The following is a 55,038-nucleotide window of genomic DNA, read 5'->3' as shown; positions in this document are numbered from 1 at the left end:
CAGGTTGCCGACCTTCTTGCCGTCGATCCGGATCGTATCGAGCGAAATGGTGTCGGTTGTCCCGAGGTCGCCGACGGTTTTCAGCAGCACCTTGTCGTCCGGGTCGGTGATCTTCACGACGTCGAACGAATACCCGGTGGGCCGGCTGATATCGATCTCCGCCCCGCTGTCCAGCGCTGTGGAAAGCTCCATTAGCAGGGAAAAGGCATCCCCGAGGTTTGTCGGGAAATTGCCCTCGAGGACGAGCGAGTAGCCCATCTGCGACAACGACATTTCGGTTGCGGAAACGTCAAGTTCCAGAATGGTCGTGCCGCTTAGAATGACAGAGAAACCGCTGGAGGAGATCGTGTTCAATTGGGCGATAACATCGGCCTGCTGCGAGGGCGTCAGGCTTGAGTAGTCCGCGATCTGGCCGGCCATTAGCCCGACGTCGAAGATGTCCTGCAGGCTGGAGGGCAGGGTGCCCGGTATCTCGATCCGGAGGTTTCCGGAGGTGATGGTATAGCCGTCGTCGCCGAAATCGAAGTTCAGGAACATCTTGTTCGGGAGCGACTCGCCATCTCCGACCGCTGTCTTGGACCCGGATATCTTGATCTGCGTGAACTCCCCGGTTGCAAACCCGGAATTGATCGCGGCATCAAGATCGTCCAAACTGCTGACAGGGCCGATTCCGGTGCCGAGGATCGTTAACTTAAGCAAAACATGGTGGTACCAAGGACCTTCCACTTCGAGGACGATCTTGCTTGCGGACAGGGTGGTTACCGTCCAGGTTCCAGAACCGTACAAAAGATCGAGCGAGCCCAGGTAGTCTCCGTTTTCAATTCCGTTGAGTGCGACAAAATTGGTCAGCCGCCCGATGTCAAAAAAATCTGCAAAACCGGCGCTTGCCTTGATGTCAACCATGTCAATCCCCTCTCGGAACAAATTCTTGAGTCAGAATAACCATAAACCCGTTTGATGAAAGTTGTTTCTGATCATACAATCTGGGAATGAGGGATGTTTTGCTTCTCCTGAGTGTGTTTTCTTTAATCTCAGGATGCTCCCTGCAGCAGCGACCTGCCCGGGTCGACTATGCCGTTTCGGTGCTCGAAGACGACATGCACATCATCCCGTCATCTCTGGATACCGCAGGCACTCGGTTCCTGTCCGGATCGGGCGGAGCGGGTGCCGCGACGGCCCCTCCCGGCGCATCGGCCCCCATCGGGGTCCTGAACATCGACAAGGATACGCTCAGCTCGACAAGCGGCGTGGCCTACAGGCGTACGAAGAACGCGAAGTTGCAGGCCAGTGTCAGTCTGGAAAAGCCGGTGTCCCGGCATGTCTCGCTCCATGGGCGGGGTTCAATTTTTACGGGAAAAAGCCGGTATGTCCTGCCGGAGGGTGTCGGTATCCTGGTTGACCCGATGACGATCTCTTTCAACACGACGGGTGTCGAGGTCGAGGCCGGCGTGTCCTATCATGCAGGACGAAAGGTGAAATCCGTCATCGAACTGGGGGGCGGGCGAACCTTTACCGATACCCGCACCACTTTGAAATCGGCCCTGATCAGCCTGTCATCGAAAAGCAGCGACCAAAGCGATTATGTCTATACCGCGATCCAGGTCGGCTTGGCCGTGGGACCGGCGCGGGACACGACCCTGGGTCTGCGGACGATCGCGAAATACTATCCCAATCTGGGGGGATCGGTTCAGACCGGTCTGGTCTACGCGTTCTGAGGGCCGGTCCGCGCCTGTGGGTCAGCCGTAGGTCGGGTGGAACGTTCCCGCCGGGGACAGGGTGAAGATGTCGACGCCATCCGCCGTCACGCCCACCGAATGCTCGAACTGCGCCGACAGCGACTTGTCCCGGGTCACCGCGGTCCATTCGTCGGCCAGCGTCTTGGTCTCGGGGCGGCCCAGGTTCACCATCGGCTCGATGGTGAAGAACATGCCCTCTTCCAGAACCGCGCCGGTGCCGGGGCGGCCGTAGTGCAGCACGTTGGGCTTGGCATGAAACACCTGGCCCAGCCCGTGGCCGCAGAAATCGCGCACGACGCTCATCCGCTGGCTTTCCACGTAAACCTGGATCGCGTGGCCGATATCGCCAAAGGTGTTGCCCGGCTTGACCATCTCGATCCCCTTCATCAGGGAGTCATGGGTCACCTGGATCAGCCGCTCGGCCTTGCGCGACAGTTTGCCGGCCACGTACATCCGGCTGGTGTCGCCGTACCAGCCGTCGACGATCACCGTCACGTCGATGTTCAGGATGTCGCCATCCTTCAGCTTCTTGTCGCCGGGGATGCCATGGCAGACCACGTGGTTCACGCTGATGCAGCTTGCGTGCTTGTAACCCCTGTAGCCGATCGTGGCCGAGGTTGCCCCGGCCGCGTTCACCTTGTCCTCGATGAGGCGATCGATCTCTTGCGTGGACTGGCCGGGGAACACGTGCTCGGCCATCTCGTCAAGGATTTGCGCGGCCAGATGCCCGGCCTTGTGCATGCCCGCGAAATCAGCCTGATCATGAATCCGGATGCCGTCCTTGGTCAGGCGGCCACGAAGTGCGTTGTTCAACTGCGGTTCCCTTGTTCTGCTGTCGCGCCGTATTTAATCGTTTTGCGGAAAAGATGCCAGAGGGGGAGGCTAAAGCGCGCAGTCAAGCGTGATTTCCCCGGGGCTGATCCGCGCCCGATAAACCAGGCGTTCGACCCCGGCCGCCTGCGCCCTGTCAAAGGCCGCGCCATAGACCGGGTCGATGTCGCGGGCCAGATCGAAGCGGGTGCAATCGGTGCGCTGGACCAGATAGAGCATCACCGCCCGATGACCGGCGCGCACCATGTCCGACAGTTCGCCCAGATGCTTTGTTCCGCGCGCGGTGCGGCTGTCGGGAAATTCCGCCAGTCCGGGCACGCGCGACAGGGTCACCGATTTAACCTCGACATAGGCATCCGGCAACCCCGGTTCGCTGAGCAGGAAGTCGATGCGGCTCGATTGTCCGTATTTCACCTCCGGTTGCACGGTCCCGTAGCGGGCCAGCGGTTCGATCTGCCCGGCCTCGAGTGCCGCGCGCAGGGCCCGGTTGGGCACCGAGGTGTCGACTCCGGTGAAATGCCCGTTCTCGTGATCGACCAGCCGCCAGCCGAACTTCAGCTTCTTCTTCGGATCGTCGTTCGGCTCCAGCCAGATCCGCGTGCCCGGCTCGGCCAGCCCCAGCATCGAGCCGGGGTTGGCGCAATGGGCGGTCACCTCGCTCCCGTCCTCCAGCGTGCAATCGGCCAGGAACCGCTTGTAGCGTCGGATCAGCCGGGCCGGGACAAGAGGGGTTTGAAAGCGCATGGAACCCGGCCTATACCTGCCGGCGCGGCCCTTCAAGACCGCGACAAGAGGGAACGGGCACCATGACCAATCCAACCGCCGCGATGCTTGTGATCGGGGACGAGATCCTGTCCGGACGCACGCGCGACTCCAACATGTATTACCTTGCCGGCGAACTCGCGAAAGTGGGGATCGACCTGAAGGAGGCGCGTGTCGTCAGCGACGACGCGCAGGCGATCGCAGAGGCGGTGCGCGCGCTTTCGGCGCGCTTTGACCACGTGTTCACCAGTGGCGGCATCGGCCCCACCCATGACGACATCACCGCCGACAGCATCGCCACCGCCTTCGGCGTGCAGATCGACGTGCGCGAGGACGCCCGGGCGATCCTCGAGGCGCATTACAAGACCACAGGGCTGGAGTTGAACGCGGCGCGGTTGCGCATGGCGCGCATCCCCGAGGGGGCGACGCTGATCGAGAACCCGGTCTCTTCCGCGCCCGGTTTCACCATCGAAAACGTGCATGTGATGGCCGGTGTCCCCTCGGTGTTCGAGGCGATGGTGGCGAGTGTCCTGCCCAAGCTGACCGGTGGCGCGCCCTTGCTGTCGCAAAGCCTGCGGGTGATGCGGGGCGAGGGAGAGATTGCCGGCATGCTGGCCGCGGTGGCCGCAGAGTTTTCCGATCTCTCCATCGGTTGCTACCCGTTCCAGAAGGATGGCGCTTTCGGGGCCAGCATCGTTGTGCGTGGTGCGGACGGGGCGCGTGTCGATGCCGCCGTCACCCGCCTGTCGCGGGACCTTGATGCATGAGCGCGACACCGGCCCCCTGGCTGTTCGACGTGATCGACGGCACATGGCCTGCAGCGCGCACTTTCCGGCAGGGGCCCTGGACCCTGCGCGAGGGGCAAGGTGGCGGCAGCCGGGTCTCGGCCGCCTCGGCCGAGGGGCCGGTGGGGCCGGAGGACCTGGTCGCGGCGGAAGAGGCGATGGCCGCCATGGGGCAGACCCCGCTGTTCATGATCCGCCCCGGCGATGAGGACCTCGATACCCTGCTCGAGGGGCGCGGCTATGCGGTGAAGGATCCGGTCGTGGCCTATGCCTGCCCGGTGGAGCATCTCACCGACATCCCGGTGCCCCGCGTCACCGTCCTTGCGGTGTGGGAGCCGCTGGCCATCATGCGCGAGATCTGGGCCGATGCCGGGGTTGGCCCGGAGCGGCTGGCGGTGATGGCGCGGGCGAAGGGGGCGAAAACCGGGTTGCTGGCGCGCTATAACGACAAGCCCGGCGGTGCCGCCTTTGTCGCCGTGCACGCGGGTGTCGCGATGCTGCACGCGCTGGAAATCCTGCCGCACCAGCGTCAGCAGGGATTGGGGAAATGGATGATGCGCGGGGCCGCCCATTGGGCGGCGGCCCAGGGGGCCCATACCCTTGCGGTTGTCTGTACCCGGGAAAACGACGGGGCGAATGCCTTGTATTCCGGGCTCGGCATGTCTGTAGTGGGGCGGTACCACTATCGAATATCTCATGGGGAGGAGACCCGCAGATGACCGACAGCAGACCGACCACCGCCCTCGACCTGCCCATGGTCGACCCTCTGCCCGAGGCGACGCAGAAGTATTTCGACATCTGCACCGAAAAGCTGGGCATGATCCCGAACGTGCTCAAGGCCAATGCCTTTGACATCGACAAGCTCAACGCCTTCACCGGCATCTACAACGACCTGATGCTGGCCGATAGCGGGTTGAGCAAGCTGGAGCGCGAGATGATCGCGGTGGTGGTGTCCTCGATCAACCGCTGTTTCTATTGCATCGTGGCCCATGGCGCGGCGGTGCGGCAGTTGTCGGGCGATCCGATGCTGGGCGAGATGATCGCGATCAACTACCGCGTCGCGGATCTGGAGCCGCGCCAGCGCGCGATGCTGGATTTCGCCGCCAAGATGACGACCGAAAGCTACATGATCGAAGAGGCCGACCGCGAGGCGCTGCGCGAGGTGGGCTTTTGCGACCGTGACATCTGGGACATTGCCAATGTCGCCGGCTTCTTCAACATGACCAATCGCGTGGCCAGCGCCACCTCGATGTGGCCCAATGACGAGTATCACGCTCAGTTCAGATGATCAGGGCCAGTGTCCTCAGCTTTCTGCTCATGGCTTGCCCGGTTGCCGTTGCGGCGCTGGACATGCCGCAGGGCGCGCGACTTTTGTACGAGCGTAACTCGGCCCTCGACAGCTATGCCTTGCCGCGCGCGCCCTTTGACGGCGAAACCGTGCCGTCGCAGGTCTTCGAGGGGGCTGTGGAGCGTCGTACCTGGCGCATCGAAAGCGGGTCGCGCACGCTGTTGCAATTGCTGGCGCCGTTGCGGGATCAACTCGTGACCGGTGGCTTTGACATCCTGTTCGAATGCCGTGCGCGCGCCTGTGGCGGGTTTGATTTCCGCTTCGGGACCGAGGTCGCGCCGGCCCCTCACATGCATGTGGATATCGGCAACTTCCGGTTTCTCTCGGCGGTCCGGAACGGCGGCGAGGCGATCAGCCTCATGGTCAGTCGCGGCGGCAGCGGCGCCTATATCCAGCAGATCCACGTAAGCTCGGGTGACGTCACAGGCGGCGAGGCCGAAGCGACCGACGCCGCGCCCGCGCCGGATCGGCCGACCTCCACGGGGCCGGAGGCGCCGGAACGGGATGGACAGGCGGGGGCGCTGATCAATGCGCTGCTCTCCGATGGTCACGTGATCCTTGACGACCTGAAGTTCGATACCGGCGCCAATGCGCTGGGGCCGGGAGACTATGACTCCTTGTCCGAGATCGCTGCATTCCTGACCGGCCATCCGGCGTATCGGGTCGTCCTTGTCGGTCACACCGACAGCACCGGCGCGCTTGGTCTCAATGTCGCCCTGTCGAAACGCCGGGCCGAAACTGTGCGCAACCGGCTGGTGACCGCATATGGCGTGCCGTCCGGACGCGTGGCGGCCGAGGGGATGGGATACCTCGCGCCGGTGGCCTCGAACCTCACCCCCGAGGGGAGAGAGCGCAACCGCCGCGTCGAGGCGCTGTTGTTGCCGGTCCAGTGAAAAAAGCCCCCGTGCGGAACACGGGGGCAGGGGGGTTGCCAAGGGAAGCAACATGAAACGGGTTACCAGTCGGTCGGGCCCTTGTCGGCAAAGGCCTGGACCAGGAAATCAATGAAGGCGCGCACCTTGGGCTGGGTGAAACGGCCCGGCGGATAGACCGCGTAGACACCCAGTTTCTCGACCGGGAGCGTTGGCATCGCATCCTCGACCAGACCCTCGCTCATGGCCTGCGCGAAAAGGTAGCTGGGCAGATAGGCGATGCCGAGTCCCGAGATCGCGGCGTTGAGCAGCGATTGCCCGTCATTCACGCTCAGCCAGCCGGCGGTGCGCACCTGGCGTTTCTCGCCCGAGGGGGCGGTCAGCTTCCAGACGCTGCCGCTGGACTGGTTGGAATAGTGCAGCAGCTTGTGCTCGTTCAGATCGTCGATCTTCTGCGGGCGACCGAACTGCTGGATGTAACTGGGGCTGGCGACCAGCCGCTTGGTGGTTTCGGTGAGTTTGCGGGCCCGCAGCGAGCTGTCTTCAAGCTCACCGATGCGGATCGCCATGTCGAACCCCTCCGAGATCAACTCGACGTAGCGGTTGTTCAGCACCATGTTCACGGTGATCTCGGGGAAATCGGACAGGAACTCCGACAGGATCGGCGACAGCAGGTTGACGCCGAAATCGGTGGCGACCGAGATCCGCAGCAGCCCCGAGGGCGCCGATTGCATCGAGGTGACCAGCGCATCGGCCTCTCCCGCGTCGTTCAGAACCCGGCGGGCACGGTCGTAATAGGCAAGTCCGATCTCGGTCGGGCTGACGCGGCGCGTGGTCCGGTTCAACAGCCGCGCGCCCAGCCGGGCCTCGAGGCTCGAGACATGCTTGGACACCGCCGACTTGGAAATGCCCATCTTCTTGGCCGCGTCGGTGAATCCCCCTTGGTCCACCACGTTGGCAAAGGCTTCCATTTCGGTCAGTCGGTCCATGCCGTTGTCCTCGGTTATCTGTCTTGTTGCCTCGTTTATCCGGTTCAATCTGGGCAAGATCGGGGCGCCGATTGGATAATATCGCGGTAATGGGGCAAATCGTTCGGTGCCGGGAAACGGCAGGCCAACGGGCAAGGGCGCTGCTGCGGGCGCGGCGCGTGGCGTCGTCATGGAATGGTTCGGCTAAAAAAAGAACGGCCCGACGGCACCTTGCTGGGTGCCATCGGGCCGGGGCCTTGGTGCGGGTCGGTCGCCTACAGAGTCGCGGCCAGCCGTGTGCCCTGGTTGATCGCCCGCTTGGCGTCGAGTTCGGCGGCCACGTCGGCACCGCCGATCACATGGGCGGTGATGCCCTTGGCCTCCAGCGCGTCGGCAAGGCTGCGCTCGGAGAGTTGCCCGGCGCAGAGCACGACGGTCTCGGCGGGGATCACGCTCGGGTTTTCCCGTGCCTCGCCAAAGCTGACGTGCAGCCCGTCGTCATCGATTTTTTCGTAGTTCACACCACCGACAAAAGTGACATCCTTCATCTTCAACGTGGCCCGGTGGATCCAGCCGGTGGTCTTGCCCAACCCCTTGCCATGCGCCTGTTTCTTGCGCTGCAACAGCGTCACCTGCCGCGCCGGGGCCTCCGGTTGCGGGCCTTCGGGGGCAAGGCCCGAGCGGTGCTGTTCGGGGTCCGTCACGCCCCATTCCTTCATCCAGGCGGGCAGGTCGGTGGTCGGGCTGTGTTCCTCCAGCAGGAATTCGGAGACGTCGAAACCGATGCCGCCGGCACCGATCACTGCGACGCTCTTGCCCACGGGGGCCTTGTCGCGCAGCACTTCAATATAACTCAGCACGTTGTCGCGGTCCTCGCCCGGAATGCCGGGGTCGCGGGGGATGACGCCGGTGGCGATCACCACCTCGTCGAAACCGGTCAGATCGTCGGCGGTGACCTCCCGGCCCAGTTCCACGGTCACCCCGGCCTCGTCCAGCATGGTCGCGTACCAGTCGACCAAGCCCCAGAATTCTTCCTTGCCGGGCACCTGCTTGGCCATGTTGAGCTGTCCGCCGACCTCTTTCGCCTTGTCGAACAGCGTGACCTTGTGACCCCGCTCCGCCGCCGCCAGCGCGGTGGAGAGGCCCGCCGGTCCGGCCCCGACGATGGCGACGGCTTTCGGCTTGGCCGCCGTTTCCAGCACCAGTTCGGTCTCATGGCAGGCGCGCGGGTTGACCAGGCAAGAGGTCAGCTTGCCGCCGAAGGTATGGTCCAGGCAGGCCTGGTTGCAGGCGATGCAGGGGGCGGTGGTCGCCGCCCGCCCGGCCTGTGCCTTGGCCACGAAATGCGCATCTGCCAGCATCGGGCGGGCCAGCGAGACCATGTCGGCACAGCCCTCGGCCAGCACCTGTTCGGCCACCTCGGCGGTGTTGATCCGGTTCGAGGTGATCAGCGGGATGCCCACCTTTCCCATCAGCTTTTTCGTCACCCAGGCAAAGGCGCGGCGCGGCACGGAGGTGGCGATGGTGGGCACGCGGGCCTCGTGCCAGCCGATGCCGGTGTTGATGATGGTGGCTCCGGCCTTTTCGATCTCCTGCGCCAGCTGCACGACCTCTTCATGGGTCGAGCCGTCCGGCACCAGGTCGATCATCGATAGCCGGTAGATGATGATGAACTCCGGCCCGACCGCGGCGCGGGTGCGGCGCACCACCTCGATGGGGAGTTTCATGCGGTTTTCGTACGATCCGCCCCAGCCGTCGGTGCGCTTGTTGGTGTGGGTCACCAGGAACTGGTTGAGGAAATACCCCTCCGATCCCATGATCTCGACCCCGTCGTACCCGGCCTGCTGCGCCAGCACGGCGGCATTGACGATGTCGGCGATCTGTTTCTCGATACCCGCCTCGTCCAACTCGTTGGGCGGAAACGGCGAGATCGGGGATTTCACCGGGCTGGGGGCGACGCATTTCGGGCCATAGGAATAGCGCCCCGCATGCAGGATCTGCATGGCGATCTTGCCGCCGGCCTGGTGCACCCGATCGGTGACGACCGAATGGTTGGCCACGTCCTTGTCACTGGTCATCATCGCTGCGCCGGGCAGCACCGATCCCTCGAGATTCGGGCCGATGCCGCCGGTCACCATCAAGGCGACGCCGCCGCGGGCGCGTTCGGCATAGAACTCGGCCACCCGGTTCCAGTCGCCGGTTTCCTCCAGCCCGGTGTGCATGGAGCCCATCAGCACGCGGTTTTTCAATGTGGTGAAGCCCAGATCCAGCGGCGCCAGAAGATTTGGGTACTCGGTCATGTCGCCCTCCCTCTTGTCGGGCGCAGAATTGCCCCATTGCGGCCCCCTGTCACCCCGCAACCTTGCGTCACCCGCTTGCACCGCGCGGCGCAACCGCTAGACAGGAGAAAAACAGGAGCTGCCCCATGACCCCCGAAGAGATTGCCAAGCTGCCCTATCGCCCCTGCGTCGGTGTGATGCTGATGAATGCCGAGGGACATATTTTTGTCGGTCAGCGCCGCGACCGGTTCGAGGAGGCCTGGCAGATGCCCCAGGGCGGGGTCGAGAAGGACGAGGCCCCGCGCGAGGCCGCCCTTCGCGAGTTGTGGGAAGAAACCGGCGTCACCGCCGATCTGGTCGAGATCCTGGCCGAAAGCGCCGCGTGGCTGCCCTATGACCTGCCCGCCGACCTGGTGCCGCAGATCTGGAAGGGCCGCTTTCGCGGGCAGGAGCAGAAATGGTACCTGATGCGGTTCAACGGCACCGACGACCAGGTGAACATCGAGACCGAACACCCGGAGTTCAGTACATGGCGCTGGCAGGATCCGGCGCATCTGGTCGAGCGGATCGTTCCCTTCAAGCGTGCGGTCTACGAAAAGGTGGTCGAGGAATTCACGCCCTATCTGGGGTAGAGCAGGCGTCCCGGAAATCCTCCAGCCGCCGGCTTTGCCGCCACGATGCCTCCGGCGGGAATACCTACAGCCAGAAAAAGACCCGGAGGCCGGGTCCGCTTCTTCTCTTCCCAAATACTCTGGGGGGAGCGCGCAAAGCGCGCGGGGGGCAAAGCCCCCTGATCCCTCTCGAACGCGGTCAGGCCTCGAAGATCGGGATATGCGGCCCGGCGTCCCTTGGCAGGTCGCCGTTCAGGCGCGGGTCGGGGGCGATCTCGACCTGTTGGCGGATCGGGGTGAACCCGCTGCGGCGATAGAACCCCAGCGCACCGGGGTGGTCCAGCGTGCAAGTGTGGACGTGAAAGCGGCTGATCGGGCGCGCCCAGGCGGTGTCGATCGCGGCGTTCATCATGAACCGCCCCGCGCCCGAGCCGATCAATGCCGGTGTCACCCCGAAAAAGGCCAGCTCGCATTCTCCTTCCTGCCGGAAATCGAGTTCCAGCAGCCCCTCGGCGCAGCCGTCCTTTTCCAGCGCCCAGACCTCGACCCCGGGGTCGGAGAGGAGCGCGGACAGCCCGGCGTCATCCAGCCCGAGGCGCGAGAACCACAGCCAGTCCTGCCCGCCGACCCGTTTAAAGAGGTCGCGGTACCAATCCGGCGTGGGCGCATCGGCGCGGCGCAGGGCGCAGCCCTCGGGGGCGGGCACCGGGCGACGCGGGGCGGCGGCGCGCATCTCCAGATGCGTCACCACCGTGGCCACCATGCCGGGCGGCACGTCGTGGAAACCGGCGTCCAGCGTCATCAGAGCAGCCCGGCCTCACGCAGCAGTTCGGTCACGTTGGTTTCCGGGCGCGGGCCGATATGGCTGATCACCTCGCGGGCGCAGACGTTGCCGATCTTCGCGCAGGTCTCCAGGTCGCGGCCGGTGGCCATGCCGTAGAGGAAGCCGGCGGCGAACTGGTCGCCGGCGCCGGTGGCATCGACCGGGGTAATCTTTTCAACCGGCACGTCGATGCGCGAGGTGCCCTCCATCACCGTCACCCCGTCGCCCGAGCGGGTGCAGACCACCAGCGGACAGAGCGCGGCGGTCATCACCAGTGCGTCGTCGAGGTGATCGGTCTGGAACAGCGACTGGATCTCGGCCTCGTTGCCGATGACGAAATCCAGCTCATGCTCGATCAGCGACAGGAAATCGTCGCGGTGCCGGTCGACGCAGAACGGGTCGGAAATGGCGATGCCGATCTTGCCGCCTCCCCTGTGGCAGTCGCGCGCTGCCTCGAGAAACGCCTCTTTCCCCTTGTCCTTGTCGAAGAGGTAGCCTTCGAGGAACATCAGCTCGGCCTTGCCGGCGACCGCGCTGGGCACGTCGTCCGAACCCAGTTCCGAGGAAATCCCCAGGTAGGTGTTCATCGAGCGTTCGCCGTCGGGCGAGACGAAGATCATCGAGCGGGAGGTCGGCAGCTCGCCACCCGCGACCGGCGGGTTGACGAAATCGACCCCGTCCTCGTTCATCGCCTTGGCATAGAACTGGCCCAGTTCGTCGTCGCGCACCCGGCCGATGAAGGCGGCCTGCAGCCCCAGCGCCCCGGCGCCGGCGATGGTGTTGGCGACCGATCCGCCCGGGGTTTGCAGCCGGTCGCCCATCGCGCCGTACAGCTGTTCGGCGCGGTCCTGCTCGATCAGCTGCATGATGCCCTTCTCGATCCCGTTCTCGGCGAGGAAGGCATCTTCGGTCTGGCTGATGACATCGACGACGGCATTGCCGATCCCGACGAGTTGATAGGTCTTCATAAGTTCTTGTCCTCGAATTGGCACAGGTCGCGGATGAGGCAGGTGCCGCACAGCGGTTTGCGCGCCTTGCAATGGTAACGGCCGTGCAGGATCAGCCAGTGATGGGCGTGCTGCTGGAAATCCACCGGCACGTTGTCCTCGATGGCGCGTTCGACCGCATCGACGTCCTTGCCCGGGCAGATGCCGCTGCGATTGCCGACGCGGAAGATGTGGGTATCGACCGCCTGCGCGGGATAGTGCCACCACATGTTCAGCACCACGTTGGCGGTCTTGCGCCCGACGCCGGGCAGCGATTGCAGTGCGGCGCGGGAATTGGGCACCTCGCCGCCGTAGTCCTCGACGAGGATGCGGCTCAGCTTGATGACGTTCTTGGCCTTGTTGCGGTACAGGCCGATGGTCTTGATATGCTCGATCAGCCGCTCTTCGCCGAGATCGAGCATCTTTTGCGGCGTGTCGGCGATCGGAAACAGATCCCGCGTGGCCTTGTTCACGCCCGCGTCGGTGGCCTGCGCGCTGAGCGCCACGGCGACCACCAGCGTATAGGCGTTGACATGCTCCAGCTCGCCCTTGGGTTCGGGCTCACGGGCCTGGAAACGGGTAAAGATCTCGCGGATCGTGTGATAATCGAGCTGTTTTGCCATCCGTGCCTTAATGCCGTGACGCGGCGACCCGTGCAACGCGAAAGCGCGCGCGGGGATCGCGCCCACCGGCGGGCATTGCGCAGCTTTCGGGTCGCGCCGGCGGGGGGGCCGGGGTATGGTTCCCACGTCAAGATGGGAGAGCCGGGATGAATATCGAGACCCGTGAGGGAAGCTATCATTACAACGTCATGCGCCGCGCCATCGACCTGATCGACGCCGCGCAGGAGCCCCTCACGCTCGAGGACCTGGCGTCCCGGATGAACATGAGCCCGGCGCATTTCCAGCGGCTGTTCTCGGCCTGGGTCGGGGTCTCGCCCAAGCGCTATCAGCAATACCTGACACTGGGCCACGCCAAGGCGCTGCTGCGCGAGCGGTTCACCACGCTGGAGGCGGCCCATGCGGCGGGGCTTTCGGGGGGCGGGCGGTTGCACGACCTGTTCCTGCGCTGGGAGGCGATGCGCCCGGGCGAGTTTGCCCGGGGGGGCGCCGGGCTGACCATCTTCTGGGGCTGGTTCGAAAGCCCGTTCGGCCCGGCGCTGGTGATGGGCACCGACAAGGGGATCTGCGGCATCGGTTTTGCCGCCGAGACCGGAGAAGAGGCCGCGATGCAGGATCTGGTGGGGCGCTGGCCCAAGGCCCGCTTCGTCGAGGACCCGGTGCGGTTGCGGCCCTGGGTGCTGGCCGCCTTTGCGGCCGGGGGCGCGGCGTCGGAGCCGACGCCGCTGTACCTGATCGGCGCGCCGTTCCAGATCAAGGTCTGGGAGGCGCTGCTGCGCATCCCCTCGGGCCATGTGACCACCTATTCCGAGATCGCCGGCGCGGTGGGCAATCCGCGCGCCGTGCGCGCAGTGGGCACCGCCGTGGGGCGCAACCCGATCAGTTGGCTGATCCCCTGTCACCGGGCGTTGCGCAAATCCGGCGGGCTGGGCGGCTATCACTGGGGGCTGCCGGTGAAACGCGCGTTGCTGGCCTATGAGGCGGCGCGGCTCGACGGGGGGCTGGAGCAGGCCGCCTCCTGATCGGCGCGCGCGGGCGGGTGCGCGGCAATCCGCCGAATCTAGCGGTTTCGCGCTTGAGTGACGGCGATCCTGTCCCGATATACTATGCCACACTCAAATCGCGCCGAGACGCATACGGCCAGCGCGCGCAGAACGAGAGCATGAGGCAACCCGATGAAGTTTTTGAAAGTTTCCACTGTCACCGCGATCAGCACCGTCTTTCTGCTTGGCGCCTGTACCGATCCGGCCCGGATCGGCACCGATGATCCGCATCAGAAGGCCAAGCAGGGCGCGATACTCGGCGGGATGCTGGGCGCCGGTATCGGTGCGGTCTCCGGCTCCTCGAACAAGGGGGCGGCGGCCTTGGCCGGGGGTGCGCTGGGCGCAATCGTCGGGGGGACCATCGGCGACAGCCTGGACCAGCAGGAGGCCGAGCTGCGCGAGCAACTGTCCAGCGATGGCATCACCATCACGAACACGGGCGACCGGCTGATCGTGTCGCTGCCCAATGACATCACCTTCGCCACCGACAGTTTCGAGGTCCGTCCGGGCCTGCGCGCCGACGTGAGCCGGGTAGCGGCGCATCTCAACCGCTATCCCGACATGACGGTGCAGGTCGTCGGCCATACCGACAGCGACGGCGAGGCTGCCTATAACATCGGGCTGTCCAAGCGTCGCGCCAACGCGGTGGCCGATATCCTGCAGGCCGGGGGTGTCTCCTATTCGCGCATCGTCACCATCGGCCGGGGCGAGGAAGAGCCGATCGCCTCGAACCTGACCGCAGAGGGCAAGGCGCGCAACCGGCGGGTGGAAATCGTGATGATCCCCACCGGGTAAGGGGGCGGCTGGCACCTCTGGCCGGGCTGGTCTAGGTTTCGGAAAAACCGCAAGCCAGAGGTGTCCTCAATGTCCGATCCTGTCCTTCTGGGCCTGTCCGGCTCGCTTCGCCGGGCCTCCGCCAACCGACTGCTGATCCGCGAGGCAGCGCGCCTGTTCGGCCCGGCGGCCTTTGCCGAGGCCGACCTCGCCTTGCCGCTCTATGACGGCGATGTCGAAGAGGGCGAGGGCATTCCTGCGCCGGTGCAACGGCTGGCGGACCAGATCGCTCAGGCCGATGCGGTGGTGATCTCGACCCCGGAATACAACAAGGGCCCCTCGGGTGTGCTGAAGAACGCGCTCGACTGGGTCAGCCGCACCAGCGGAAAACCCTGGGCCGACAAGCCGGTGGCGGTGATGTCGGCGGCGGCAGGGCGCGCGGGGGGCGAGCGGGCGCAGATGGTCCTGCGCGGTTTCATGGTGCCGTTCCAACCGTGCCTGCTGTCGGGGCCGGAACTGCACCTGGCCGATTGCCGCAACCAGTTCGACGCCGAGGGCCGGTTGATCAGCGCGCAGTACAACAAGACGCTGCAGGCGCTGATGGACAAGCTGCGCGCCGAACTCGGGCGCACGGCTGTCCGGTGACGGTTTAACAGGCCGTCACCGCCGGGTCAGAGTGAGGCCTCGGGGCGGAAATCCTCCGGGATTGCATCGCGCCCCTCCAGCACCAGATCGGCCATTACCTCGGCCACCTTGGGCGCCATGCCAAAGCCGATCTTGAAGCCGCCGTTGGCGATGTACTGGCCCGGGTAAAGCGGATGTGCGCCCAGTATCGGCGCCCGCGATTTCGCCCGTGGCCGCAGCCCGGCCCAACGTTCGATCACCGTGGCCCCGTGCAGCACCGGCATCGCCGCCACCGCGCGTTCGATCACCGCGTCAAGCTGGGCGTCGGTGCTCTTGGCGTCGTCGAACTCCCGCTCGCTGGTCGAGCCGATGGCGAGCGTGCCATCCGCATGGGGCACGATATGGACCGCGTCGGCAAAGATCTGCGGCGCCTCGGGGCCGGCGTCAAAGCGCAACAGTGCGCCCTGTCCCTTGACCGCGTTGCCGACAACCTTTCCGAAATGCGCGGTGAGTTCCTCCAACCCCGCCACGCCGGTGGCGTGGATCACCGTGCCCCGGTCCACCCCCTCGGGGGTGATCTCGACTCCGCGCGTGGCCAGCGCGGCGGCCAGCGCGGCGCAGGCCCGGCGCGGGTGCATCCGGGCGCTGAGCGTGTCGTGGATGACATGGCCGGTGGCGCTGGGCGGGGCCCAGGGCCCGAGGTCGAGCCGGGGCCGTACCTGCCAGCGCGCTTTGCCCTGCCACAGTTCGGCCGCCGTCGTCTCTCGCGCGCGGGCCAGGTCCAGCGCGCGGTCGTCGGCGATCGGCTGTAGCCGGCCGGTGCGGCCATAGCCTGGCGAGATGCCACCGGTTTCCTCGACCCCGGCCCAGAAGGATTCGGCAAGGATCAGGCTTTCGAACTGAAAGGCTTTCTTGGCGTTCCAGTTTTCCGGCACATGCGGGGCCAGCGCGCCGACCAGCCCTCCACTTGCCCCCGCGCCGGGGCCGAAGGGGTCGATCACCTGCACCCGGGCGCCGCGCCGGGCGCAGATCCAGGCGATCGAGAGGCCGAAAATCCCCGCCCCGCGCACCGTCACGTCCACCATTGCCATTGCCGCCGCCTTTCTCCAATGTCGCGCCGTTCACCACCTTGTACGGAAAATGACGATGGCCGACCAGCGGGCTGACCTCACTTGGCGCGAAGAGGGCGTACCGGTCTCTTCGCGGTTCGACGATCCCTATTTCTCGCTCCAGAACGGGCTGGAGGAAACCGGGCACGTGTTCCTCGCGGGCAGTGACCTGCCGGCCCGGTTTGCCCCCGGGTTTCACATCGCCGAGCTGGGGTTCGGTACCGGGCTGAACCTGCTGGCCGCCTGGGCCGCGTGGGAGCAGGCGGGGCAGGGTGGCCCGCTGCGGTTTTCCTCGTTCGAGGCCTATCCGATGGAGCCTGCCGACATGGCCCGGGCGCTCAAGGCGTTTCCTGCGCTCGGGCCCTGGGCCGAGCGGTTCCTCGCGATCTGGGCGGGCACGGGTACCTGCACGCTCGATACCTTGCAGTTCGAGATGATCCAGGGCGATGCGCGCGAAACCCTGCCGGACTGGCCGGGGCAGGCCGACGCCTGGTTCCTCGACGGGTTCGCGCCGGCCAAGAATCCCGAGTTATGGGCACCGGAGCTGATGACCGAGGTCGCGCGCCACACCGCGCCGGGCGGCAGCGCGGCCACCTATACCGCCGCCGGTTTCGTGCGGCGGGGGCTGGAGGCGGCGGGGTTTTCCGTCGAACGCATCCCCGGCTATGGCCGCAAGCGTCACATGACCCGCGCGAGGATGCCGCAATGACCGAGCCACAAAGCAACAACGTGCCATTGGGCATCACCCTGATGCTCGCGTCGACCATCGTCTTTGCCTTGCAGGACGGTATCTCGCGCCACCTGGCGGGCACCTACAACACCTGGATGGTGGTGATGATCCGCTATTGGTTCTTTGCCGCCTTCGTGATCGCGCTGGCCGCGCGGGCGCCGGGCGGTCTGGGCCGGGCGGCAAGAACCCGGCAGCCGCTGTTGCAGATCTTTCGCGGGCTGCTGCTGGCGGGCGAGGTCTGTGTCGCGATCTACGGCTTTACCCTGCTGGGCCTGATCCAGAGCCAGGCGGTGTTCATCTGCTATCCGCTGCTGGTCGCGGCGCTCTCCGGGCCGGTGCTGGGCGAACAGGTGGGCTGGCGGCGCTGGGCGGCGATCGGCGTCGGCCTGGTCGGCGTGCTGATCATCCTGCAACCGGGCATGGGCGTGTTCGATCCCGTGGCGGTGATCCCGCTGATTTCGGCGCTGATGTTCGCGCTCTACGGCTTGCTCACCCGCTATGTGGCGCGGCAGGACCGGACCGAGACCAGCTTTTTCTACACCGGCACGGCGGGGGCGGTGATGATGACCGCCATCGGCATCTGGTTCTGGGAGCCGATGACCGGCCCCGACTGGGCCTGGATGGCGGTGCTCTGCGTGACCGGTGCATCGGGCCACTGGTTGCTGATCAAATGCTACGAGGTGGCCGAGGCCGGCGCGGTACAGCCCTTTGCCTATTTCCACCTGATCTGGGCGTCGATCCTGGGGCTTGTGGTGTTTGGCGAGGTGCTGCGCGACAACGTGATCATCGGCGCCGGGCTGATCGTGGCCGCCGGGCTGTTCACCCTATGGCGCGAACGCGCGAAGGGTTGAGCCGGCCAGCTCGCGCGAGAACGGGATCGGCAGCGGCGGCTTGCCCAGCCGCGCGCGGTAGATCGGCAGGCTTTCGGTCACCCGCATGACATAGTTGCGGGTCTCGTTGAACGGGATGTGCTCGATCCAGTCGACGATATCCACCGCGCCCGCGCGTGGATCACCGAACCGCTCGATCCATTGCTGCGGTCGGCGCGGGCCGGCGTTGTAGCCCGCCGCCATCATCACCACGTTGCCGTCGAAGGTGCCCGCCAGCCCGGCGAGGTAATTTGCCCCCAGCTTGGCGTTGTAATCCGGGTCCGAGAGCAGCCGGTCGGTGCTGTGCCCGCCAAGGATGCCCAACTGACCGGCCACCAGCCGCGCGGTCGAGGGCATCACCTGCATCAGCCCACGCGCACCGGCGCCGCTGACCACGCGATGATCGAACTCGCTTTCGCGGCGGGCGATGGCGAGCGTCATCTCCTTGGCCATCGGCAGATCCAGTTCGGACACCTCGTGCAGCGGGTAATAGGCCCCGTTCAGCACAAGGCCCTGCTGCGCCGCGCGCTTGGCGATCATCACCGCCAGGTGCGGGCGCCCCATGTCCACCGCCATCGCGCCCATCTGCAAGGCCTGCGTTTCGTCGCGCGATTCGACCAGATGGGTCAGGAACCGCTCGGCCAGCACTGGTTCGTCCGCCTTGAGCAGCATGAGCCCGGCCTCGGCCACGCTGGAGCGCAGGAACGGCGCGGTGCGCCACGGCGGCGGCGGCGGCGGATCGGCGAGGTCGGGATCAAACGGGCGGCCGATCCGCTCGGCGGCCAGCAGGCCATAGAACGCGGTCTGGTACTCGGCCCCCATCGCATAGGCGGCATGGGCGGCATCGGCATCGCCCAGGGCCTCTTGCGCGCGGCCCAGCCAATAGCCGCCGCGCGCCTTGGAGATCGGCGTCGCCACGGCGGCGTCGAAGCGCTGGAAGTGGCGCAGGGCGGTGGCCGGATCGCCCAGTTTCGTTAGCGCGACATAGCCTGCGATCCATTCCAGGTCGGCATAGGCATAGCCGGCCTCAGGCGTCAGCTGGTGGCTGGCGGCGATGCGATAGGCCAGCGCCGCATCGCCGTCGCGCATCGTTTCACGCGCCAGCGAACGGCGGCGGCTGGCCCAGTGTTGCGGCTCGCTCAGGTCGGCGGCGCTGTCGCTGTGGGCCAGCATCAGCGTGATCGCGTCATCGTCGCGGCCCTTGCGGTGGCGCCAGACGAATCGCGCATGGGCAAGGCCGGGATCGTCGCGCAGCGCCTCCGGCACTCGCGCGATCAGCCCGTCCACCCCCGGCGCGAGATCAAGAAGCGCGATCCGCGCCTCGGCCAGCGCCCGGTCGCTGTCGCCCACCAGCGGCAGCATCGCCCGCGCGCTGGTCAGGTGGCCGTCCCAGATCATCCGGTCGAGCCGGGCGGCATGATGCGGACGCAACAGCTTGCCGTGGCGCGACAGGTAGAGATCCATCAGCCCCTTGCCCATCGGCATGCTGCGCCAGGCCAGCACCAGCCCGGCCTGCGCATCGCCGGGCTGGCCGTTCTGCTCCAGCGCAGTGGCATGGATCAGTGCGCCCTCGGCGGTCTGCGGCGGTTGCTCGGCAAAGAATTTAAGCACCCGGTCGGTGGCCTCGTTCGAGAAGGCCGGCTCGCTCTTGCGGCGCAGCCAGGCCAGCCCAGGCCAGTCCGGCCGCCGTGCCAGGAACACCATCACGTCGCCCGCCGTGCCCTTGCCCGCGCGCAGCCAGTGCCAGACCACCACGTCGCGCGACACCGATCCGCGCGCGCCCGAGACCGCGAGCGCGCGGTCCCAATCGCCGTCGCGCATCGCCGCGAGCCCGCGGGACAGGTCCTCGACCGGTCCGGCAGTGGCCCGCAATGGCAGGACCAGCAGGAGAACGGACAGTACAACGGCTGGAATTCGTGACATCACTTGCATTTCGCCCGCAACCATGGCTACAGCCTGTCACGATAATCCGTGGCCCGCCCGGATCAACACACAATCGTGGCAGATGCCCCGGTTCGGCAGGGGGTCGCCCGCGATACGCACTTGTTAGGGAGCAAACCCATGTTCACAGGCTCGATGCCGGCCCTCGTCACCCCGTTCCGCAACGGCGAGCTGGACCTGGATACGCTCAAACGCCTGGTCGAATGGCATATTGCCGAGGGTTCCACCGGGCTGGTTCCCGTGGGCACCACCGGCGAGAGCCCCACGCTCACCCACGAAGAGCATGAAACCGTGATCGCCGAGGTGGTCAAGGCCGCCGCCGGTCGGGTGCCGGTGATTGCCGGTGCCGGGTCGAACAACACCGTCGAGACGATTCGCTTCGTCGAGTTTGCTGCGCGCATCGGGGCCGATGCGGCGCTGGTGGTGACCCCCTATTACAACAAGCCGACCCAGCGCGGGATGATCGCCCATTTCACCGCCGCGCATGACTGCGCCGAGATCCCGATCATCATCTACAACATCCCCGGCCGCTCGGTGGTCGACATGACGCCGGCCACCATGGGCGAACTCGCCAAGCTGCCCCGCATCGTCGGCGTCAAGGACGCCACCGGCGATCTGGCGCGCGTCAGCCAGCAGCGCATCACCTGCGGGCCGGAGTTCACTCAGCTGTCGGGCGAGGACGCCACCGCGCTGGGCTTCAACGCCCATGGCGGGGTTGGCTGCATCTCGGTCACCGCCAACGTGGCGCCGCAGCTCTGTGCCCAGTTCCAGGCGGCGACGCTGGCCGGCGACTACAAGCTGGCGCTGGAATACCAGGACAAGCTGATGCCGCTGCACCAGGCGATCTTCATCGAGCCGGGGCTTGTCGGCGCCAAATACGCGATGTCCAAACTGGGCCTGTGCAGCGAAGAGGTCCGCTCGCCGCTGACCGGTCTGGAAGACAGCACCAAGGCTGTGATTGACGCGGCGATGAAACACGCCGGGCTGCTCTGACCGCGCCTGTTTCTGGCTGACAGTATTCCGGGAAGGTGCCGCAGGCGACGGGGGCAGCGCCCCCTCGTCGCGACCGGCTCAGCGCTTGCCGTAGTACAGCCCCACCACATGCTCGGCCTCGGCGAAGAACAGCCAGCGCGCGGCCAGAACACCCAGCAGGTGGCTCAGTACGGCCAGCGCGGCGAGGCTGTGCGAGAACGGCAGCGCCAGGCATCCCGCCGGGACCAGCACCATCAGCAGAATCGCGATCACCCGAAGCCGGGTCGCGTGCTTGCGCCCGACCACATGAACCATCTCGTGCAGCAGGTAGTTGGGCCCGGTGTGCGGCGGCTCGAAGGCGCGTACCGGGCCGCCGGTGAGGCCGGTCGCGCTGGCCATCGTTGTGCCCGAGCGCCCCAGCGCCCCGTCGCCGCGCAGCCAATGGGCGATCTGGATCCCCCCGGCCAGCAGCAACAACGGCAGCGCGAAACGCACCTGCCCGGCCAGCAGCCCGCCGCCGGCCAGCGCCAGGCCGAGAAACAGCGCCGGTGTCAGCGCCATGTGCCAGCGCGGCACCGACCTGAGCTGGGTGTAGATCATCGAGGTTGTGAAGACGGTGAGCAGGCTCAGCACGGCGCCGACCCAGCCCAGAACCGACCAGCGGCTCTCGAGAAACACCAACCCGGCGCCGTAAAGGGCCATCACCAGCAGTGTCGCGACCGAACACCAGGCCTCGCGGCTCAGCCAACTGGTGCGCCATTGGGAAAACGCCTTCAGCCCGCGTTCGGGCCGCCCGAGGTGAAAAGTCGAGGCGATCAGCCCTCCCGCCGCCAGCAGGTAGGCGAGGGCGAAAAAGACAAGGGTGGACCAGCCTGTGACCGCCGGCAGGCCCATCCCGAGCCAGGCCAGCAGGCCAAAGCCGAGACCGGAGAGCGTGGTGAACAGGATGACGGATCGGGCGGGATGCATGTCAGTCTCCTCCGCCCGGCAGCCGGTCGAGCGCGCGATCGAGCCAGCCGAGGAAGCCCGTGGCCTTTTCGACCACCGGCTCCAGCGCCTGCGGCGCTGCCGCGATCCGGTCCTTCGGGCGCGGCGGCAGGTACTTGTTGACGGGTCGCGTGCCCTGTTCGGGCATCAGGTCGAAGCCGCCCCGCTCGGCCACCAACTGGCTGACCGCGCTGTCCGGGTCGCCCAGGTCGCCGAAATGCCGCGCGCCCGCCGGGCAGGTGCGTACGCAGGCGGGCAGGCGGTCCTCCTCCGGCAGGTTCTCGTTATAGATGCGGTCGACGCACAGCGTGCATTTCTTCATCACCCCCTCGGCCGCGTCCAACTCGCGCGCGCCATAGGGGCAGGCCCAGGCGCAAAGCCCGCAGCCGATGCAATCGCTCTCGTTGACCAGGACGATGCCGTCCTCGCGCCGCTTGTAGCTGGCCCCGGTGGGGCAGACGGTGACGCAGGGGGCGTCCTCGCAATGCAGGCAGGACTTGGGGAAATGCACCAGCTGCGCCAACCCGTCCTGCGGCTGCACCTCGTAGGAGTGCACGCGGTTGAGGAAGGTGCCGGAAGGGTCGGCGCCATAGGGCGACTGGTCCGACAGCGGCGCGCCGTAATTCTCGGTGTTCCAACCCTTGCAGGAGATCACGCAGGCATGGCAGCCGACGCAGGTATCCAGGTCGATCACCAGCCCCATCTTGCGGTCGGTCTTGTCCGGCAGTTCGGTCATTTGCCCACCTTCCAGCGCAGACCCTTCGGCCCGGTGCCGACCGGCGATTTGATCGGGGGGAAACTCGGCCGGCTCTCGGCCGGGGGCGCCACCTTCTCGATACGGACCTTCAGGTCGAACCAGGCCGCCTGTCCGGTGATCGGGTCCGAATTGGCCCAGCGCAGCCCGTCTCCCTTGGGCGGCAGCAACTCGTGGATCAGGTGGTTCAGCAGGAAGCCGCGCGTCGCCTCGGGCGCATCCTCTTCCAGCGCCCAGGCACCCTTGCGCTTGCCGATGGCGTTCCAGGTCCAGACCGTGTTGTCGTTCAGCGCGGCCATCTCCATCACCGGCACCGTGATCTCTCCATGCGGCGAGGAGACCAGCGCCCAGTCGCCATCGCGCAGCCCATGCTCGCGCATCAGCCGTGTCGGCATGTACAGCGGGTTATGCCCGTGCAACTGCCGCAGCCAGGCGTTCTGGCTGCCCCAGCTGTGGTACATCGCCATCGGCCGCTGGGTCAGCGCGTTGACGGTATAGCCGTCGTTGCCCTGTTGATCGGTCTCGTACCAGATCGGCAGCGGGTCCATGGTGGATTTGATCCGGTCGCGCAGATGGTCGGGCGGCTGGCGATCGCCATGCCCCTCGGCCGCCAATTGGAAGTGCCGCAGCGGCTCGACATAAAGCTGGAACAGGTAGGGCTGCGCGCTGTCGAACAGGCCCATGCTGACCGCCCAGTCCTGATAGGCGGCGTTCCAGGGTTTGTAATAGGCCGCTGCCTCGGGGATATGGGTCTCGAAAAACCCGCCGTTGTCGATATAGCGTTGCATTTGCTCCGGGTTCGGCGCGCCGCGCCCGACCTCGGTCCCGTCGCCGCGCCAGCCGGCCAGCGGGCCGATGCCGGGCTTGCGCTCATGTTTGACGATGTAGTCGGCGTAATCGGCGTAGACCGCCTTTCCGGCCTCATCGATGAACCCCGGCAGCCCCAGCCGGGCCCCGAGGTCGATCAGCACCGATTGAAACCCCCTCACGTCGCGGTCGGGTTCCACCACCGGCCAGCGGATCGCGTCGGCCATGGCATCCGCCTCGCAGATCGGGCGGTCAAGCAGGCTGATGCAGTCGTGCCGTTCCAGGTAGGTGGTGTCGGGCAGCACCAGGTCGGCATAGGCCACCATTTCCGAGCTGTAGGCATCCGAATAGATGATGCGCGGGATGACATAGGCGCCGCTCTCGTCGGTGTCGGTCAGCATCTCCATCACACCCTTGGTGTTCATCGAGGAGTTCCACGCCATGTTCGCCATGTACATGAACAGCGTGTCGATCTTGTAGGGATCGCCCGCGTGCGCGTTGGAAATCACCATGTGCATCAACCCGTGCGCCGACATCGGGTTTTCCCAGGTGAACGCCTTGTCGATGCGGGCCGGGCTGCCGTCCTCCTTCAGCGCGAGGTCCTCGGGCCCGTGCACGAACCCCAGGTGCGGCCCGTCCAGCGGTGCGCCGGGGGTCACGCAGCAATGCGGCTTGGGGTGGATCTCCGAGGGTTTCGGATAGGGCGGTTTGAAGCGGAACCCGCCCGGCACCTCGACCGTGCCCAGCAGGATCTGCAACACGTGCAGCGCGCGGCAGGTCTGGAACCCGTTGGCATGGGCCGAGATGCCGCGCATGGCGTGGAAACTGACCGGGCGGCCCACCATGGTCTTGTGCGTCTCGCCCCGGAAATCGGTCCATTCGCGGTCCAACTCGATGGCCTCGTCAAAGGCGACGCGGGCGATCTCGGCCGCCACCGCGCGGATCCGTTTCGCCGGGATGCCGCAACGCTCGGCCACGGTTTCGGGGGCATATTCCTGCGACAGGTAGCGGTCGGCCATCAGGTGCAGGACCGGGCGATAGGTCACGCCGTCGCGGTCATGGCTGGCGGTGAGGTCGGGGCGCACGCCGGGGCGGTCGAACGGGGTGAGCTTGCCGCTGGCCCGGTCGATCACCAGCGCCTTGCCGTCCTCGTCACGCAGGAGCAGCCCGTGCTGCGCCGTCCCTGGCGCCTCGGCCACCAGGCAGGGGGCGTTGGTGTAGCGCGCCAGGTAATCCAGGTCGATCTTGCCCGCCTTCATCAACTCATGAACCAGCGACAGGATGAACAACCCGTCGGTGCCCGGCGTGATGCCGACCCAGTCATCGGCCACCGCGTTGTAGCCGGTGCGTACCGGGTTCACCCCGATTACCCGTGCCCCGCGCGCCTTGATCTTGCCCAGCCCCATCTTGATCGGGTTGGAGTCGTGATCCTCGGCCACGCCGAACAGCAGGAGCAGCTTGGTCTGGTCCCAGTCGGGCTGGCCGAACTCCCAGAACGACCCGCCCATGGTATAGATGCCGGCGGTGGCCATGTTGACCGAGCAGAACCCGCCATGGGCGGCATAATTCGGGGTGCCGAACTGCTGTGCCCACCAGCCGGTGAAGCTTTGTGATTGATCGCGCCCGGTGAAAAAGGCCAGCTTTTCCGGTGCTTCCTCGCGCAGCGGTTTCAGCCAGCCGGTCGCGATCTCCAGCGCCTCGTCCCAGGAAATTTCCTCGAAGTCGCCGGAGCCGCGCGGACCGACCCGCTTCAGCGGCGCGCGCAGGCGCGACGGGGCGTTGACCTGCATGATCCCGGCGGAGCCCTTGGCGCAGAGCACGCCCTTGTTCACCGGATGGTCGCGGTTGCCCTCGATATAGGCGACCTGCTTTTCGCCGTCGGCGCCGGCCTTCATGTGCACGTTTATGCCGCAACGGCAGGCGCACATGTAACAGGTGGTCTGGCGCACCTCGTCGGACACCTCGGGCGAGGTGTCTAGAACCGGCTGGCGATGGACCATCCGCTCTCCTCCCAGTCGTTTCGGGGCAGGTTAGGATAACCTTGAAAATAATGCGAATATTTTGTTTCGTCGCCGAAACGCCCCGTTTCGCGCCCTGTCACCGGTCGTCCAACGCCACGTATGGGCGCGGCGCGGGTCCGTCGTACAAGGTCAGCGGCCGGATCAGGATGTTGCGCCGCTGCTGTTCGATGCACTGGATGATCCAGCCCGGCATCCGCCCGATCGCGAAGATCGGCACATAGAGGTCCATCGGGATGCCGTGCAACTGGTAGATCACGCCGGAATAGAAATCGACGTTCACGTTCAGCCCGTGGCGCGCATAGGGTTGCATGGCCTCGACCACCGCCTGCAGGATCTCGTACCACTCGGGCGCGCCCATCTCTTCGCCCAGCTTGCGCACCCCCTCGCGCATGTGACGCGCGCGCGGATCCTCCTTGCGATAGACCCGGTGACCAAAGCCCGTCACCGCCTCTTTCGCCGCGCGCTTGGTCTTGACGTAGGCGGCGGCGTTCTCGGGGGTTCCGATCTCCTGTACCATCTTCATCACGTCCTCGGCGGCGCCGCCATGGGCCGGCCCGGCCAGGGTGGAAAGCGCGGTGACGATGCCGCCGTGCAGGTTCGCCTCGGTTCCCACGGTGACGCGCGCGGCAAAGCTCGAGGCGTTGGCGCCATGCTCGGCATGCAGGATGAAATCCACGTCGGCCAGTCGCGCGGCATCCTGCGACGGTTTCTCGCCCTTGAGCATCCACAGCCAGTTGGCGGCATGGCCAAGCGTGGGGTCGGGCGAGACCGGATCGCGCCCGTTGCGGATCGCCTCATGCGCCGCGACGATCATCGGCACCTGGCTGATGAGGCGAATGCCGTTCTCGACAAAAGCCGTTTCGCCCACCACCTGGCTGGCGGGCTCCAGCGCCGCCAGCGCCGAAACGGCGGTGCGCAGCACGTCCATCGGGTGACCGTCCTTGCAGGCGGCGATGATCTCATGGATGGCCTCGGGCAATTGCCGCGCGGATTTCAGCCGGGCGTCGAAGGCCGACAGGTCCGCCGCCGTCGGCAACTCGCCGAATATCAGCAGGTAGCAGACCTCTTCGAAGGTGGATCGCGTCGCCAGATCGTGGATCGAATAGCCACGATAGCTCAACTCGCCCTTGGCGCCGTCGATGTCGCTGACGCCGCAGCGCTCGAAATAGACGCCCTTGAGGCCCCGGTTGATCTTGACGTTCTCACTCATGACTGGCTCCTTCGGGTGGGCAGGGAGGTTGATATGTCGGCACTGGAAAAGGCGTTCGAGGCGGCCCGCACGCGGCGGGCCCGGGTGGTGTTCCCCGAATTGGGGGAGGATCCGCGCATCGACGCGGCCGCCGCGCGGTTGCGCGACGAGGGGCTGGCCGAACCGGTGGCGCTTTCCGAGATTACCGAGGCGCAACTCGCCGCGCTGGTCGCGGCGCGCGGGCTGAAAGAGGCGCTGGCGCGGCGCATGTTGAGCCGGCCGCTGATCCGCGCCGCCGCCATGGTCGCAGCGGGCGAGGTCGACGCCATGGTCGCCGGCGTGGTGGCGCCGACCAAGAAGGTGATCGAGGCCGCCTCTATCGCCATCGGCCCGGCCGAGGGGGGGCAGACCGCCTCGTCGTTCTTCCTGATGCGGTTCCCGGACGGGCGCGAGTTGATCTTTGCCGATTGCGGGCTGAACGTGGACCCGGACGCGGCGCAACTGGCCGATATCGCGCGCGCTTCGGAGGCGACGGGGCACGCCCTGCTGGGGTCGGCGCGGGTGGCGCTGCTGTCCTTCTCGACCGGAAGCAGCGGCAGTGGCGCCAGCGTCGACAAGGTGCGCGCGGCGGCCGAGGCCACCGGGTTCACCGGGCCGCTGCAGGGCGACGCGGCGCTCAATCCGAGGGTGGCCGAGGCCAAGGGGCTGGGGCAGGGCGATGCCAATGTTCTCGTCTTCCCCGATCTGGACGCGGGCAATATTGCCTACAAGCTGGCGCAGGAACTGGCGGGCGCGCAGGCGCTGGGCCCGATTCTGCAGGGGTTCCGCCGCCCCGTCTGCGACCTGAGCCGGGGGGCGACGGTGGATGATATCGTGGCCGCAACCGTGGTGACGCTGGCGCTGGCCTGAGGGGACGAAACTTTCGACAGTTCCGGGCAAGGTCCTGCGAAGGAATTTGCGGTCAACGCCCCCTCTTGGATCAGACCTTCTGCGGCCGCATGTCGGCGGCGTCGATGCCCGCCACCGCCACCGGTTTCTTCATTGCGTCGCGGCGGAACGGCTCACCGAGTTCCTGATTGATCAGGGCCTCGATCAGCGTGGTCTTGCCGTGTTCCATCTGGTCGGTGATGGCCTGGCTCAAGGCCGCCGACAGCTCCTCCATGGTGCGCGCGACGACCCCTTGCAGCCCGCAGGCCTTGGCGATGCCGGCATAGGAGACCTGGGTATCCAGCTCGGTGCCGACGAAATTGTCGTCATACCACAGCGTGGAGTTCCGCTTTTCCGCCCCCCACTGGTAGTTGCGGAACACGACCTGCGTGATCGCGGGCCATTCGCCGCGCCCGATGGCGGTCAGCTCGGTCACCGCGATGCCAAAGGCGCCATCGCCGGAAAAGCCCACCACCGGGACGTCGGGGCAACCGATCTTGGCGCCGACGATCGACGGCAGGCCATAGCCACAGGGGCCGAACAGGCCGGGGGCGAGGTATTTCCGCCCTGCCTCGAAGCTGGGATAGGCGTTGCCGATGGCACAGTTGTTGCCGATGTCGGAACTGATGATCGCCTCACGCGGCAGCGCGCTCTGGATCGCGCGCCAGGCCATGCGGGGGCTCATCCAGTCGGGCTTGTCGTCGCGGGCGCGCTGGTTCCAGGTGGTGCCGGGATCGTCGTCCTCGTGGTCCATGCTGGCCAGTTGCTGTGCCCAGGCCGACTTGGTCTGCGCGATCAGCGCCTTGCGCGCGTCCCGCCCCTCGTCGCCGGCGGTGCCGGACAGCTTGTCGAGGAGCGCAAGCGCCACCTTTTTGGAATCGCCGACGATGCCCACGCTCACGGTCTTGGTCAGACCGATGCGATCAGGGTTGATATCGACCTGGATGATCTTGGCGTTTTGCGGCCAGTAATCGATGCCATAGCCCGGCAGGGTCGAGAACGGGTTGAGCCGGGTGCCGAGGCAGAGCACCACGTCGGCCTTGGAGATCAACTCCATCCCGGCCTTGGACCCGTTATAGCCAAGCGGCCCCGCGAACAGGGGGTGCGAGCCGGGGAAGGCATCGTTGTGCTGATAGCCGACACAGACCGGCGCATCCAGCCGCTCGGCCAGTGCGATGGTCTCCGGGATCGCCCCGCCCAGCACCACGCCGGCCCCGTTCAGGATCACCGGGAACTTGGCGCCCGACAGCAATTCCGCCGCTTTTTCAATGGCCTCTGCGCCGCCGGAGGGGCGTTCGAACTCGACGATCTCGGGCAGGTCGATGTCGATCACCTGAGTCCAGTAGTCGCGGGGTACGTTGATCTGCGCCGGCGCACTGGCGCGCCGGGCCTGGATGATGACCCGGTTCAGCACCTCGGCCACGCGGGAGGGGTCTCGGACCTCTTCCTGATAGGCGACCATGTCCTTGAAGGCGGCCATCTGTTCGACCTCTTGGAAGCCGCCCTGGCCCAGTGTCTTGTTGGCGGCCTGCGGGGTGACCAGCAGCAGCGGCGTATGGTTCCAGTAGGCGGTTTTCACGGCGGTGACGAAATTGGTGATGCCGGGGCCGTTCTGGGCGATCATCATGCTCATCTTGCCGCTGGCGCGGGTATAGCCGTCGGCCATCATGCCGCCGGAGCCCTCGTGCGCGCAGTCCCAGAAGGTGATGCCGGCCTTGGGAAACAGGTCGGATATCGGCATGAAGGCCGAGCCGATGATGCCGAAGGCATCGCGGATGCCATGGCGCTGCAACACTTTCACGAAGGCTTCTTCGGTGGTCATTTTCATGGTCGAACTCTCCCCAGGGCCGTTTTGAAATCTGGCGTTATTGCAATTTTCTTAGGCGGTTGCGGTGCCATCCGTTAGGGCCAATCCGGGGGACGGGATAGGACCACTTGGGTCAGGTCTGCTGATCCGGTTCCAAGGGCAGGTTTTCCAGGGCCGATGCGATGCGGGCGATGCCCGGACCGATCCGTGCCGGCGGGATCGAGGAATAGCCGAGGCGAAAGAACCGCGTCGGTCGGTCCGGGCCGGCGAAAAAGGGGGCGCCCGGCTCGATGAATACGCTGTCGGCCTGCAGCCGCGCGGCCAGCCGCGCGCTGTCGCTGCCCTGCGGTCCCTTCATCCACAGCGACGAGCCGCCATAGACGCCACGCCCTGCGATGGTCAGCCCATGCGCGGCAATCGCCGCCTCCATCGTCTGTCGCCGATCATGCAGCGCGGCGCCCATGCGGCGGATCTGGCTGTCGTAATGGCCCAGCGACAGGAAATAGGCGGCGGTGCGCTGCATGTGGCCGGGCGGGTGGCGCAGCATGGTGGCGCGCAGCGCGCGGGCCTCGCGAATGAAGGGTTCGGAGCCGACTATGTAGCCCAGTCGAAGGCCGGGAAACAGCGACTTGGAGAAGCTGCCGACATAGATCACGCGGCCATCCTCATCCAGCGACTTGAGCGCCGGCGAGGGCGCGGCGAGAAAGGCCATCTCGAATTCATAGTCGTCCTCGACCACCAACGCGTCGAGCTCGCGGGCGCGCGCCAGCAGGGCGCGGCGACGCTCCAGCGGCATGGTGGCGGTGGTCGGGCACTGGTGGCTGGGGGTGGTGAAGATCACGTCGGTGTCCGGCGGGATCGCGTCGGGCGGCAGCCCGTCGGCGTCGACGCGCACCGGGGTCAGCCGGCAGCCCGCATGCGAGAGCAGGTCGCGCTGGGCGTGGTAGCAGGGGTCCTCGATCACCGCGCGGCGGCGCCGGTTGAGCAGCACGCGCGCGGCGATCCACAGCGCGTTTTGCGCCCCGAGAGTGATCAGGATCTCTTCCGGGCGGGCGGAAATCCCCCGGCGCGGCAGGGTGTGGCGGGCGATATACTCGACCAGAAGCGGATCGTCGCGATCATAGTAGTCGTCTGTTAATGCAGCGAAATCTTTCTGTCCAAGGGCGCGCAGGGCGCATTGCCGCCAATTGGCGTGGTCGAAAAGCGTGGGGTCGGCCTGGCCGTAGATGAACGGGTAACGGAAGTCGCGCCAGTCGACGGGTTTGCGGGGGGTGTCGCCGCCGGTAAAGCTTTGGGCGATGGCGCGGGTCCAGTCCACCGTGTCGGCGGCGCGCGGCCGCGGCGAATAGGTTGGCGGCACCGGCGCGTTGTCGGACACGTAATATCCCGAACGCCCGCGCGAGGTGAGATAATCGTTCGCCACCAGTTCGGTATAGGCGATGGTCACTGTGATGCGGCTGATGCCCAGATGCGCGGCCAGCTTGCGCGAGGAGGGCAGTTTCTCGCCGGCGTGGAACCGGCCCGAGAGGATGCCCTCGGCGATCATCTGCTGCACCTGCGCCTGAAGCGTGCCGGAGGCCTCGGGGTTCAGAAAGAAGGTGTCGACGGCAATGGGCATGGCGACAGGATAGGCTGGATATATCGGCGCTGTAAACTGGCCGTATGGCGCGAAACGGCTGGACTGACGGGCGGCGCGTTAACCGGGCGAAATCCCTGCGCGACTCGGCCTGATATCGGTGGCCGGATCGCGCATTTCGGGGTGTTTCCGGCCTGTTTTGTACGGTTTCACCGGGCGCATACGGGGCCGGAAGGGGGATTTGGGGAATTTCGGCGCGGTTTCGTACGAAATGGCAGATCGCCGCGCCGGGGGGCGGCGTAAAGGGTTAATCGGGGTCGGTTTTTCTGCCCTCCCGGGGGGCTGCCGGTCTCTCAGGCCTCGGCCCTCAACCCTCAGCCCCGCGCTTGCGCCAGATATCGCCGGAGCCTCCGGCCGGGGTCAGCGCGGGATAGCCTTCGAGGTTCAGCGACGCCGGCGCGATCAGATAGGCGCCCGGCCGCATGGTTTGCGCGATCAGCGTTTCCAGCCGACCCTGGAACTCGGGGTTGGAGAAGGGGCGAAAGGAATAGATCACGTCCGGGGCGCCATAGTCATACTCCAGCGCGTCGGCCGCCGTCACCGCATCGCCCAGGTCAAAGGCGGCGCGGCCGATCTTGATGGCCTGCGGGTTGATGTCGAAGCCGGTGCAGGCGCTGAAACGGCAGATTTCGGCGGTGCGGGCAAGCTCGAGGTTGTGACCGGGGCCACAGCCGATCTCGAGGAACGAGACCGGGCGGTAGCGCGCACCATCGCAGGCATAGGCCGGGTCATGGGCGAGTTGGACGTCAAGCTGGGCCAGCAGGTCGAGAAACCGGGCGAGACCGATGGAGATGTAATCGTAGGAGCCGTCGGGGACATCGAAACCCGGCGCGTCGGAGGCGGTCGCTGCGGCGCACTGGCGGAAAAACTGGCGTTGCAGCGTGCGGCAGAGCGCGGCGTTCTCGCGGGCGCGGGTTTCCAACCCGCTGCGCAACTCCGTCAGCAGCATCGCGTGTCGGGAAAGCGCATCGCGCCCCCCGGTCAGGGCCGCGTGGTAAGCGGCGCGTTCCTCTGCGAGGGTTCGATGTGTCTTGTCGAGCAGCTTTTCGGTGGCGTGATGGCGCAGGCGCAGGGTTTTCAGCCGCCCCTGCCGGTGCGGCGGCACGGCACCATCGGGCGTGGCGAGCGCGGCGATCCGGGCGGAGAGCGCAGACAGCGTGGCGAGGTGCCGGGCCTGATCCTCGACCGCTTGGTCGAGGCGCGCCAGCGCGTCGTCGAGCGCCAGCGTGCTGCGGAGCGCCGCGAAGGTCTTGGCCGGGCCGGTCGGATCGTCGCGCATCGGTCGGGTCTTTCCGCTGGGTTGAGAGAGTGTGCCCGGATTGGCGGGATTTCTCAACCGTGCGGGGGGAAGGGCGACCCGGGGGCAGGCCCGGAGTGACAGGGAGCGAGGGAGACCCCGGGTCAAGCCCGGGGTGACAGGGGGACGAGGGAGGCCCCGACTTGTCATCCCGGACTCGATCCGGGATCGCGGGGGTGGTCGAGAGACCCCGGATCAGGCCCGGGGTGACAGGGGGGTCGGTTGACAGGTTTGCTTGATTCGATATAACTAGGTTTGTAGTTATATGAGGGCACAGATGTTGGAACAGGCCGCGCAGGGCTTTGCCGCGATGGGGTCGGACTCCCGCCTGAAGGTGCTCAAGACGCTGGTGCGCGCCGGCGAGGCGGGGTTGAGCGTGGGCGAGATCCAGGAACGCACCGGCATCGCGCCCTCGACCCTGGCGCATCATCTGAAATTCCTCGCCGCCGGTGGGCTGGTGGCGCAGGAAAAGGCCGGGCGCACGGTGATCAACCGCGCCCGTTACGATCGGTTGAGGGAATTGGCGGCGTTCATTCTGGATGAATGCTGTGTCGAGACACGGAGAAAGGCGGCGAACGATGGCTGATACGACACAGGTGCAACCCGGCGGCGCCGGACGGGCGTTGAAACAGGCGCTGAAGACCCCTTGGGCGGTGATCGTGGCGATCCTGCTGGCGGTGGCGGTGTTGGATCCGGCCAACCTGCGCGATACGGTGGTGTTCGCCGGACGGGCGCTGGCCCATACCGGGCAATACATCCTGTTCGCGGTATTGCTGCTGGCATATCTCAAGGCCACCGGTGCCGAGGTGATGGTGGCCCGCGCTTTCGAGGGGCGCGAGGTGCGGATGATTTTCCTGGCCGCGCTGTTCGGCGGTTTGGCGCCGTTCTGTTCCTGCGAGGTGATCCCCTTCATCGCCGGGTTGCTGGCGCTGGGCGCGCCGCTGTCGGCGGTGATGGCGTTCTGGCTGTCCTCGCCGCTGATCGACCCGCCGACTTTGCTGATCACCGCCGCTGCGTTGGGCTGGCCCTTTGCGGTCGGCAAGGCGGTGGCGGCGGTGGCGCTGGGGTTGTTCGGCGGTTTCGCCGTCAAGGCGCTGATGCGTGGCGGCGCCTTTGCCAGCCCGCTGCGGCAGGCGCCGAGCGGCGGATGCTGTGGCTGTGGTGGGCCGAAGCTGGACGAAAAGCCGGTCTGGCGGTTCTGGGGCGAGGCGGCGCGGCGGGTCAGGTTCCGCGAGGAGTTCGTGAGCAACGGGCTGTTCCTGCTGAAATGGCTGGCGCTGGCCTATGTGCTGGAGGCGTTGCTGGTGCATTACGTGCCGGCGGACCTGATCGCGCAGGTCGTGGGCGGCGACGGGATCGGCGCGATCGGGATCGCGGCGCTGGTGGGGATGCCGGCCTATCTGAATTCCTATGTCGCGCCGCCGCTGCTGGCCGGGCTGATGGAGAGCGGCATGAGCGCGGGGGCGGCGATGGCCTTCATGATCGCCGGTGCGGTCAGCTCGATCCCGGCAATGGCGGCGGTCTGGTCGCTGGTCAAGCCACGGGTCTTCGCGGTGTACCTCGGGCTGGGGGTGCTGGGCGCGGTGATCGCCGGAGTGCTGTTCCAGCTGGCGGCGTGAGCCGGTGACGGGAGGGAGGGGGCCTGCAGGCCCTCACCCCCGGAGTACTTGGAAAGAGAAGAAGCGGCGGGGCGCGTTTCGGGGCGCTCCGCCTTTTGCTGTCAGCCGAAGACCTTGGTCAGGGCGGCGTCGACGGTGTCGGTGATCTGGTCGATGTCGTCGGCGGTGGCGATCAGCGCCGGCGAGAAGCACAGCACGTTGTTCAGCCCCGGCACCGAGCGGTTGGACATGCCGATGATCACCCCCTGCGCGCCGCATTCGGCCGAGACCTGGGCCATCTGCTTTTCGCTGACAGGCTCCTTGGTCTTGCGGTCCGCGACCAGTTCGGCGCCGCAGAACAGACCCTTGCCGCGCACGTCGCCGACGACCTTGTGCTTTTCCATCAGAGCCTGGAGGTTGTCCATCATCCGCGCGCCCATGGTGGTGCAGTTGTCGAGCAGGTTCTCGTCCTCGATGATGCGCATGTTCTCCAGCGCCGCCGCCGGGCCGGCGGTGCAGCCGCCGAAGGTGGAGATGTCGCGGAAGTAGTTCATCGGATCCGCCGCATCGTCCTTGAACATCTCGAACACCTCTTCGGTGGTGACGCAGCAGGCGATCGCGGCGTAGCCCGAGGCGACGCCCTTGGCCATGGTCACGAAGTCGGGCTTGATGCCGTAGTGCTGGTAGCCGAACCAGGTGCCGGTGCGGCCGATGCCGCAGACGACCTCGTCGATATGCAGCAGCACGTCGTATTTCTTGCAGATCTCCTGCACCCGTTCCCAGTAGCCGGGCGGCGGGGTGATGACGCCGCCGCCGGCGGTCACCGGTTCAAGGCAGAGCCCGCCGACGGTGTCGGGGCCCTCGGCGAGGATCACCTCTTCGATGGCATCGGCGGCGCGCTGGCCGTATTCCTCGCCCGAGAGGTCCCACTGGGGGCGGTATTCCATGCAGTGCGGCACCCGCACGAAGCCCGGCGCCAGCGGCCCGTATTGCATCACCCGTTCGTCCTGGCCGCCGGCGGACATGGTGGCCAGCGTGCCGCCGTGATAGTCGCGGTCGCGGTACAGGATCTTGTGTTTCTTGCCGCCGTATTTCTTGTGCGCGATCTGGCGGATCATCTTGAACGCCTTCTCGTTCGCCTCGGAGCCGGCGTTGCAGTAGTAGACCCGGCTCATCCCCGGCATTTTCGAGATCAGCTTCTCGGAGAACTGCGAGCCGGGGATCGAGCCCGCCGACTGGGCGAAGTAGCACAGTTTCATCAACTGGTCATAGACCGCCTTGGCGATGCTTTCGCGGCCATAGCCCACGTTCACCGTCCAGACGCCGCCGGAAACGGCATCGAGGTATTCCTTGCCGTTCTGGTCCCAGACGCGCATGCCCTTGCCCTCGAGGATGATGCGGGGGTCTGCGGTTTCGAACTGCTTGTGCTGGATCAGGTGATGCCAGACGTGGGCCTTGTCGGCCTCGATGATGCGGCTGATGTCGTTTTCATTGAACGTGCCGTCCATGGCCTGTCCTTTCGATGTTCTCGTGAATGGGGAGCGTGCCGAAGGCCCCTTTGACGGGGCAACGCTGCTGATTCCAGAAACGCCAATTCCCGCGGATACCGTAGGTCCAGATGCCCTGATCGCGTGAGTCCAAAGGCGGGGGCAGAGGGCGCGCTGTGGGGTGTGCCTATGGAGCAGGCACCCGGAATCGCGTTGAAAACCACAGATTAACGAAAGCGGAAGTCGGATTTCGGATTCCGCAACAGTCAGCCCCACCGGGGAAAAAATAATTGATCGGGTGCCTGTTTTGCGGTCGGATCGGGTTGGGCGGGCCTCGGTCGGACCGGCGCCCTGACCCGGTGTGTGAAATTGAAACGACGTGGCGGCGAACCGCCCGCAGGAACAGCGGTCCGCAGACGGGCGGACGAACAGGGAGAATACGATGACAGCGAGAACCAAGCTTATGGGCGCCGTGGCGGGGCTGGCCGTGATGGCCGGGGCAACCGCCGCCAGCGCCGAGGAGATCACCGTGGGCTATTTCCTGGAGTGGCCGATGCCGTTCCAGTACGCCAAGGCCATGGGCACCTATGACGAGGAAATGGGCGTGACCGTGAACTGGGTCAGCTTCGATACCGGCACCGCGATGAGCGCGGCGATGGCGTCGGGCGACGTGCAGCTTTCGGTCAGCCAGGGCGTGCCGCCCTTCGTGGTGGCGACCAGTGCCGGGCAGGATCTGCAGATCCTCGACGTGGCGGTGAGCTATTCCGACAACGACAACTGCGTGGTGAAGGCCGACCTGGAGATCGACAAGATGTCCGCCGGCGAGTTGGCGGGCAAGAAGGTCGCCGTGCCGCTGGGCACCGCGGCGCATTACAACTTTCTCAAGCAGATGAGTCATTTCGGCGTCGAGCTGGGCAGCATGGAGATCGTCGACATGGCGCCGCCCGATGGTGCGGCGGCTTTGGCGCAGGGCGCGGTGGACATGGCCTGTGGCTGGGGCGGCAGCCTGCGCCGCATGCTGGAGCACGGCAACGTGCTGCTGAGCGGGGCGGAAAAGGAAGACCTGGGCATTCTCGTTTTCGACGTGACCTCGGGCCCGGCCGGCTGGGTCGCCGAGAACAGCGACCTTGTAGCCAAGTTCCTCAAGGTGACCGGGGACGCCAACGCGATGTGGAACTCGGGTGAGCATAGCGCCGAAATGCTGCCGGTGATCGCCAAGGATGCCGGCATGGATGTCGATGCCACCGAGGCCACGATCAGCACCTTCGTCTTTCCCTCGGTCGAGGACCAGCTCGGGCCGAAATGGCTGGGTGGCGGCGCGCAGACCTTCATGAAGGGGGTCGCCGACGTGTTCGTCCAGGCCGGCAGCATCGACGCGGCGCTGGACAGTTACGAGAACGCGGTGAACATCGCGCCGCTGCAGGCCGCAAGCGGCATGTGAGCGGGGTTGGGGCCGGGCGGGGTTTCGCCCGGTTCCTGCCTGCGGATGCGGGACCGTGTGTGCGCCGGGTCGGACCGGCGGCGACGGTCCCGCCGCGTATCTCGATCCTGGGGGAAATCCATGTCCGGACTGGCGATTGAAAACCTCTCGATGCGGTTCGACCTGCCCAACGGCACGTCGGTGCAGGCGTTGCAGGACGTCTCGCTGCATCTGAAAGAGGGCGAGTTGATGAGCGTGCTGGGCCCGTCGGGCTGCGGCAAGACCACGCTGTTGAACATCGTGGCGGGGTTCCTGGCCCCGACCGCGGGACAGGTGGTGATGAACGGGCACCGGGTGAGCGGGCCGGACGCCGAGCGCGGCATGGTGTTCCAGCAGGGCGCGCTGTTCGAGTGGATGAGCGTGCGCGACAACGTCAGTTTCGGACCGCGCATGAAGGGCATGCCAAAGCTGGACATGGCCGAGGTGGTCGATCACCTGCTTGAGGTGGTGGGGCTTCAGGACTTCAAGGACAAGGCGGTTTACGAACTGTCGGGGGGGATGCAGCAGCGGGTGGCGCTGGCGCGTTGCCTGGCCAATGACCCGGACGTGATCCTGATGGACGAGCCGCTGGGTGCGCTGGACGCGCTGACGCGGGAGAAGATGCAATCGCTGGTGCTCAAGCTCTGGAAGGAGACCGGCAAGACCATCATCCTGATCACCCACTCGGTCGAGGAGGCGCTGCTTCTGGGCGAGCGCCTGTTGGTGATGGCGCCGCGACCGGGACGGATTCACAAGGAATACCGGCTGCCCTTCGCCGACATGGGCGTGGGGGCCGACCTGCGCGAGGTCAAGAAACACCCCGAGTACGCGCCGACGCGCGAGGAGATCCTGAACATGATCTGGAACATGGAAGAGGAGATCATGGGCCGGGTGGAGGAAAGCGCATGATCCCGTTCCTGATCTATGCCGCGATCTTCATCGGGTCCTTCATGATCGTCACCCGGGTGGTGCGGCGCGCGGCGCGCAGTGATTTCACCGCGCTCAAGACCGTGACCTTCGGCGACGAGAGCGCGGTGGTGTCCGACCGCTGGGCCAGCGTGATCTCGGTGGTGTCGATCTTCTTCCTGTGGGGGGTGTTCACCGGCTCGGCGCTGTTGCCGTCGTTCCTGCACGCGCCGGGGCCGTTCCGGGGCGAGGCCAGCTTTGACTATACCGCGCAACTGCCGGACGGCACGCGCGACGATGCCACGGTGACGGTGCTGGTGCATCCGGTCGACCAGACCGTCGCGGCGCCCGAGGTGGAACCGGGCGAGGGCTGGGCCAGGAACGACAGTGCGACAGTGGGCATGTGGCGCAGCGGGTTGATCCGGGTCGACCGCAACGACGAGTTCGGGCGCGACGCGGGCGCGAAGGTCGTGGCGGTGAACGGTGAACCGATTGGCCCGGGCAAGAGTGTCGAGACCCGGTTCGGCCGGGTCGGCATGAGCCCCAAGGGCACGCTGAATTTCGAGCCCGCGAAGGGCTGGCAGATGGAGCCGATCTGGCTGCCCTCGCCGGAGGCGGTGGTGGTCCGGCTGGGCGAGATTGCCAACGCGGGCTTTCGCGGATCGACCCTGTGGGAGCATCTGGGCTATTCGCTGTTCCGGGTGGTGGTCGGGTTCTTTTTCGGGGCGCTGGTCGGCATCCCTCTGGGCTATGCGATGGGGCTGAGCAACTGGTTCCGGGGCTGGTTCGACCCGATCGTCGAGTTCATGCGCCCGGTGCCGCCGCTGGCGCTGATCCCGCTGGTGATCATCTGGGCCGGGATCGGCGAGACCGGCAAGATCATCCTGCTGTTCCTGGCCGCCCTGTGGATCATGGCGATCGCGGCGCGCTCGGGGGTGTCCGGCGTGGCGATCTCCAAGGTGCACGCGGCCTATTCGCTGGGCGCGAGCAAGTGGCAGATCATGCGTCACGTGATCATGCCCAATTCCCTGCCCGAGATCTTTACCGGTGCACGGGTGGCGATGGGGGTCTGCTGGGGTACGGTGGTGGCCGCCGAACTGGTCGCCGCCGAGAAGGGGGCGGGGATGATGATCATGGTCGCCTCGAAGTTCCAGAACACCGATATCGTGATCATGGGGATCATCCTGATCGGGGTGATCGGGTTCGGCATCGACATGCTGATGCGCTGGGCCGAGCGGATCCTGGTGCCGTGGAAGGGCAAGGTCTAACCTGGGTTGCTTGCCGATCACGGGGTGCGTTTTCGCGGCAGGGCGGGGCGCAGAGCTTGCACCTTGTCGCCCGGCTGCCGTACTCCTGCGCGGGTGCAGGAGGGAGCCGCCGAATGAATGCCAATGCACCGCAAACGGGGTCCGGGTTTCCGGTCGTGCGTCCGGTCGGGCTGACTGGGATGCTGGTGAGCTTTTCCGACCGGCTGGAGGAGCGGGCCAATCGCGCCGCGCTGGCCTTTCGTGCCGCCGTCGAGGCGGAGTGCAAGGCGGGGGTGGCCGAAACTGCCACCTCGCTGGCCTCGGTGTTCCTGCGGTTCGATCCGGATACCCTGTCGCATGACGCGCTGGGCGACTGGCTGCGGGGGCTTCTGGCGGTGCGCGACTGGTTCGCGGCCCCGCTGCCGCAGGGGCGGCGGCTGATCCGGGTGCCGACCGTCTATGGCACCGCGCTGGCGCCGCAGCTGGAGGAGGCGGCGGCGGAGGCGGGGATGAGCCCCGAGGCGGCGATCGCGGACCTGGGGGCGGCGCGGGTGCGGGTGCTGACCATCGGTTTCGCGCCCGGCCAGCCCTATCTCGGGCCGCTGGGCGAGGCTTGGGACCTGCCGCGGCAGACCGCGCTGACGGCGCAGGTGCCGGTCGGGGCGCTGGTGCTGGCGGTGCGCCAGTTTGTCCTGTTCGCCGCGCCGGCGCCGACCGGCTGGCGCCACGTGGGGCAGACCGCGTTTCGCTGTTTCCGGCCCGAGGCACCGGCGCCCTTTGCCCTGCGGGCGGGGGACGAGATGGTGTTCGAGCCGGTGTCGGATGCCGCGTTCCGACGCATCGCGGCTCAGGCCACGGATGGTGCCGGCGGTGCGGTGATCGAGGAGATCGCGGAATGAGCGGGCTGCTGGTGCACCAGGCCGGGCCGGCCTGCACGGTGCAGGACCTGGGGCGGCCCGGGTTCCTGGGCCAGGGGCTGTCGCGGGGCGGGGCGGCCGATCGGCTGGCGCTGGCCGAGGGCGCGGCGCTGCTGGGGCAGGAACCCGGGCTGGCGGCGCTGGAGATCGCCGGGTTTGGCGGGGTGTTCGAGGCCGCGTGCGACCTGCGCATCGCGCTGACCGGGGCGCCGATGGCGGCCGAGATCGACGGTGCCCGCGTGGCCTGGAACGCCAGCCATGCGCTGAGGGCCGGGCAGCGCCTGAGCCTCGGAGCTGTGCGCGCGGGCTGTTACGGTTACCTGCACCTGGGCGGCGGCATTGCCACGCCCGAGGTGCTGGGCGCGCGGGCGGTGCACCTGGCCGCCGGGCTGGGCCGGGCGGTGGTGGCGGGCGACCTGTTGCCGGTCGGGCCGGACCGGGGCGGCGAGACCGGGCTGTGCCTGGAGGTCGAGGACCGGTTCTCGGGCGGGGTGCTGCGTGTGGTCGAGGGGATGCAGACGCCGCTGTTCGCGCCACAGGTGCGGGCGCGGTTCGAGGCGACCGGGTTCACCCGTGGCGCGCGGGCCAACCGCATGGGGGTCGCGCTGGACTGTCCCGGCGCGGGGTTCGCTGCCGAGGGGCAATTGGCGATCCTGTCCGAGGTGATCGTGCCGGGCGACATCCAGATGACCGGCGACGGGCGGCCCTTTGTCCTGTTGCCCGAATGCCAGACCACGGGCGGCTATCCGCGCATCGGCACGGTGATCCCCTGCGATCTGCCGCGCGTGGCGCAGGCGCCGGCGGGGGCGCCGCTGCGGTTCCGTTTTGTCAGTCGCGCGGTGGCGCTGGAGGCCGAGGCACGGCAGGCCCGGCACCTGGCCGAGTTGCCGCGCGCGCCGCGCCCGCTGGTGCGCCACCCCGGCGACATTCCCGACCTGCTGGGGTATCAGTTGATCAGCGGGGCGATCTCGGCCCATCACGACCAGCAAGGAGACAGCGAATGACGCGATCCGTCGATCTGAATGCCGACATGGGCGAAAGCTTTGGCGCCTGGGCTCTGGGCGATGACGCGGCCTTGCTGGAGGTGATCAGCTCGGCCAATATCGCCTGCGGCTTTCACGCCGGCGACCCGGACGTGATGGCCGGCACGATGCGGGCGGCGGCCTCGGGCGGGGTCGGCATCGGCGCGCATCCGGGGTTCGACGACCTGCAAGGGTTCGGGCGGCGGCGGATGCAGGTGCCGCGCGAGACGCTGGAGAACATGATCCGCTATCAGCTGGGCGCGGCGAAGGGGATGGCGCAGGCGCTGGGGGTGAAGGTGCGGCACCTCAAGCTGCACGGGGCGCTGGCGAACATGGCTTCGGAGGACGAGGAACTGGCGCGGGCCTGCTACGCGGCGGCGCTGTCGGTGGACCCCGAGATCATCGTGATGGTGCTGACCGCCACCGCGCAGGAGCGTGCGGTGCGCGAGTTGGGCTGTCGCTGGGCGGGCGAGATCTTTGCCGACCGGGCCTATAACGACGACGGCACGCTGGTTGACCGCAGCAAGCCCGGCGCGGTGCTGCACGACCCGGAGGTGGTCGGCCCGCGCATGCGTCAAATGGTCGAGGAGGGCGCGATCATCACCGCGAGCGGCAAGCGCATCCCGGCGGCGATCGACACCATTTGCTTGCACGGGGACACGTCGACGGCGGTGGCGCTGTCCCGGGCGGTGCGCGCCAGCCTGGAGCAGGGCGGCATCGCGATCCGCCAGTTTGCCGGGCGCGAGGGGGGCTGAGCCCCGGTCTTGTCATCCCCGCGCAAGCGGGGCGTTTGGTGTTGATGGGGCTGCGTCGAAGATCCCCGCCTTCGCGGGGATGACAGGGATGTAGTGGGGGCGGCGTGGCCCCGCTTGGCGGGGATGACTGGGCGCGGACCCTTGGGGCGCCTTTGCGGGCGGGACGGTCGGGCCGCGAGAGACCCCGCGCGCCCTTGCATCGCCGCCTTCATCCGTCTATACGCCCCCGGTGGTCCGCATGGGCCCGACTCACAACCAAGAAACGCCGTGGTCGTCCTGTTCGCTTCGGGGGCGCATCCGGCAATGGAGAAGCGATATGAAACTGCACGAACTGCGCGACAATCCCGGTGCAACGAAATCCCGCAAACGCGTTGGCCGCGGCCCCGGCTCGGGCACCGGCAAGACCGCCGGTCGCGGTATCAAGGGTCAGAAATCCCGCTCGGGCGTGGCCATCAACGGCTATGAGGGCGGCCAGATGCCGCTCTATCAACGTCTGCCCAAGCGCGGCTTCAACAAGCCGAACCGCAAGGCTTTTGCGGTGGTGAACCTCGGGCTGATCCAGAAATTCATCGACGCCGGCAAGATCGACGCCGGCCAGGCCATCACCGAGGACGCGCTGATCGCCTCGGGCCTGGTGCGCCGCAAGCTGGATGGTATCCGCGTTCTGGCCAAGGGTGAGTTCAGCGCCAAGGCGACGATCGAAGTCACCGGCGCCTCGAAGTCGGCAATCGCCGCGGTCGAGGCTGCAGGCGGCGCGCTGAAGGTCACAACTGCCGGCGCTGCCGAGTAAGCGGTTGTGGGCGGCGCGCCAGCCGCCTAAATAGACTTCAGTTTTCCATGACGCCGCCCGAGCCGGAAAAGGGCTTTGGGCGGCGCAATCATAAGAGAGACCTCTTTCATGGTATCAGCAGCAGAACAAATGGCGGCGAACACCAGCTGGTCCGCCCTTGGCAAGGCCACTGACCTGCGCAACCGCATCCTGTTCACCCTTGGCCTGCTGATCGTCTATCGGCTGGGCACCTTCATCCCGGTTCCGGGCATCGACGGTGCGGCGCTGCGTGAGTTCATGGAGGGCGCGGGCCAGGGCATCGGCGGCATGGTGTCGATGTTCACCGGCGGCGCGCTGGGGCGGATGGGCATCTTTGCGCTGGGCATCATGCCCTATATCTCGGCCTCGATCATCGTGCAGCTTCTGACCTCGCTGGTTCCGTCACTGGAGCAGCTGAAGAAAGAGGGCGAGCAGGGCCGCAAGAAGATCAACCAGTACACCCGCTACGGCACGGTGGCGCTGGCCACGGTGCAGGCCTATGGCCTCGCGGTGTCGCTGGAGACCGGCGACCTGGCCACCGATCCGGGGCTCTACTTCCGCTTCTCGACCATGATCACGCTGGTCGGCGGCACCATGTTCCTGATGTGGCTGGGCGAACAGATCACCTCGCGCGGGCTGGGCAACGGCATCTCGCTGATCATCTTCGTCGGCATCATCGCCGAGGTGCCCGCCGCGATCGCGCAGTTCTTTGCCAGCGGTCGTTCGGGCGCGCTGAGCCCGGCGGTGATCATCGGGGTGATCCTGATGGTGATCGCGGTGATCACCTTCGTGGTGTTCATGGAACGGGCGCTGCGCAAGATCCACATCCAGTATCCGCGCCGCCAGGTGGGGATGAAGGTCTATGACGGCGGCTCGTCGCACCTGCCGGTCAAGGTGAACCCGGCGGGGGTGATCCCGGCGATCTTCGCCTCGTCGCTGCTGCTGCTGCCGGTGACGATCTCGACCTTCTCGGCGAATGCCGCGAGCGGTCCGGTGATGTCCTGGCTGCTGGCCAACTTCGGCCCCGGTCAGCCGCTGTACCTGCTGTTCTTCGTCTCGATGATCGTGTTCTTCGCGTATTTCTATACGTTCAACGTGTCGTTCAAGCCCGATGACGTGGCCGACAACCTGAAGAACCAGAACGGGTTCGTGCCCGGCATCCGCCCCGGCAAGAAGACGGCGGAGTACCTGGAATACGTGGTCAATCGCATCCTGGTCCTGGGCGCGGCCTATCTGGCGCTGGTCTGCGTGTTGCCGGAAATCCTGCGCGGGCAGTTCGCGATCCCGTTCTACTTCGGCGGCACCTCGGTCCTGATCATCGTGTCGGTGACCATGGACACCATCCAGCAGGCCCAGAGCCATCTGCTGGCGCACCAGTACGAGGGGCTGATCGAGAAGTCGCAGCTGCGCGGACGCGGCAAGGGGGCGACCAAGAAACGTACCAAACGGGGGCCGGCACGGCGATGAACATCATTCTTCTGGGACCGCCCGGAGCGGGCAAGGGAACGCAGGCACGGTATCTGGTGGAAGACCGCGGCATGGTGCAGCTGAGCACCGGCGACATGCTGCGCGAGGCCAAGGACAGCGGCACCGAGATGGGCAAAGTCGTGGCCGACGTGATGGCCAAGGGCCAGCTGGTGACCGACGAGATCGTGATCGGGCTGATCCGCGAGAAGCTGGAAACGGTCAAAGCCAACGGCTTCATCTTCGACGGCTTTCCGCGCACGCTGGCCCAGGCCGATGCGCTGGGCGAGTTGCTGGCGGCGGAGGGTCAGACCCTTGACGCGGTGATCGAGATGGAGGTCGACGACGAGGCGCTGGTGCAACGCATCACCGCGCGGTCGACCTGCGGCAGCTGCGGCGAGGTCTATAACGACATCACCAAGCCGATCCCGGCCGATGGCAAGTGCTCGAACTGCGGCAGCACCGAGTTCAAGCGCCGCGCCGACGACAACGAGGACAGCCTCCGTACCCGGCTGATGGAATACTACAAGAAGACCTCGCCGCTGATCGGCTACTATTACGCCAAGGGCAATCTGACCCGGATTGACGGGCTGGGCGAGATCGACGCCGTGCGCGGTGCCATCGCGGCGGCGCTGGACAAGTGACCACCGGGGGTTGACCCCGAGGTCAAAACCCCATATCGACCCGCATCCCGCAAGGGAATCAACCGTGCGGCGCGGGATTCGCCCGCCCTGCGGATCACCTCATGAACGGCTGGCCTGCTGGCACCACTGCCAGGGTCAAACGTTGTGAAAAAAGGTTCTGGAGTTACGGAACCGCAACGAAAGGAAAGTGACACGTGGCACGTATTGCCGGCGTAAACATCCCGACTGCCAAACGGGTCCCCATCGCCCTCACCTATATCACCGGAATCGGCAACGCCTCGGCGCGGGCCATCTGCGATGCCGTCGGCATCGACCATGCCCGCCGGGTCAACGAGTTGAGCGATTCCGAAGTTCTGCAGATTCGCGAGCACATCGACGCCAACTTTACCGTCGAAGGTGACCTGCGTCGCGAGACCCAGATGAACATCAAGCGCCTGATGGACCTTGGCTGCTACCGCGGTCTGCGCCATCGTCGCAACCTGCCCGTGCGCGGCCAGCGCACCCACACCAACGCTCGTACCCGCAAAGGCCCCGCAAAGGCCATTGCCGGCAAGAAGAAGTAAGGGAGGGTTCGATCAATGGCACGCGACAAGACACGCACCAAGAAGAAAGAGCGCAAGAACATCGCCGCCGGTGTGGCGCATGTGAACAGCTCGTTCAACAACACCAAGATCCTGATCTCGGACGTGCAGGGCAACGCGATCTCGTGGTCGTCGGCTGGCACCATGGGCTTCAAGGGCTCGCGGAAATCCACCCCCTACGCCGCGCAGATGGCGGCCGAGGACGCTGGCAAGAAAGCACAGGATCACGGCGTGAAAACGCTGGAAGTCGAAGTGCAGGGCCCCGGTTCGGGTCGTGAGTCGGCGCTGCGCGCGCTGGCGGCTGTCGGGTTCAACATCACCTCGATCCGTGATGTGACGCCGATCGCCCACAACGGCTGCCGTCCGCCGAAGCGCCGCCGCGTCTAACGGCGTACAGATTTGACGGGGCCGCGCGCACGCACGGCCCCGATCCGTCATTTTAAACCTCGGGCGTCTGCGCTTTACGGACATGGAGCACAGACAGGAATGGAGGGATTGCATGATCCACAAGAACTGGGCTGAACTGATCAAGCCGACGCAGCTTGAGGTGAAGCCGGGCAACGATCCCGCGCGCCAGGCCACCGTCGTGGCCGAACCGCTGGAGCGTGGCTTTGGCCTGACGCTGGGCAACGCCCTGCGCCGTATCCTGATGTCGTCGCTGCAGGGCGCCGCCATCACCAGCGTGCAGATCGACAACGTGCTGCACGAGTTTTCCAGCGTCGCCGGCGTGCGCGAGGATGTGACCGACATCATCCTCAACCTCAAGGGCGTTTCGCTGAGCATGGACGTCGAAGGCCCCAAGCGGCTGTCGATCAGCGCCAAGGGTCCGGCCGTGGTCACCGCCGGTGACATCAGCGAGAGCGCGGGGATCACCATCCTGAATCGCGATCACGTGATCTGCCACCTCGACGACGGGGCCGACCTGTTCATGGAACTGACGGTCAACACCGGCAAGGGCTATGTCTCGGCCGAGAAGAACAAGCCCGAGGATGCGCCGATCGGCCTGATCCCGATCGACGCGATCTATTCGCCGATCAAGCGCGTCAGCTATGACGTCCAGCCCACCCGTGAGGGCCAGGTGCTGGATTATGACAAGCTGACCATGAAGCTGGACACCGACGGGTCGGTCACCCCCGACGACGCGGTGGCCTTTGCCGCCCGCATCCTGCAGGACCAGCTGTCGATCTTCGTCAACTTCGAAGAGCCCGAGGCCGCCGGCCGCGGCGAAGAGGACGAGGGGCTGGAGTTCAACCCGCTCCTGCTCAAGAAAGTGGACGAGCTGGAACTGTCGGTTCGCTCCGCCAACTGCCTGAAGAACGACAACATCGTCTATATCGGCGATCTGATCCAGAAGACCGAAGCCGAGATGCTCCGCACCCCGAACTTCGGCCGCAAGTCGCTGAACGAGATCAAGGAAGTGCTCTCGGGCATGGGCCTGCACCTGGGCATGGATGTCGAGGACTGGCCGCCGGACAACATCGAAGAGCTGGCCAAGAAGTTCGAAGACACGTTCTGAGTTACCGGTCCGGGCGGGGATTTCCCCGCCCGACCACACCCCGGGCCTATCTGCCCCAAGGAGAGCCGGTGACACGCATCGCCGGCCGGACAAAGCAAAACCGCCCGTAGAGGGCACGATTTGGAGATTAGAAAATGCGTCACGCTCGTGGCTATCGCCGCCTGAACCGCACCCATGAACACCGCAAGGCGCTGTTTGCCAACATGGCCGGCTCGTTGATCGAACACGAACAGATCAAGACGACCCTGCCCAAGGCCAAGGAACTGCGCCCGATCGTCGAAAAGCTGATCACGCTGGCCAAGCGTGGCGACGTGCATGCCCGCCGCCAGGCCACCGCCCGGCTGAAGCAGGACCAGCATGTTGCCAAGCTGTTCGAGATCCTCGGGCCGCGCTACAAGGACCGTCAGGGCGGTTATATCCGCGTTCTGAAGGCCGGCTTCCGCTATGGCGACATGGCGCCGATGGCGATCATCGAATTCGTCGACCGTGACGTCGATGCCAAGGGCGCGTCCGACAAGGCCCGCACCGCAGCCGAAGAGGCCGCCGAGGAGTAATCCCGGCCCCACGGCTGACAGTTTCAGGGGCGCTGCCGGAACGGGCGGCGCCCCTTTTTCGTGTCGTCCTGTTGCCTGTCGTCCTGTTGCCTAGGACGCGTCAAGGTCCGCCTTGATCAGGCGCTCAAGGTCGCGGATCGTGTGGTTGGCCAAGTTCTTGGGGATTTCGGCCACCACCCTGGCCTTGACCTCCGGGTGCAACTCGTCGCGCAGCTTGCCCAGAAGGTCGGGCGCGGCGGCGATCACCAGGTGGGCATAGGCGCCCTTGTGGGCATGGGCGAACAGGATCTCGGCCAGCTCCTTGGCGAACCGGTCGCGGGCCAGCACGTGCCAGTCGGATTGTTCCATCGCCGAGCTTTGGCCCACCCCGGTATCGGGCCGCCGGCCCGGCCGGTCGGCGTTGTCGGCGACCTCGGGCTGTTCCTCGCGGGAGATCACCTTGAAGTTGGGGTCGGCGTGATCGGTCAGGTTGCGCATCAACAGCGCCTTTTCGCGGTCCGCCACCACGATCCAGGTTCCGTTGGTCAGTTCGGCCATGTCCTCCTCCTCTGGTTTTCCGAGGCAAGTGTATCTGCCCGGTGCGGTCCGGGTAAAGCGCGCTGTCGGCCCCTGCGACCCATTGGACGGTGCCTTGCAATCGTGACGGACGGGGCGCATATCGGCGCAAACGGTAAAATGGAGACGCCAATGTTCCGCTTTCTGGTGATCGTTTTGGGCCTTGGCCTGGCCGCAGTGCCGGTGGACCAGGTGCGGGCCGAGACCCGCGTTCCACAGTCGCAGGCCGAGATTTCCCTGGGCTTCGCGCCCGTGGTCAAGCGCGCTGCACCGGCGGTGGTCAACATCTATGCCCGGATCGTCACCCAGGTGCAGGACAGCCCGTTTGCGGGCGATCCGTTCTTTGCCGACCTGTTCCGCGGGTTCGGAACGCCGCGCCCGCGGGTGCAGAACTCGCTCGGGTCGGGGGTGATCCTGTCGGCGGACGGGATCGTGGTGTCGAACTATCACGTTGTCGGACAGGCCACCGATATCCGCGTGGTCACCACCGACCGCAAGGAATACCAGGCCAGCGTGGTGCTGTCCGACAAGGAGGCCGACCTGGCGATCCTTCAGCTGGAGGGGGCCGAGGGGCTGCCCTATCTGCCGCTGCGTGATTCCGACCATGTCGAGGTGGGGGAACTGGCGCTGGCCATCGGCAACCCGTTCGGGGTGGGCCAGACGGTCAGCAGCGGCATCGTGTCAGGGCTCGCGCGCTCGGGCGCGGCGACCGGCAATGCACGCGGCTATTTCATCCAGACCGACGCGCCGATCAACCCGGGCAACTCCGGCGGGGCGCTGATCGACGTCAACGGCGCGGTGATCGGCATCAACAGCCGCATCCTCAGCCGGTCGGGCGGGTCGAACGGGATCGGCTTTGCGATCCCGGCCAACCTGGTGGCGCAATTCGTCGCCCAGGCGCGCGCCGGCAACACGGTGTTCGAGCGACCCTGGGCCGGAATGGCGGGGCAGCCGGTGGATTCCGACCTTGCCCAGTCGCTCGGGATGACCCTGCCCGAGGGGATCGTGATCTCGGACCTGCACCCGCAGAGCCCGTTCCGCAAGGCTGGCTTCGAGGTGGGCGATGTGATCACCGAGGTCGATGGCGACCCGGTCAACTCGCCCTCGGAAATGGTGTTCCGGATGACGGTACGCGGGATCGGCGCCTCGGCGCAGGTGACCCGGCTGCGGAATGGCGAAAGCGCGACGATCGCGGTTCAGATGATCACCGCGCCCGACGATCCGCCTGCCGAGGCGGTGACGCTGGACGAAAAGACCGTGGTGCCGGGGCTGTCGGTGGCCCGGGCCAACCCGGCGGTGATCGCGCGGCTGGGGCTGACGCTGTCGACCGAGGGGGTGGTGGTGACCGATCCCGGCCCCTATGGCGCGCGGGCGGGGCTGAAACGGGGCGATGTGATCGCCGCGATCAACGACGAGGCGATCGAGCGTCCCCGGGATGTGCGCCGTGCGCTCAGCGATCCGGGCCGGTGGCTCAAGATGGAACTGCTGCGGCAGGGCCAACGCGTGCGCCTGCGGTTCCGGCTCTAGCCGATGGCGGACCTGTTCGACAGCGGAGACGAACCCGCAGGCGGTGAAGCCGCGGCGAGGACCCGGCCACTGGCCGACCGGTTGCGGCCGCAGACGCTGTCTGAGGTGATCGGCCAGCAGCAGATCCTGGGCGCGGACGGCCCCTTGGGCGCGATGCTGGCGGCGGGATCGCTGTCGTCGCTGATCCTCTGGGGGCCGCCGGGGGTGGGCAAGACCACCATCGCGCGGCTGCTGGCGGCCGAGAGCGACCTGCATTTCGTCCAGATCAGCGCCATTTTCACCGGCGTGCCGGACCTGAAGAAGGTGTTCGAGGCGGCCCGGATGCGGCGCGGCAACGGTCAGGGCACGCTGTTGTTCGTGGATGAGATCCACCGGTTCAACAAGGCGCAGCAGGACGGGTTCCTGCCGCATATGGAGGATGGCACCATCCTGCTGATCGGGGCCACCACCGAGAACCCCTCGTTCGAGCTGAACGCGGCGCTTTTGAGCCGATCGCAGGTGCTGGTGCTGGAGCGGCTGAGCCTGGCGGAGCTGGAGCGACTGACCCAGCGCGCGGAACAGGAGATCGGCCGCCCGCTGCCGCTGGACGGGCCGGCGCGCGAGGCGCTGTTGGAAATGGCCGACGGCGACGGGCGCGCGGCGCTGAACCTGATCGAACAGGTGATGGCGTGGAAGGTCGCGGGCAAGCTGACCCCGGATCAACTGGCGACCCGGCTGATGCGGCGGGCGGCGAAATACGACAAGTCCGGCGACGAGCATTACAACCTGATCTCGGCGCTGCACAAATCGGTGCGCGGATCGGACCCGGAGGCGGCGCTGTACTGGTACGCGCGGATGCTGGAGGGGGGCGAGGACCCCCGGTATCTCGCGCGCAGGATCACCCGGATGGCGGTCGAGGATATCGGGCTGGCCGATCCGCAGGCGCAGACCCATTGCCTGCACGCCTGGGAAACCTACGAGCGGCTGGGCAGCCCCGAGGGTGAGCTGGCGCTGGCACAGGCGGTGATCTACCTGGCCCTAGCGCCGAAATCCAACGCCGGCTACGCGGCGTACAAGATGGCGCGGCAACTGGCCAAGAAGACCGGCAGCGCGCCGCCGCCCAAGCACATCCTGAACGCGCCGACCGGGTTGATGAAGGAGCAGGGATACGGCGCCGGCTATGCCTATGACCACGATGCCGAGGATGCCTTCTCGGGGCAGAACTATTTCCCCGAGGGCGTCAAGCGGCCGGTGATCTACAGCCCGGTGGAGCGCGGGTTCGAGCGCGAGCTGAAAAAGCGGCTCGACTATTTCGCCAAGCTCAGGCTGCAGCGGCAGGGAAACTGAGCCGCCGCTTGACTCCTGCCCCGTGCCGCGCGACAGACCCGGCATGATGCAAACGGTAACATACGTGGCGTTGGGCGGGGCGATCGGCGCCTCTCTGCGCTATCTCGCGGGGCTGGCGATCGTGCGGCTTGTCGGCCACACCGCCTTTCCGGTGGCGATCCTGTCGGTGAACGTGCTCGGATCCTTCCTGATGGGGGTGTTCGTGGTGGCGGCGGCGCACAAGGGGCTGACCCATATCAGCCCGCTGGTGATGACCGGGATGCTGGGCGGCTTTACCACCTTTTCGACCTTTTCTTTGGAGGCGGTGAACCTGATCGAACGCGGCGATGTCGGGCAGGCGGCGCTTTATGTCGGGCTGTCGGTGGCGGTGTCGATCATGGCGCTGGCCCTGGGCATGGTCCTGACACGGGGGGCACTGGCATGAGTGGTGTGCAGATGATCACGGTCGAATCCGGCGACGGCGATCAGCGGCTGGACCGCTGGCTGCGGCGGCTGTTCCCGCATGTGAGCCAGGGGCGGATCGAGAAGATGTGCCGCAAGGGCGAGTTGCGGGTCGATGGCGGACGGGTCAAACCGGCCACCCGGTTGCAGGAGGGGCAGCAGGTGCGCATTCCGCCGCTGCCCGATGCCGATCACAAGCCGGCGCCGGTGCGCACCCACGTGTCCGATGCCGACGCGCGGATGATCCGCGACTGCGTGATCTATCGCGACGACGACATCATCGTGCTGAACAAGCCCTCGGGGCTGGCGGTGCAGGGCGGCAGCGGCACCAACAAACACGTGGACGGGCTGAGCGCGGCGCTGTGCTTTGACTATGACGAGAAGCCGAGGCTGGTGCACCGGCTGGACAAGGACACCTCGGGGGTTCTGGTGCTGGCGCGCACGCGGGCGGCGGCGGCGGGGCTGACGGCGGCGTTCCGTCACCGCGAGACGCGCAAGATCTACTGGGCGCTGGTCGCCGGCGTGCCGACCCCCTACCTGGGCGAGATCAAGGCCGGGCTGGTCAAGGCGTCGGGCCACGGCAAGGGCGGCGAGGGCGAGAAGATGATCGCCGTGCACCCGCGCGACATCGACAGCACGCCGGGGGCGAAACGGGCGCATACGCTCTATGCCACGCTGTACCGGGTGGCGGGACGCGCGGCCTGGGTCGCGCTGGAGCCGCTGACCGGGCGCACCCACCAGCTGCGCGCGCATATGGCCGAGATGGGGCATCCGATCATCGGCGACGGCAAGTATGGCGGTTCGGGGCAGGAGAACATGGGCGACGGCTGGGGCGCGCAGATCGGCGGCATCATCAGCAAGAAGCTGCACCTGCATGCCCGCAGCCTGACCTTCGAGCATCCGGTGACGAAGAAGACTGTGATGGTCACGGCCGAGCTGCCCGAGCACATGAAGCAAAGCTGGGACACCTTCGGCTGGGACGAGAGCCTGGCCGAGGACGATCCCTTCGAGGCGATCCGGTGAGACTGCGGCTGGTCGTTTTCGATGTGGACGGCACGCTGGTTGACAGCCAGGCCAGCATCGTCGCCGCGATGACCGGGGCTTTTGGCGCCGAGGGGCTGCCGGTGCCGGACCGGGCGGCGATCCTGTCAATCGTCGGCCTGTCGCTGGATCACGCGATGCTGCGGCTGGTTCCCGAGCTGGCGGCCGAGACCCGCGCGCGGTTGGTCGAGGGCTACAAGGCGGCTTATCACGCGCATCGGCTGGCACAGGGGGCGGCGCATTCGCCATTGTTTCCCGGTATCGGCGACATGCTGGAGCGGCTGGCGGCGCGGCCCGAGGTTCTGATCGGGGTGGCGACGGGCAAGTCGCGGCGCGGGCTTGACGCGCTGATCGAGGCGCATGGGCTGGAGCGGTATTTCGTCACCCGGCAGGTGGCCGATGATCACCCGTCCAAGCCGCATCCCGCGATGCTCCTCGCCGCGCTGGACGAGGCCGGGGTCGGCGCGGACGCAGCGGTGATGGTGGGCGACACCAGTTATGACATGGACATGGCCCAGGCGGCGGGGGTGACGGGCCTGGGCGTGAGCTGGGGCTATCACGCCCCGGAGGCGCTGAGCAACGCGGCGTCGGTGATCCACCAAATCGGGGATCTGCCGATGGCGCTGGAGCGGATCTGGGAAATGACAGAATGAGCGAGTGGAAGCAGAAACGGTTCTGGACCGAGGTGAGCGTCCAGGAAGATGAGGATGGCTATGCCGTGGCGCTGGACGGGCGGCGGATCAAGACCCCGGCCAAGACGCCGCTGATCCTGCCCGGACGCGAGATGGCCGAGGCGGTGGCCGCGGAATGGGCGGCGCAGGAGGAGGGGATCGATCCGCTTTCGATGCCCTTCACCCGCTCGGCCAACGCGGCCATCGACAAGGTGCGGACCCAGCATGCCGAGGTGGCCGACATGCTGGCGGATTACGGCGATTCCGACCTTCTGTGCTATCGCGCCGAGAGCCCGCAGGAACTGGTTACGCGCCAGGCCGAGGCCTGGGACCCGGCGTTGGACTGGGCCGAGAGTGCGCTGGGTGCGCGGTTGGAGCCGCGCAGCGGCGTGATCCACCAGCCGCAGGCGCCGGAGGCGCTGGAACGGCTGCGCGCGCAGGTGCATGCGCTGGATGCGTTCCGGCTGGCGGCGTTTCACGATCTGGTAAGCCTGTCAGGCTCTCTCGTGCTGGGCTTTGCCGCCGCCCAGGGGTGGCGGGACGCGGAAACCCTGTGGCAGATGTCGCGGCTGGACGAGCTCTGGCAGGAAGAGCAATGGGGCCCCGATGACGAGGCCGCAGCGGTCGAGGCACACAAGCGGACGGCCTTTCTGCATGCCAAGGCATTCCATGATTTTGCATGATTGATCACCGGTTACGCGATCCGGCCTGACGGGACGGAAAGCCCGGGCCCCGCCATTCGATGTCTTGATCCAACTCTTGACGTTTGTTGATGAATCCGCCCACACTCGGTGGTGCCGAAGGGGAGGAACCCGTTCGGCATCCGAACCGGCGTACCTGCCGGGCAAGCCGTCCCCAGGGGGAGGCGGCAGAATCAGGAAGAGGTGAATATGAAAAAATCCGTTATTTTGGGCGCGCTGACTGTCGCCGGCCTGACCGCGGGTGCAGCCGTTGCGGGCACGATGGACGACGTCAAGGCGCGCGGCAAGCTGAACTGCGGCGTGACGACCGGCCTTGTCGGCTTTGCCGCACCGGATGCAAATGGAGAGTGGAAGGGTTTTGACGTTTCCGTGTGTCGCGCCGTTGCCGCCGCGGTTCTGGGTGACCAGAACGCGGTCGAGTTCGTGCCGACCACCGGCAAGACGCGCTTTACCGCGCTGGCCTCGGGCGAGATCGACCTGCTGGCCCGGAACACGACCTGGACCTTCTCGCGCGACGTAGACCTCAAGTTCGAATTCGTCGGCGTGAACTACTACGACGGCCAGGGCTTCATGGTTCCCAAGGGTCTGGGCGTCAGCTCGGCCAAGGAACTGGACGGCGCCACCGTCTGCATCCAGACCGGCACCACCACCGAGCTGAACTTGGCGGACTTCTTCCGCTCGAACAACATCAGCTACGAGCCGGTGCCGATCGAAACCAACGCCGAGGCACAGCAGCAGTACCTGGCCGGTGCCTGCGACGTGTACACCACCGATGCCTCCGGCCTGGCCGCAACCCGTGCCACCTTCGAGAACCCGGGCGATCACGTGATCCTGCCCGAGATCATCTCGAAAGAGCCGCTGGGCCCGCTTGTCCGCCACGGCGACAACGAATGGGGTGACGTGGCTCGCTGGACCCTCAACGCGCTGATCGCGGCCGAGGAATACGGCATCACCTCGGCCAATATCGAAGAGCTGGCCAAGGGCACCAACAACCCCGAGATCAACCGTCTGCTGGGCACCGAAGGGACCCTGGGCGAGATGCTGGGCCTGGATGCCGAATGGGCCAAGCGCGCGATCGCGGCGAACGGCAACTACGCCGAGATCTTTGCCAAGAACATCGGCGAGGAAACCCCGGTCGGCCTGGCGCGTGGTCTGAACGCGCAATGGACCAACGGTGGTCTGCTCTACGCACCGCCGTTCCGCTAAGACGAACGGTACCAGGGCGCGGGAAATTCCCGCGCCCTTTTACTTTTTGAATCAAAACAATGCTTCCGGTCTTCGCGGAGCGGGGAACAACCCCGCCGAAGGAAAGGGCCGGAGAACCCGGGGATTCCACGGTCATGACGACATTATCCGACCCGCCGAAGGAGCAGTTCCGGCTGTCGATGCTCCTTTACGATACACGCTACCGTTCCGGTACGATCCAGGTGATCGCGCTGATCGGTTTCATGTTGCTGGCAGCCTGGCTGATCAACAACACCGCCCAGAACCTGGCCGAACTGGGCAAGCCGATAGATTTCGGGTTCTTCGGCGAACCGGCCAGCTATGACATCAACCAGCGTTTGCTGGAGTATGATTCCCGCGATACCCACCTGCGGGCGGCGCTGATCGGGCTGCTCAACACCCTTGTGGTGGCCGTGCTCGGCTGTGCGACGGCGACCCTGCTTGGCGTCGTGATCGGCGTGCTGCGGCTGTCGCACAACTGGATCG

At 66.5% G+C, this 55,038-nt stretch carries 55 protein-coding genes (2 of these 55 running past the window's edge); 36 read left to right on the top strand and 19 right to left on the bottom strand.

From position 1 onward, the window contains the following. Positions 1–903, bottom strand: the beginning of a protein-coding gene (locus ABWV23_RS15255; protein ID WP_353349262.1) for a calcium-binding protein. Its footprint begins 1,404 nt before the window's first position; the window shows 903 of its 2,307 coding nt (coding positions 1–903); it begins with the start codon at positions 901–903; its stop codon lies off the left edge, out of view. An 86-nt stretch (positions 904–989) separates the two neighbouring features. Between ABWV23_RS15255 and ABWV23_RS15250 the strand changes: the two genes are divergently transcribed. Continuing rightward, a complete protein-coding gene (locus ABWV23_RS15250) occupies positions 990–1,715 on the top strand; it encodes a hypothetical protein (protein WP_353349260.1) in 726 nt (241 codons plus the stop codon). A gap of 21 nt (positions 1,716–1,736) precedes the next feature. Here ABWV23_RS15250 and map read toward each other — a convergent pair whose 3' ends face one another. Both map and sfsA read right to left on the bottom strand, forming a co-directional pair. Further along, the gene (gene map / locus ABWV23_RS15245; RefSeq protein WP_353349258.1) at positions 1,737–2,549 is read right to left on the bottom strand and encodes a type I methionyl aminopeptidase; all 813 of its coding nucleotides are present in this window, start codon (positions 2,547–2,549) and stop codon (positions 1,737–1,739) included. A 69-nt stretch (positions 2,550–2,618) separates the two neighbouring features. Next, complete coding sequence (gene sfsA, locus ABWV23_RS15240) at positions 2,619–3,311, bottom strand: DNA/RNA nuclease SfsA (protein ID WP_353349256.1); 693 nt, start codon at positions 3,309–3,311, stop codon at positions 2,619–2,621. A 62-nt stretch (positions 3,312–3,373) separates the two neighbouring features. Between sfsA and ABWV23_RS15235 the strand changes: the two genes are divergently transcribed. From ABWV23_RS15235 to ABWV23_RS15220, 4 genes are read left to right on the top strand one after another with little or no spacing between them, the layout of a single operon-like run. After that, positions 3,374–4,096, top strand: coding sequence for a competence/damage-inducible protein A (locus ABWV23_RS15235; RefSeq protein ID WP_353349254.1), 723 nt, complete (start codon positions 3,374–3,376; stop codon positions 4,094–4,096). After that, positions 4,093–4,833, top strand: coding sequence for a GNAT family N-acetyltransferase (locus ABWV23_RS15230; RefSeq protein WP_353349252.1), 741 nt, complete (start codon positions 4,093–4,095; stop codon positions 4,831–4,833). The genes ABWV23_RS15235 and ABWV23_RS15230 overlap by 4 nt, the downstream gene beginning before the upstream one ends. Next, on the top strand, positions 4,830–5,402 hold the full coding sequence (locus ABWV23_RS15225; protein ID WP_353349250.1) for a peroxidase-related enzyme: 573 nt from the start codon (positions 4,830–4,832) through the stop codon (positions 5,400–5,402). Before ABWV23_RS15230 ends, ABWV23_RS15225 begins: the two co-directional genes overlap by 4 nt. 29 nt (positions 5,403–5,431) lie before the next feature. After that, complete coding sequence (locus ABWV23_RS15220; RefSeq protein WP_353349248.1) at positions 5,432–6,355, top strand: OmpA family protein; 924 nt, start codon at positions 5,432–5,434, stop codon at positions 6,353–6,355. Between the two features lie 62 nt (positions 6,356–6,417). Here the strand turns inward: ABWV23_RS15220 and ABWV23_RS15215 are convergent, their stop codons facing one another. Further along, complete coding sequence (locus ABWV23_RS15215) at positions 6,418–7,323, bottom strand: LysR family transcriptional regulator (protein WP_353349246.1); 906 nt, start codon at positions 7,321–7,323, stop codon at positions 6,418–6,420. A 254-nt stretch (positions 7,324–7,577) separates the two neighbouring features. After that, positions 7,578–9,602 (bottom strand): FAD-dependent oxidoreductase, encoded by a 2,025-nt coding sequence (locus ABWV23_RS15210; RefSeq protein ID WP_353349244.1) that lies wholly within the window; start codon positions 9,600–9,602, stop codon positions 7,578–7,580. A gap of 125 nt (positions 9,603–9,727) precedes the next feature. Between ABWV23_RS15210 and ABWV23_RS15205 the strand changes: the two genes are divergently transcribed. Continuing rightward, positions 9,728–10,213, top strand: a complete 486-nt coding sequence (locus ABWV23_RS15205) for an RNA pyrophosphohydrolase (protein ID WP_353349242.1) — start codon at positions 9,728–9,730, stop codon at positions 10,211–10,213. Between the two features lie 178 nt (positions 10,214–10,391). Here the strand turns inward: ABWV23_RS15205 and ABWV23_RS15200 are convergent, their stop codons facing one another. The 3 genes from ABWV23_RS15200 to nth are packed head-to-tail and all read right to left on the bottom strand — an operon-like array spanning position 10,392 to position 12,624. Beyond that, positions 10,392–10,994, bottom strand: coding sequence for a GNAT family N-acetyltransferase (locus tag ABWV23_RS15200; RefSeq protein ID WP_353349240.1), 603 nt, complete (start codon positions 10,992–10,994; stop codon positions 10,392–10,394). Further along, positions 10,994–11,983: an adenosine kinase gene (locus ABWV23_RS15195; RefSeq protein ID WP_353349238.1), complete on the bottom strand. Its 990-nt coding sequence runs from the start codon at positions 11,981–11,983 to the stop codon at positions 10,994–10,996. Before ABWV23_RS15195 ends, ABWV23_RS15200 begins: the two co-directional genes overlap by 1 nt. Beyond that, a complete protein-coding gene (gene nth, locus ABWV23_RS15190) occupies positions 11,980–12,624 on the bottom strand; it encodes an endonuclease III (protein WP_353349236.1) in 645 nt (214 codons plus the stop codon). The genes ABWV23_RS15195 and nth overlap by 4 nt, the downstream gene beginning before the upstream one ends. Positions 12,625–12,770: 146 nt before the next feature. Between nth and ABWV23_RS15185 the strand changes: the two genes are divergently transcribed. From ABWV23_RS15185 to ABWV23_RS15175, 3 genes are all read left to right on the top strand, one after another. Then, positions 12,771–13,643, top strand: a complete 873-nt coding sequence (locus tag ABWV23_RS15185) for a methylated-DNA--[protein]-cysteine S-methyltransferase (protein WP_353349234.1) — start codon at positions 12,771–12,773, stop codon at positions 13,641–13,643. 153 nt (positions 13,644–13,796) lie between these two features. Beyond that, complete coding sequence (locus tag ABWV23_RS15180; protein WP_353349232.1) at positions 13,797–14,459, top strand: YiaD family glycine zipper/OmpA-like lipoprotein; 663 nt, start codon at positions 13,797–13,799, stop codon at positions 14,457–14,459. Between the two features lie 69 nt (positions 14,460–14,528). Next, positions 14,529–15,083 carry an NADPH-dependent FMN reductase gene (locus ABWV23_RS15175; protein WP_353349229.1) on the top strand — a complete coding sequence of 185 codons (555 nt, stop codon included), beginning with the start codon at positions 14,529–14,531 and terminating at the stop codon, positions 15,081–15,083. A gap of 26 nt (positions 15,084–15,109) precedes the next feature. On the opposite strand, the gene ABWV23_RS15170 is transcribed toward ABWV23_RS15175, so the two are convergent. Then, positions 15,110–16,153 carry an NAD(P)/FAD-dependent oxidoreductase gene (locus tag ABWV23_RS15170; protein WP_353349227.1) on the bottom strand — a complete coding sequence of 348 codons (1,044 nt, stop codon included), beginning with the start codon at positions 16,151–16,153 and terminating at the stop codon, positions 15,110–15,112. Between the two features lie 55 nt (positions 16,154–16,208). Between ABWV23_RS15170 and mnmC2 the strand changes: the two genes are divergently transcribed. Next, positions 16,209–16,880, top strand: coding sequence for a tRNA (5-methylaminomethyl-2-thiouridine)(34)-methyltransferase MnmC2 (mnmC2, locus tag ABWV23_RS15165; protein ID WP_353349225.1), 672 nt, complete (start codon positions 16,209–16,211; stop codon positions 16,878–16,880). Continuing rightward, positions 16,877–17,752 (top strand): DMT family transporter, encoded by an 876-nt coding sequence (locus ABWV23_RS15160; protein ID WP_353349223.1) that lies wholly within the window; start codon positions 16,877–16,879, stop codon positions 17,750–17,752. Before mnmC2 ends, ABWV23_RS15160 begins: the two co-directional genes overlap by 4 nt. On the opposite strand, the gene ABWV23_RS15155 is transcribed toward ABWV23_RS15160, so the two are convergent. Then, on the bottom strand, positions 17,726–19,693 hold the full coding sequence (locus tag ABWV23_RS15155; RefSeq protein ID WP_353349221.1) for a lytic transglycosylase domain-containing protein: 1,968 nt from the start codon (positions 19,691–19,693) through the stop codon (positions 17,726–17,728). The two genes, ABWV23_RS15160 and ABWV23_RS15155, sit on opposite strands and share 27 nt — an antisense overlap. A 138-nt stretch (positions 19,694–19,831) precedes the next feature. Here ABWV23_RS15155 and dapA point away from each other — a divergent pair, with 138 nt between their 5' ends. Then, a complete protein-coding gene (dapA, locus tag ABWV23_RS15150; protein WP_353349219.1) occupies positions 19,832–20,704 on the top strand; it encodes a 4-hydroxy-tetrahydrodipicolinate synthase in 873 nt (290 codons plus the stop codon). Positions 20,705–20,782: 78 nt separating this feature from the next. On the opposite strand, the gene ABWV23_RS15145 is transcribed toward dapA, so the two are convergent. From ABWV23_RS15145 to ABWV23_RS15130, 4 genes are all read right to left on the bottom strand, one after another. Then, positions 20,783–21,652: a dimethyl sulfoxide reductase anchor subunit family protein gene (locus tag ABWV23_RS15145; protein ID WP_353349217.1), complete on the bottom strand. Its 870-nt coding sequence runs from the start codon at positions 21,650–21,652 to the stop codon at positions 20,783–20,785. A 1-nt stretch (position 21,653) separates the two neighbouring features. Further along, a complete protein-coding gene (locus ABWV23_RS15140; RefSeq protein WP_353349215.1) occupies positions 21,654–22,406 on the bottom strand; it encodes a 4Fe-4S dicluster domain-containing protein in 753 nt (250 codons plus the stop codon). Further along, positions 22,403–25,231, bottom strand: a complete 2,829-nt coding sequence (locus ABWV23_RS15135) for a molybdopterin oxidoreductase family protein (RefSeq protein WP_353349213.1) — start codon at positions 25,229–25,231, stop codon at positions 22,403–22,405. Before ABWV23_RS15135 ends, ABWV23_RS15140 begins: the two co-directional genes overlap by 4 nt. A gap of 97 nt (positions 25,232–25,328) precedes the next feature. Then, positions 25,329–26,462, bottom strand: a complete 1,134-nt coding sequence (locus tag ABWV23_RS15130; protein WP_353349210.1) for a citrate/2-methylcitrate synthase — start codon at positions 26,460–26,462, stop codon at positions 25,329–25,331. 33 nt (positions 26,463–26,495) lie between these two features. Here ABWV23_RS15130 and ABWV23_RS15125 point away from each other — a divergent pair, with 33 nt between their 5' ends. After that, positions 26,496–27,350: a phosphate acyltransferase gene (locus ABWV23_RS15125; protein ID WP_353349208.1), complete on the top strand. Its 855-nt coding sequence runs from the start codon at positions 26,496–26,498 to the stop codon at positions 27,348–27,350. Between the two features lie 70 nt (positions 27,351–27,420). Here ABWV23_RS15125 and xsc read toward each other — a convergent pair whose 3' ends face one another. From xsc to ABWV23_RS15110, 3 genes are all read right to left on the bottom strand, one after another. Further along, a complete protein-coding gene (gene xsc / locus ABWV23_RS15120; protein ID WP_353349206.1) occupies positions 27,421–29,196 on the bottom strand; it encodes a sulfoacetaldehyde acetyltransferase in 1,776 nt (591 codons plus the stop codon). Between the two features lie 112 nt (positions 29,197–29,308). Beyond that, the gene (gene pdxR / locus ABWV23_RS15115) at positions 29,309–30,793 is read right to left on the bottom strand and encodes a MocR-like pyridoxine biosynthesis transcription factor PdxR (RefSeq protein WP_353349204.1); all 1,485 of its coding nucleotides are present in this window, start codon (positions 30,791–30,793) and stop codon (positions 29,309–29,311) included. A gap of 325 nt (positions 30,794–31,118) precedes the next feature. After that, on the bottom strand, positions 31,119–32,090 hold the full coding sequence (locus ABWV23_RS15110; protein ID WP_353349202.1) for a methyltransferase domain-containing protein: 972 nt from the start codon (positions 32,088–32,090) through the stop codon (positions 31,119–31,121). Positions 32,091–32,385: 295 nt separating this feature from the next. On the opposite strand from ABWV23_RS15110, the gene ABWV23_RS15105 reads away from it, so the two are divergent. Continuing rightward, complete coding sequence (locus tag ABWV23_RS15105; RefSeq protein WP_353349200.1) at positions 32,386–32,694, top strand: ArsR/SmtB family transcription factor; 309 nt, start codon at positions 32,386–32,388, stop codon at positions 32,692–32,694. Continuing rightward, on the top strand, positions 32,687–33,727 hold the full coding sequence (locus ABWV23_RS15100; RefSeq protein ID WP_353349198.1) for a permease: 1,041 nt from the start codon (positions 32,687–32,689) through the stop codon (positions 33,725–33,727). Before ABWV23_RS15105 ends, ABWV23_RS15100 begins: the two co-directional genes overlap by 8 nt. 101 nt (positions 33,728–33,828) lie before the next feature. Here the strand turns inward: ABWV23_RS15100 and ABWV23_RS15095 are convergent, their stop codons facing one another. Further along, the gene (locus ABWV23_RS15095; RefSeq protein ID WP_353349196.1) at positions 33,829–35,214 is read right to left on the bottom strand and encodes an aminotransferase family protein; all 1,386 of its coding nucleotides are present in this window, start codon (positions 35,212–35,214) and stop codon (positions 33,829–33,831) included. 421 nt (positions 35,215–35,635) lie between these two features. Here ABWV23_RS15095 and ABWV23_RS15090 point away from each other — a divergent pair, with 421 nt between their 5' ends. From ABWV23_RS15090 to rplQ, 13 genes are all read left to right on the top strand, one after another. Next, complete coding sequence (locus ABWV23_RS15090; protein WP_353349194.1) at positions 35,636–36,634, top strand: taurine ABC transporter substrate-binding protein; 999 nt, start codon at positions 35,636–35,638, stop codon at positions 36,632–36,634. A 120-nt stretch (positions 36,635–36,754) separates the two neighbouring features. Continuing rightward, positions 36,755–37,561, top strand: a complete 807-nt coding sequence (locus tag ABWV23_RS15085; protein WP_353349192.1) for a taurine ABC transporter ATP-binding protein — start codon at positions 36,755–36,757, stop codon at positions 37,559–37,561. Beyond that, on the top strand, positions 37,558–38,826 hold the full coding sequence (locus ABWV23_RS15080) for an ABC transporter permease (RefSeq protein WP_353349189.1): 1,269 nt from the start codon (positions 37,558–37,560) through the stop codon (positions 38,824–38,826). The genes ABWV23_RS15085 and ABWV23_RS15080 overlap by 4 nt, the downstream gene beginning before the upstream one ends. Before the next feature lie 113 nt (positions 38,827–38,939). Next, on the top strand, positions 38,940–39,704 hold the full coding sequence (locus tag ABWV23_RS15075) for a 5-oxoprolinase subunit B family protein (protein WP_353349187.1): 765 nt from the start codon (positions 38,940–38,942) through the stop codon (positions 39,702–39,704). Next, on the top strand, positions 39,701–40,726 hold the full coding sequence (locus tag ABWV23_RS15070; RefSeq protein ID WP_353349185.1) for a 5-oxoprolinase subunit C family protein: 1,026 nt from the start codon (positions 39,701–39,703) through the stop codon (positions 40,724–40,726). The genes ABWV23_RS15075 and ABWV23_RS15070 overlap by 4 nt, the downstream gene beginning before the upstream one ends. Then, a complete protein-coding gene (locus ABWV23_RS15065) occupies positions 40,723–41,499 on the top strand; it encodes a LamB/YcsF family protein (RefSeq protein WP_353349183.1) in 777 nt (258 codons plus the stop codon). Before ABWV23_RS15070 ends, ABWV23_RS15065 begins: the two co-directional genes overlap by 4 nt. 316 nt (positions 41,500–41,815) lie before the next feature. Continuing rightward, positions 41,816–42,289: a 50S ribosomal protein L15 gene (gene rplO, locus ABWV23_RS15060; protein ID WP_353349181.1), complete on the top strand. Its 474-nt coding sequence runs from the start codon at positions 41,816–41,818 to the stop codon at positions 42,287–42,289. Between the two features lie 108 nt (positions 42,290–42,397). Then, complete coding sequence (secY, locus tag ABWV23_RS15055) at positions 42,398–43,774, top strand: preprotein translocase subunit SecY (protein WP_353349179.1); 1,377 nt, start codon at positions 42,398–42,400, stop codon at positions 43,772–43,774. After that, positions 43,771–44,415 (top strand): adenylate kinase, encoded by a 645-nt coding sequence (locus ABWV23_RS15050; protein ID WP_353349177.1) that lies wholly within the window; start codon positions 43,771–43,773, stop codon positions 44,413–44,415. The genes secY and ABWV23_RS15050 overlap by 4 nt, the downstream gene beginning before the upstream one ends. A 194-nt stretch (positions 44,416–44,609) precedes the next feature. Next, the gene (gene rpsM / locus ABWV23_RS15045; RefSeq protein ID WP_300238332.1) at positions 44,610–44,978 is read left to right on the top strand and encodes a 30S ribosomal protein S13; all 369 of its coding nucleotides are present in this window, start codon (positions 44,610–44,612) and stop codon (positions 44,976–44,978) included. Between the two features lie 15 nt (positions 44,979–44,993). Beyond that, positions 44,994–45,383, top strand: a complete 390-nt coding sequence (gene rpsK, locus ABWV23_RS15040) for a 30S ribosomal protein S11 (RefSeq protein ID WP_353349174.1) — start codon at positions 44,994–44,996, stop codon at positions 45,381–45,383. Positions 45,384–45,495: 112 nt separating this feature from the next. After that, the gene (locus ABWV23_RS15035; RefSeq protein ID WP_353349172.1) at positions 45,496–46,512 is read left to right on the top strand and encodes a DNA-directed RNA polymerase subunit alpha; all 1,017 of its coding nucleotides are present in this window, start codon (positions 45,496–45,498) and stop codon (positions 46,510–46,512) included. Positions 46,513–46,646: 134 nt separating this feature from the next. Continuing rightward, positions 46,647–47,066, top strand: a complete 420-nt coding sequence (gene rplQ / locus ABWV23_RS15030; protein WP_353349170.1) for a 50S ribosomal protein L17 — start codon at positions 46,647–46,649, stop codon at positions 47,064–47,066. A 90-nt stretch (positions 47,067–47,156) separates the two neighbouring features. On the opposite strand, the gene ABWV23_RS15025 is transcribed toward rplQ, so the two are convergent. After that, positions 47,157–47,603 carry a host attachment family protein gene (locus ABWV23_RS15025; RefSeq protein WP_353349168.1) on the bottom strand — a complete coding sequence of 149 codons (447 nt, stop codon included), beginning with the start codon at positions 47,601–47,603 and terminating at the stop codon, positions 47,157–47,159. Positions 47,604–47,753: 150 nt separating this feature from the next. Between ABWV23_RS15025 and ABWV23_RS15020 the strand changes: the two genes are divergently transcribed. The 8 genes from ABWV23_RS15020 to ABWV23_RS14985 all read left to right on the top strand — a co-directional run. Beyond that, positions 47,754–49,148 (top strand): trypsin-like peptidase domain-containing protein, encoded by a 1,395-nt coding sequence (locus tag ABWV23_RS15020; protein WP_353349166.1) that lies wholly within the window; start codon positions 47,754–47,756, stop codon positions 49,146–49,148. A 3-nt stretch (positions 49,149–49,151) separates the two neighbouring features. Beyond that, positions 49,152–50,474: a replication-associated recombination protein A gene (locus ABWV23_RS15015; RefSeq protein ID WP_353349164.1), complete on the top strand. Its 1,323-nt coding sequence runs from the start codon at positions 49,152–49,154 to the stop codon at positions 50,472–50,474. 43 nt (positions 50,475–50,517) lie between these two features. After that, entirely contained in the window at positions 50,518–50,898 is a 381-nt protein-coding gene (gene crcB / locus ABWV23_RS15010) for a fluoride efflux transporter CrcB (protein WP_353349162.1), read from the top strand. Further along, on the top strand, positions 50,895–51,938 hold the full coding sequence (locus tag ABWV23_RS15005; protein WP_353349160.1) for an RluA family pseudouridine synthase: 1,044 nt from the start codon (positions 50,895–50,897) through the stop codon (positions 51,936–51,938). Before crcB ends, ABWV23_RS15005 begins: the two co-directional genes overlap by 4 nt. Before the next feature lie 2 nt (positions 51,939–51,940). Next, positions 51,941–52,609 carry an HAD-IA family hydrolase gene (locus tag ABWV23_RS15000; RefSeq protein ID WP_353349358.1) on the top strand — a complete coding sequence of 223 codons (669 nt, stop codon included), beginning with the start codon at positions 51,941–51,943 and terminating at the stop codon, positions 52,607–52,609. Then, positions 52,606–53,310 (top strand): ATP12 family chaperone protein, encoded by a 705-nt coding sequence (locus ABWV23_RS14995; RefSeq protein WP_353349158.1) that lies wholly within the window; start codon positions 52,606–52,608, stop codon positions 53,308–53,310. Before ABWV23_RS15000 ends, ABWV23_RS14995 begins: the two co-directional genes overlap by 4 nt. Positions 53,311–53,517: 207 nt before the next feature. Beyond that, a complete protein-coding gene (locus ABWV23_RS14990; protein ID WP_353349156.1) occupies positions 53,518–54,534 on the top strand; it encodes an amino acid ABC transporter substrate-binding protein in 1,017 nt (338 codons plus the stop codon). Between the two features lie 134 nt (positions 54,535–54,668). Beyond that, positions 54,669–55,038 carry the beginning of an amino acid ABC transporter permease gene (locus ABWV23_RS14985; RefSeq protein WP_353349154.1) on the top strand. Its footprint extends 899 nt past the window's final position, so only the first 370 of its 1,269 coding nucleotides appear in the window; it begins with the start codon at positions 54,669–54,671; its stop codon lies beyond the right edge, outside the window.

It is taken from the genome of Aquicoccus sp. SU-CL01552, from assembly GCF_040365005.1.
In the GTDB taxonomy this organism is placed as follows: domain Bacteria; phylum Pseudomonadota; class Alphaproteobacteria; order Rhodobacterales; family Rhodobacteraceae; genus Antarcticimicrobium.
The sequence above is the reverse complement of the archived record's forward strand: the minus strand, read 5'-3'. Positions and strand labels throughout refer to the sequence as shown.

Excerpts from the sequence above, each read along its gene's own strand:
- ABWV23_RS15250 (WP_353349260.1), top strand. The coding sequence starts at position 990 with ATGAGGGATGTTTTGCTTCTCCTGAGTGTGTTTTCTTTAATCTCAGGA.
- sfsA (WP_353349256.1), bottom strand. The coding sequence starts at position 3,311 with ATGCGCTTTCAAACCCCTCTTGTCCCGGCCCGGCTGATCCGACGCTAC.
- ABWV23_RS15235 (WP_353349254.1), top strand. The coding sequence starts at position 3,374 with ATGACCAATCCAACCGCCGCGATGCTTGTGATCGGGGACGAGATCCTG.
- ABWV23_RS15230 (WP_353349252.1), top strand. The coding sequence starts at position 4,093 with ATGAGCGCGACACCGGCCCCCTGGCTGTTCGACGTGATCGACGGCACA.
- ABWV23_RS15225 (WP_353349250.1), top strand. The coding sequence starts at position 4,830 with ATGACCGACAGCAGACCGACCACCGCCCTCGACCTGCCCATGGTCGAC.
- ABWV23_RS15220 (WP_353349248.1), top strand. The coding sequence starts at position 5,432 with ATGGCTTGCCCGGTTGCCGTTGCGGCGCTGGACATGCCGCAGGGCGCG.
- ABWV23_RS15215 (WP_353349246.1), bottom strand. The coding sequence starts at position 7,323 with ATGGACCGACTGACCGAAATGGAAGCCTTTGCCAACGTGGTGGACCAA.
- ABWV23_RS15210 (WP_353349244.1), bottom strand. The coding sequence starts at position 9,602 with ATGACCGAGTACCCAAATCTTCTGGCGCCGCTGGATCTGGGCTTCACC.
- ABWV23_RS15205 (WP_353349242.1), top strand. The coding sequence starts at position 9,728 with ATGACCCCCGAAGAGATTGCCAAGCTGCCCTATCGCCCCTGCGTCGGT.
- ABWV23_RS15200 (WP_353349240.1), bottom strand. The coding sequence starts at position 10,994 with ATGACGCTGGACGCCGGTTTCCACGACGTGCCGCCCGGCATGGTGGCC.
- ABWV23_RS15195 (WP_353349238.1), bottom strand. The coding sequence starts at position 11,983 with ATGAAGACCTATCAACTCGTCGGGATCGGCAATGCCGTCGTCGATGTC.
- nth (WP_353349236.1), bottom strand. The coding sequence starts at position 12,624 with ATGGCAAAACAGCTCGATTATCACACGATCCGCGAGATCTTTACCCGT.
- ABWV23_RS15185 (WP_353349234.1), top strand. The coding sequence starts at position 12,771 with ATGAATATCGAGACCCGTGAGGGAAGCTATCATTACAACGTCATGCGC.
- ABWV23_RS15180 (WP_353349232.1), top strand. The coding sequence starts at position 13,797 with ATGAAGTTTTTGAAAGTTTCCACTGTCACCGCGATCAGCACCGTCTTT.
- ABWV23_RS15175 (WP_353349229.1), top strand. The coding sequence starts at position 14,529 with ATGTCCGATCCTGTCCTTCTGGGCCTGTCCGGCTCGCTTCGCCGGGCC.
- ABWV23_RS15170 (WP_353349227.1), bottom strand. The coding sequence starts at position 16,153 with ATGGCAATGGTGGACGTGACGGTGCGCGGGGCGGGGATTTTCGGCCTC.
- mnmC2 (WP_353349225.1), top strand. The coding sequence starts at position 16,209 with ATGGCCGACCAGCGGGCTGACCTCACTTGGCGCGAAGAGGGCGTACCG.
- ABWV23_RS15160 (WP_353349223.1), top strand. The coding sequence starts at position 16,877 with ATGACCGAGCCACAAAGCAACAACGTGCCATTGGGCATCACCCTGATG.
- ABWV23_RS15155 (WP_353349221.1), bottom strand. The coding sequence starts at position 19,693 with ATGTCACGAATTCCAGCCGTTGTACTGTCCGTTCTCCTGCTGGTCCTG.
- dapA (WP_353349219.1), top strand. The coding sequence starts at position 19,832 with ATGTTCACAGGCTCGATGCCGGCCCTCGTCACCCCGTTCCGCAACGGC.
- ABWV23_RS15145 (WP_353349217.1), bottom strand. The coding sequence starts at position 21,652 with ATGCATCCCGCCCGATCCGTCATCCTGTTCACCACGCTCTCCGGTCTC.
- ABWV23_RS15140 (WP_353349215.1), bottom strand. The coding sequence starts at position 22,406 with ATGACCGAACTGCCGGACAAGACCGACCGCAAGATGGGGCTGGTGATC.
- ABWV23_RS15135 (WP_353349213.1), bottom strand. The coding sequence starts at position 25,231 with ATGGTCCATCGCCAGCCGGTTCTAGACACCTCGCCCGAGGTGTCCGAC.
- ABWV23_RS15130 (WP_353349210.1), bottom strand. The coding sequence starts at position 26,462 with ATGAGTGAGAACGTCAAGATCAACCGGGGCCTCAAGGGCGTCTATTTC.
- ABWV23_RS15125 (WP_353349208.1), top strand. The coding sequence starts at position 26,496 with ATGTCGGCACTGGAAAAGGCGTTCGAGGCGGCCCGCACGCGGCGGGCC.
- xsc (WP_353349206.1), bottom strand. The coding sequence starts at position 29,196 with ATGAAAATGACCACCGAAGAAGCCTTCGTGAAAGTGTTGCAGCGCCAT.
- pdxR (WP_353349204.1), bottom strand. The coding sequence starts at position 30,793 with ATGCCCATTGCCGTCGACACCTTCTTTCTGAACCCCGAGGCCTCCGGC.
- ABWV23_RS15110 (WP_353349202.1), bottom strand. The coding sequence starts at position 32,090 with ATGCGCGACGATCCGACCGGCCCGGCCAAGACCTTCGCGGCGCTCCGC.
- ABWV23_RS15105 (WP_353349200.1), top strand. The coding sequence starts at position 32,386 with ATGTTGGAACAGGCCGCGCAGGGCTTTGCCGCGATGGGGTCGGACTCC.
- ABWV23_RS15100 (WP_353349198.1), top strand. The coding sequence starts at position 32,687 with ATGGCTGATACGACACAGGTGCAACCCGGCGGCGCCGGACGGGCGTTG.
- ABWV23_RS15095 (WP_353349196.1), bottom strand. The coding sequence starts at position 35,214 with ATGGACGGCACGTTCAATGAAAACGACATCAGCCGCATCATCGAGGCC.
- ABWV23_RS15090 (WP_353349194.1), top strand. The coding sequence starts at position 35,636 with ATGACAGCGAGAACCAAGCTTATGGGCGCCGTGGCGGGGCTGGCCGTG.
- ABWV23_RS15085 (WP_353349192.1), top strand. The coding sequence starts at position 36,755 with ATGTCCGGACTGGCGATTGAAAACCTCTCGATGCGGTTCGACCTGCCC.
- ABWV23_RS15080 (WP_353349189.1), top strand. The coding sequence starts at position 37,558 with ATGATCCCGTTCCTGATCTATGCCGCGATCTTCATCGGGTCCTTCATG.
- ABWV23_RS15075 (WP_353349187.1), top strand. The coding sequence starts at position 38,940 with ATGAATGCCAATGCACCGCAAACGGGGTCCGGGTTTCCGGTCGTGCGT.
- ABWV23_RS15070 (WP_353349185.1), top strand. The coding sequence starts at position 39,701 with ATGAGCGGGCTGCTGGTGCACCAGGCCGGGCCGGCCTGCACGGTGCAG.
- ABWV23_RS15065 (WP_353349183.1), top strand. The coding sequence starts at position 40,723 with ATGACGCGATCCGTCGATCTGAATGCCGACATGGGCGAAAGCTTTGGC.
- rplO (WP_353349181.1), top strand. The coding sequence starts at position 41,816 with ATGAAACTGCACGAACTGCGCGACAATCCCGGTGCAACGAAATCCCGC.
- secY (WP_353349179.1), top strand. The coding sequence starts at position 42,398 with ATGGTATCAGCAGCAGAACAAATGGCGGCGAACACCAGCTGGTCCGCC.
- ABWV23_RS15050 (WP_353349177.1), top strand. The coding sequence starts at position 43,771 with ATGAACATCATTCTTCTGGGACCGCCCGGAGCGGGCAAGGGAACGCAG.
- rpsK (WP_353349174.1), top strand. The coding sequence starts at position 44,994 with ATGGCACGCGACAAGACACGCACCAAGAAGAAAGAGCGCAAGAACATC.
- ABWV23_RS15035 (WP_353349172.1), top strand. The coding sequence starts at position 45,496 with ATGATCCACAAGAACTGGGCTGAACTGATCAAGCCGACGCAGCTTGAG.
- rplQ (WP_353349170.1), top strand. The coding sequence starts at position 46,647 with ATGCGTCACGCTCGTGGCTATCGCCGCCTGAACCGCACCCATGAACAC.
- ABWV23_RS15025 (WP_353349168.1), bottom strand. The coding sequence starts at position 47,603 with ATGGCCGAACTGACCAACGGAACCTGGATCGTGGTGGCGGACCGCGAA.
- ABWV23_RS15020 (WP_353349166.1), top strand. The coding sequence starts at position 47,754 with ATGTTCCGCTTTCTGGTGATCGTTTTGGGCCTTGGCCTGGCCGCAGTG.
- ABWV23_RS15015 (WP_353349164.1), top strand. The coding sequence starts at position 49,152 with ATGGCGGACCTGTTCGACAGCGGAGACGAACCCGCAGGCGGTGAAGCC.
- crcB (WP_353349162.1), top strand. The coding sequence starts at position 50,518 with ATGATGCAAACGGTAACATACGTGGCGTTGGGCGGGGCGATCGGCGCC.
- ABWV23_RS15005 (WP_353349160.1), top strand. The coding sequence starts at position 50,895 with ATGAGTGGTGTGCAGATGATCACGGTCGAATCCGGCGACGGCGATCAG.
- ABWV23_RS14995 (WP_353349158.1), top strand. The coding sequence starts at position 52,606 with ATGAGCGAGTGGAAGCAGAAACGGTTCTGGACCGAGGTGAGCGTCCAG.
- ABWV23_RS14990 (WP_353349156.1), top strand. The coding sequence starts at position 53,518 with ATGAAAAAATCCGTTATTTTGGGCGCGCTGACTGTCGCCGGCCTGACC.